Genomic DNA, 57,671 nt, shown 5'->3' on the forward strand with positions numbered 1-57,671 from the left:
AACAAGCTTTCCGAATAATCTTTGGGAAGCGACTAAGGTTTGATTACCAGTTAAGATATATCTTTTAGGAGCGACTTTTGACGAAGTCAACGGAGCGAGAAAAGATATATCGGAAACGCTTTGTTTCGATCCAGTTTTCAGGGAATAATTAGACCCTTGCGATCCAACTTTGGAGATGCAAGGGTTTTTCGGTATTTATACGATTATCTAAAAAAACTCGCCCTACTGTGCATAGCAAGACGAGTCGTTCTCATTTAATTTTAAATAGCCGGATGAACTGTGCTTACGAAGAAGGAAAATGATGACTAGGCGCGGAAGCAAAAGCCAGAGATGAACGAATACCAGGAAGCCGAGGAGCGATGGCGAGAGCCACGGGTAGAGGCATCCCAGCAAGACCAAGACGATCCACAGCACATGGAAATGGAGTCGGCGTACTTTGGTCATAGCGATATACGTGTCCGTGCCCGGAGCATAACCGAACCAGGGCAGCCGATAGGACCAGCTCCAGGTTTGAGGAGCATGCTTGACTTTCGTTCGGAGCAGGAGGCGAATCAGAAGCGTTTGGACGAGCGGTATACCGATCACTCCGATCGGGACACCAATCAACCCTGCAGGTAATGATGCAAAAGAGATCGCAATAGTGGCCCCGATAAAAGCGCAAGCGGTTAAAATCCAATATACCTGAAAGAAGATCGGCTTGTAATGTACCCGTTTGAGCAGCCGGTAAGTATAGATGGTCGATTCTTTGGACAACGTTCGGTCTCTTGGCATAATAAGCCCCAATCCTCACTTGAAGAACAAAATGAAAATTTACTACATATATCGGTAGGGTACAGGAAAATGTTGAGTTTGTCACGGGCTAACATGGATTTTCAACAAAAATATCGCGGAAAGGTTTGAGTTTTAAGAGAATTGGGCATACTGCTAGAAAAGAAGAGTAGAGGTGAATCGAACATGAGCGAAGAGCTGCAGCACGATTTCACGCCATCCTGCATCATTTGCGGGCAAACCAAAGAAAACGGCATCCTAATCATATCCGAATTCATATGCGAGGATTGCGAGAATGAAATGGTCCATACGGAAGTCAACGATGCCAAGTACCCTTTTTTCATACACCAGATGAAGCAAATTTTATATAAAAAGAATGCTTGAACGGCAAGCGAAAGGAAGCAAGCTCCGTTTTATCTCGGACAGGGATGGAAGCGGGCTTTTTTGTTTGGTACAATACTGCTAAAATTGTTTTTGAAATGAGGAAACAAGGTGTCACAGCATAGAGCGCCGCTGTACGAAGCATTGGCGGCCCATCGGGAATCGGGTGCGCTCAGCTTCCATGTGCCCGGTCATAAGTCGGAAGCGCAAGGGTATGCCGAAGCGGAGTCAGACTTCCGGCAAATCTTATTACTCGATAGGACGGAGATCGCCGGGCTGGACGATCTTCACCATCCGGAAGAAGCGATTAAAGAAGCCCAGTCCTTGGCTGCGGCGTGCTTTGGGGCGGATGAAACTTTTTTTCTGGTGAACGGGAGTACGGCGGGAAATTTGGCGATGATCTTGGCAGCCTGCCGCCGCGGCGATTTGCTGCTGGTGCAGAGGGATGCACATAAATCAGTCATTCACGGATTGATGCTTGCGGGTGCGCAGGCAGTCTTTATTTCCCCGCTGTGGGACCCGGAGAGCGGATTGAGCATGGGAGTGGCTGCAGAGGATGTCGAGCAGGCGCTAAATCGCTATCCTGAGGCCAAGGGGCTGCTTGTAACCAATCCGAGCTATTACGGCATTACAAGCGATTTGAAGGCATTATCCGGCCTTCTACATGACCGGGGGAAGGTGCTGCTGGTGGATGAGGCGCACGGGGCTCATTTTGGCTTTCATCCCGATGTGCCTGCCTCGGCCTTAAGCTGTGGGGCGGATGCGGTCGTGCAGTCCACTCACAAAATGTTGACGGCCATGACGATGGGCGCGATGCTGCACGTGCAGGGCCCGCGTATTCACCGCAGTGCTGTCCGAAAGGCGCTTGCTATGGTGCAAAGCTCGAGTCCTTCTTATCCGATTATGGCCAGCCTGGACCTCAGCCGGCGGATGCTGCAGAAAGACGGCGGGGAGTGGATCGAACGAGGCCTATCGGCTGCTCGGAGAGTGACAGCCTATCTAAACGGACATAGCCGGTGGCATGCAAGAGAACTGACGGAACGCATGCTTCAGATCGGTTGTCTTCAGGACCCTTTTAAGGTGGCGCTGTACGACGTGTCAGGCCGTCTCGACGGCTTTGCGTTAAAAGAGCGTCTGGAGCAGCAGGGCTGCTTCCCGGAGCTGGCAGACCCGACGAATGTTCTGCTTGCGTTCAGTTTGGCGAGCACCGAAGAAGCAGCGCAGCAGCTTATTGAAGCGCTGGAGCGGATAGACGAAGAAACACGGGACGAAGGAAACGAGACGAAGTCGGGATTATGGGAGACCGAAGACGCGGCGCAGCGGATATCCGAGCCGGTTACGTTCGATTGGGAAGCCATCCACGAGGGGACGGAGACGAAGGTAACGGTCCCCGTAGCCGAATGCGCAGGCCGCATCGCTGCCGAGATGATCGTGCCATACCCTCCGGGCATTCCGGTCCTTTATCCGGGAGAGCGGATTACCGAACGGACGGCAGCGCATTTAACGCGGCTGGCCGCCTTAGGGTCGCGTTTTCACGGACATGATGTGAGCGCCGGCGGCACCGTCCCGGTGCTGGAAACGCGGCAGGTAATTCCTTAGCGGCACAGACGCATACACGAATAGTTTTGAATAGGCGGAGGTTTGTTCGCACGGCATCAAGAGAAGAAGCTCGCTATAGAGCGGAGAAACGGATTGCAACCGCTATCCGAGTCACTACAGGACAGGAGACATGCATGTGAAACGTGGCTTTTTTATTACGGTAGAGGGCGGAGAGGGCGCAGGCAAAACGTCTGCGATCGATGCCATCCTAGAGCAAGTCAAGACGCGGGGGTACGACGTGTTATCCACGCGGGAGCCCGGGGGCATTCCGATTGCCGAGCAGATTCGCTCGGTCGTTCTCGACCGGAACAATACGGTGATGGACCCGCGTACGGAAGCGTTATTGTATGCGGCCGCGAGACGGCAGCATTTGGCGGAGAAAGTCATTCCTGCGCTGGAAGCCGGCAAGGTCGTCGTATGCGATCGTTTTATCGACAGCAGCTTGGCGTACCAAGGGTATGCGCGCGAGCTTGGCATGGACGAGGTGTTTGCCATTAACCGGTTTGCGATCGGCGATTGGATGCCGGATTTGACGGTGTTCATGGACATTCGTCCGGAGATCGGGCTGGCCCGGATTCGCGCCGATCAGGGACGGGAAGTGAACCGCCTGGATCTGGAGTCGATGACGTTTCACAACAAAGTGCGAGAAGGTTACTTGCAAGTACTCCGCCGATTTCCGGAACGTGTCGTACGGGTGGATGCGGAGCAGGAGCTGGACAAGGTGCTCGAGGATATTGGGCAAATGCTGAACCAAAAGCTCCCCAAGCGAGTATGATATAATAGATATATTCCTTCTACAGATGTTTATATATAAATGAAGGAATTTTTCAAACGCTTGTCTAATTATTTAAGGTAGGAAGACGGATAACATTCCTTTGGCAAAGGAGGCTGGATGCATGAAGTTGGTTATCGCCGTTGTGCAGGATAAGGACAGCAACCGTTTGTCGAACGCACTGATCAAAGAGGGCTTTCGCGCAACCAAGCTGGCGAGCACGGGAGGATTCCTACGCGCCGGAAACACGACATTTATGATCGGTACGGAAGATGAGCGTGTCAATGAAGCGCTGCAAGTCATTAAAGCGAACTGCAAAATCAGAGAGCAAATGGTCACCCCGGTATCCCCGATGGGGGGAACGACAGATTCGTATATTCCTTTCCCTGTCGAAGTTCAGGTTGGCGGGGCGGCGGTATTCGTGCTTCCGGTCGAGCGGTTCGAACATTTCTAGAAACGAGGTCGAGCCGAGTGAAAATCAACCCGGGTTGGCGCCCTTTCGGCAATGAAGTCGTCCGCAGCGAGAATACGTCATCCCAGCAGCTTCAAAAAATGTCGTTCTCCGATACGATGCAGCAGCATGAAGAAAGAGCAACCCGGGAGCAGCTTCAGCGCATCCTTCAGCAAATTGACCTGCAAGGTCAACGGCTAGCCAAGTCGATGACGGTACGCGAGCTCCGGCAGTATAAGCTGCTTGTGAAGCAGTTTCTGGAGGAGACGGCACGGCGGGGAGTTCAGCTTCGCGATACGCGGGGCTGGGATCGCAGGGGTCGGACGAAGCGGTACAAGCTGCTGGAGGAAATCGATGCCGAGCTGCTCGGCCTGGCGGACGAGCTGGTGGAAAGCGAACAGGGACGCATCGAGCTGCTGCAAAAAATCGGTGAAATTCGCGGAATGCTGATTAATTTATTTTTTTAGCGAAGCAGCCGATCTGGAAAGGAAATGCAGACCGTCATGTCTTTTCAAGCGATTACAGGGCAGGAGCGAGTCAAACGAATGCTGCAAAACAGCCTTCGGACCGACAAAGTTTCGCACGCGTATATATTTACGGGGGCGCCCGGGACCGGGCGGAGAGCGATGGCCCGGGCGTTCGCCCAAGCTATCTATTGCAAGGTGCTGGCGGACGATGCCTGCGGGGAATGCCTGGATTGCCGCAAGGTAGAGCATGGAAACCATCCTGATCTGCATTGGATCGTACCGGACGGCGCCTCCATCAAAATCGACCAGATTCGGGAGCTGCAAAAGCAGTTTGCTTATCGCGCCTCGGCCTCTAACATTAAAATGTATATACTGGAGGATGCGGATAAGCTGACCGTTCAAGCGGCGAACAGTCTGCTGAAATTTTTGGAGGAGCCGACCTCGCAGGTCGTGGCCGTTCTAATTACGGATAACGGACAAGCCCTGCTGCCGACCATTCGGTCGCGCTCCCAGTGGATTCCTTTTTTGCCAATGGGGCGAAGCGGCATGAAGGAGCTCCTTCTGCAGGAGGGACATCCGCCCGTGCTCGTGCAAGCGGCGGTGAATTTGGCCGCAGGACCGGAGGCGGCGCGCGAGTTGATTCAAGGAAATGGGTTTGCAGAACTCCGAAATTTGGTGATACAATTAGCTAGGGAGAGTTTGTCCCGTTTGCCATCTGCAATGCTGATCGCGCAGCAGAAGCTGGCAAAGGGCGAGTTTTCCGAACAATTGCCGCGCTTCATGGATATGCTGATTTTGTGGCTCAAAGATATGGTGCAGCTCAAGCTCGGCAGCCGCGAAGAATTGGTCTACACGGATCAACTGGACTGGATGTCGCAGCAAGCGTTGTCTTATTCGATGGAGCACTGGATCGCCTGCCTCGAGCAGGCGGTGGAGACGCAGAAACGATTGCGGTCCCATGCCAATCCCCAGCTCGCGCTGGAACATATATTAATGCGGCTCAAGGGGGTGTAAGATTGTTCTCTGTGGTAGGTGTCCGCTTCAAGAAGGCGGGCAAAGTGTATTACTTCGATCCGAGCGATCTGCCGATTGATCAAGACAGTGCGGTCATTGTCGAAACGGCGCGCGGAGTCGAGTACGGCCGGGTAGTGATTGGCCGAAGGACGGTAGGCGAATCGGATGTTGTGCTTCCGCTGAAGAAGGTCATCCGCATTGCGGACCAGCAGGATGCACAGCTTGTTGAGGATAACAAGCAAGCGGCCAAAAATGCGTTTGCTATTTGTCAGGATAAGATTAAGGATCACCAGCTGCGCATGAAGCTGGTCGACGTTGAGTATACATTTGACCGGAACAAAATCATCTTTTACTTTACGGCCGAAGGCCGGGTCGATTTCCGGGAATTGGTCAAGGATCTGGCCAGCATTTTCCGGACGCGGATCGAGCTTCGCCAAATCGGCGTACGGGACGAAGCCAAGATGCTTGGGGGCATCGGGCCTTGTGGGCGCATCCTGTGCTGCTCTTCCTTTCTGGGGGATTTCGAGCCGGTTTCGATCAAGATGGCGAAGGACCAGAATCTGTCGCTCAATCCGACGAAAATTTCCGGATTGTGCGGACGATTAATGTGCTGCCTCAAATATGAGCATGATAATTACGAAAGCGCCAAGGACGATCTTCCCCGCGTAGGCAGCGAGGTCATTACGTCGTTCGGCAACGGACGCGTGGTGTCGCTGAATGTCGGGGAGCGTACGGCGAAAGTGCAAATTTTCGATTTGAAAAAAGTGATGGATCTTCCTTTGGATGATGTAGTGGAGCAGCATTAAAAGCCAGTCGCTGCTTCTGCAGCTTGAGGTGAGAGAAAAGCGTGGATAAAAGGGATATATTCGTACAAATCGATCAAATGGAAGAACAGATGGGCACGCTGTATGCCGAGCTAGGTGACATCAAGCGGCAGATTATCGAGCTGCTGGAGGAGAACAAGCGGCTGGGTATCGAGAATCAGCAGCTGCGCAAGCTGCTGAAGAAAGATGCCGAACCGATGCTGCCTGTGCTTCAAGCAGCCGGCGCGAGCGTCCCTGTTTCGATGAAGGAAACGACCGGTGAAGGCTACGACAATTTGGCACGCATCTATCACGAAGGCTTTCACATTTGCAATGTCTATTATGGACATTTGCGTACGGAAGGCGACTGCTTGTTCTGCATGTCATTTTTGAATAAATAACGATGCGCCGTAGAGGAGAATGACTCTTCTACGGTTTTTTTTGAAGAGTTTAGATATGGTACATAATAATCGGCAGAAAGAGGAATACGCTTGGAACGAGTCCCGATCTATGAGCGGGAGCGAATCGACGATTTGCTTACGCACGATTTAAAAATTATTCAGAGCGACGAAGTATTCAGCTTTTCGATGGATGCGGTGCTGATTGCGCGCTTTTGTTCGGTGCCGCCGAAAGGGCGTATCGTCGATCTGTGCTCCGGCAACGGCGTCATTCCGCTGCTGCTGACCACCCGGACGAAAGCGCACATTACGGGCGTAGAAATTCAAGCCAGATTGGCGGATATGGCTCAACGAAATGTGCAGCTGAACGGGCTGGAGGAACGAATCGCCATCCAGCACGGCGATTTGCGTCAATCTCCTGCAGAGCTGGGGAACGGTGCCTTCGATTTGGTGACGGTCAATCCTCCGTATTTGCCTGTCCCGAATGGGGATCAGAATGTGAATGAGCACGTAGCTGCCGCCCGGCACGAGCTGTTCTGCACGTTGGACGATGTAGTCCGGGTGAGCAGTAGGTTGGTGCGCAGTGGCGGCAAAGTTGCCATGGTGCATCGGCCGAGCCGCTTGGTCGATATTTGCTGCACGATGCGGCAGTACCGGCTGGAGCCGAAACGGATCCGGTTCGTTCATCCCCGGGCCGATGCCGAAGCGAATATGGTGCTCATCGAAGCGCTTCGCGACGGAAAACCGGAGGTTCGCATGCTTCCGCCGCTGATTGTTTATAAGAATGAGACGGAATATACGGATGAGCTGATGGAGGTCTATTACGGCCGCCGCGCTGCGCTTGCCGATCCGTCCAATACTTCATTATAGAAGGAATCGATGTCCGTGAACGTTCAAAAAAGCTATGCCAACGACAGCCGCCGTCAAGGCAGCCTTTATCTGGTAGGCACTCCGATCGGCAATCTGGAGGACATGACCTACCGTGCCGTTCGGGTGCTTGGCGAAGTGCAGTGGATTGCGGCCGAGGATACCCGGCAAACGCGCAAGCTGCTCACGCATTTCGACATTTCGACCCGGCTCGTCAGCTACCACGAGCACAACAAGCAAGCCAGCGGCCCCGAGCTGATTCGGCTCATGCAGGAAGGCGATTCCATCGCGCTTGTCAGCGACGCCGGGCTGCCTGCGATCTGCGATCCAGGCGCGGATCTGGTCCGCCTCGCCATCGAAGCGGATATCCCCGTTATCCCTATTCCCGGGGCTAACGCCGCACTTTCTGGGCTGATCATGTCCGGGTTGCCGACCGAGCGGTTCACCTTCGTCGGCTTCCTGCCGCGCGACAAAAAGCCCCTCGAAAGGGAGCTTGCTGCCTTGAAGCGCGAGCCCGGCACGGTAATCTGCTACGAATCCCCGCACCGCTTGGTTAAGACGCTAACGGTTATGACCGAAACGATCGGCGAGACCCGAGAAATCTGCCTGGTTCGCGAGCTGACCAAGAAATACGAGGAAGCCGTCCGCGGCACGATCCGCGAATGCTTGGACCATCTGAACGAGCACCCGCCTCAAGGCGAGTATGTACTCATCCTTCACGGCGCCAGCCCGGAAGAAGCCGAGGCATCTGGCGAAGCCCTGTGGTGGGCCGCTTTAACCCCTGCGGAGCATGTCGCCCGCTACGAGGCCGACGGCCTCGACCACAAAGAGGCTTTGCGGCGCGCCGCCCAAGACCGCGGCGTCCCGAAGCGGGAGCTGTATAACCTGCTTCACCAGGGAAGCTAACAGGAAATAGTTTACAACGGCCGCGCCTCCTATATAATAGAAGAGACAAGATGTTAGGCCTAGAGCCAAATCGGGTAATAAGACTTATCTGTGTTGCGCGAATCGAAGAGAAGGAAATGTAGGCGTCCTGAGAACAGTTTAGTATGTCGTGCGCGTTATAACGAACGATGAAAGTATGTTTAAAAGTTTACATTCGTATTAACCGATGGTCACTCGTTAAAATCTTGGCGATTGCACAGCGTCGGTCATCTTTCAAGTAACTAGCGCCTTTGTGCGATGCTGCTTCAGCAGCGAGCTCTCCGACGCACGAGCTGTCGAGTGCGTCTCGGCTTTGCTCGAACAAAAGCTGTCGAGGCTTGCCTCGATGCGGGTCGTAGCAGGTATGAAGAATCAAACGCCGCCGTGTGCGCATGCACCGCTTCGTAAGAGCGCCGACGTGAAGCGTGTCTTCATGCCGAGCCCGCAGGGTTCGCATGGAGACGGACGCGCTCCCTGGACCCAGCTGCGTCGAAGCGCCTGCGGGGTCCAGGGGCTGCGGCCCCTGGGGTCCCCCTTAGGAAGGGGGATTTAGGGGGATGGAAACTCCCTGCATAAAAAAAATCCCCGATTCGGACAACCACGAATCAGGGATATAGAGGAGATATGAAAAAGGTTAGAATTACCAAAGTGAATTGTGCTATCTCTATTATAACCTATTTTTTTTATTTTGTCACAGGTATTGGCATTTCAGATAAGCATTCGTGGCAAACAATTTTTCCTTTGAAGTAGGAAACGTTCTCAGCATTGCCGCAGAAGATACAGGCTGGCTCATATTTCTTCAACATGATGCGCTCGCCGTCAACGTAAATTTCCAAAGCGTCTTTTTCACCAATGCCTAAAGTACGGCGCAATTCGATCGGAATAACGACACGACCCAATTCATCTACTTTTCTAACAATACCGGTGGATTTCATCATAAAAAATTCCCCTCTCTAAGAAGTACATAATGAAGTATAGTGTTTCAAAAGATTAATCGTCATGTTTCGACATTTCTTTACACATATGATACCAACCATTCCCAAAATAGTCAACCAAAAAATATGAGTTTTCCTTGTTATTTTATGGTATACGAGGTGGGTTATGCAAAATTCAGTAAAAACAAACGTTCAAAAGCGAGAAAATCGTTGTTTTTTATAATACACATCGTACTAAGAAAGGGTCTGTCACCAGATCATTGAAGTATAGATAAAAAAAGAAAACACAATAATGGAAGCTCGAATTCGACATATTTCGACAAATTTTATCTTCTTCTTACGAGAGTATTGTCGAAAAAATAGCCGGAGCCGATAGGAGGATGTTCATGACCACTCCCCTTCAAGAAGAGAAAGTATTCAAGGATCCCGTGCACAAATACATCTACGTCCAAGACCAAACGATCTGGGACCTGATCAACACCAAGGAGTTTCAACGCCTCAGACGAATTCGCCAGCTCGGCACCTGCTTCCTGACGTTCCACGGCGCGGAGCACAGCCGGTTTTCCCACTCGCTCGGCGTTTACGAGGTGACCCGCAAAATTATTTCGCAGTTCGAGCGCAACAAGTATGAGGACTGGCCGCGAGAGGAGCGCCTTCTGTGCCTCTGCGCCTCGCTGCTGCATGATGTCGGGCATGGCCCGTTCTCTCATTCGATTGAGAAAACGTTCGGGACGCACCACGAGGAATGGTCATGCCGCATCGTTCTCGGGGACACGGAAGTGAACCAGGTACTGCGGCGCGTATCGCCTACGTTTCCACAGCAAGTGGCGGGCGTGATCGCTAAAACGTACAACCAGGAAATCGTCGTCAGCCTCGTATCGAGCCAGCTCGATGCCGATCGGATGGATTACCTGCTGAGGGATGCCTATTTCACCGGCGTGAATTACGGCACATTCGATCTGGAACGCATCCTGCGCGTCATGCGCCCGTATCAGGGTCATATCGTTGTGAAGGAAAGCGGTATGCATGCGGTGGAGGATTACTTGATGTCCCGGTACCAAATGTATTGGCAGGTCTACTTTCATCCCGTGACACGCAGTGCCGAAGTATTGCTTCACAACATTTTTCAAAGAGCGAATCACCTTCATGAGGAAGGCTTTGCCTTCCGCTTCCTATTACATCCGCTACCGAACCTGTTCCGGCAAAAAATGACGGTACACGACCATTTTTTAATGGACGAGGCGTTCATGCAGACGGTGCTGATGCAATGGTCCTTCGAAGAGGATCCGGTGCTTTCCGACCTATGTACCCGGTTCCTGCAGCGGCGGCTGTTTAAATATGTGATGCTTGAGAAAATCGATGCCCGGCAGATCGAGCGGCTCCGGGATCAAATGCGCAGCTTCGGCATCGATCCGGACTATTACCTGGACATCGATTTTCCTTCCGATCTATCGTATGATGTGTACAGGCCCGGCGAACAGGATGAGAAGCTGCCTATTCTGCTGCTTGACTCGCGGGATACCCTGACGGAAATATCGCGGAAATCGGAAATTGTCCGCTCCATCAGCGGCATTCATATGGGAAAATACCATTTGTATTACCCAAGGGAGCTGCTTTTGAACCATGCGGACAAATTGGATAAAAATCTTCGAAAACTGCTCGATCTTTAACCGTCATCACCTGCTCTTACAACCAGACCATAATATAAGGAGAAAAAGATGATAACCGATACACACGCACACTTGAATGCGCCGCAGTTCGATGAGGATCGACAGGAGGTCATCGAGCGCGCACGCGCAAGCGGAATCAGTCGAATCGTTAATGTCGGTTTTAACCGGGAGACGATCCCGAGCTCCATTGCTTTGGCGGAACAGTACGATTTTATTTATTCGACCGTGGGCTGGCATCCGACCGATGCGAAGGACATGACGCCGGAGGATCTCGAATGGATCGAATCGCTGTGCGGACACGAGAAAGTTGTCGCCATTGGGGAAATCGGCCTGGATTATTACTGGGATACGTCTCCCAAAGACGTGCAGGACCGCGTATTTCGCCAGCAAATTCGGCTTGCGAGGAAGGTCGGCCTGCCGATCGTGATCCATAACCGCGATGCGCATCATGACGTCGTGCAGACGCTTCGCGAAGAGAAAGCGGCGGAGGTCGGAGGGGTCATGCATTGCTACTCTGGCAGCTGGGAGACGGCTAAGATGTGCCTCGACATGAACTTCTATATTTCGTTCGGCGGTCCCGTTACGTTCAAGAATGCAAAGCAGCCGAAGGAAGTGCTCGAGAAGGTGCCGCTCGACCGTTTATTGATCGAAACCGATGCGCCTTATTTGGCTCCTCACCCGTATCGGGGCAAACGAAACGAGTCCTCGTATGTGCGCCTGGTCGCCGAGACGGCTGCCGAAATAAAAGGGATAACTTTGGAAGAATTGTGTGAAATCACCACGTCCAATGCCAGCCGGCTTTTTGGCTTAACGTGAATAAATACACAGATTCGAACAAGCGGATTTTCTTTCGAATCGAGATAATCGAAGAAAAATATATAAAAACATACGACTTGTGAAGAGAAAGATGGTTTTTGAGATTGATTTAGCTCCAATCGGCTGGAATTGATCCAAAACCATCCTTTTTTTCGAAGTTTGTATACTTTACAACTTTGGTGCTCCCATCGTAAACTCAATAATAACTTCATAACGATTACCAAAATCCAACATCGCTGAGTTTCCGAAAGGGAAACGGGGGAACCACATCGCGGCAGTTAAGGCGCAGCTTTGACCGTTGTGGTGTTTTTTTAGGGGTGAATCCTCATCGTGCATGGGTAACATGCACTGGGGTAGGGCGACTCTCAAGTCCGAATCCGTCAGCTAACCTCGTAAGCGTTCAGAGAGAGGTAACGATTGTCGTGAGCTTTTATTTCATTTTGGCCAAAATGAAAAAGTCACGGAAAGGTTCCTCTTCTCCGCTGACTTTTTTTGTGTTCTCCCGTTCATTTGGGATATTAACCGGAACCGGTTTAACCAACACAAGTTGAAGGAGGTGGCCGCCGCAGGCAAGTAAGTTCTGATGGCAGCAGATAATTGTTGGAATGGCAATCAAACCATTTTACCATAGTCGCGTCAGATTAAATCATGCATAACACTCGGATGGCGGGGCTTTAAGGAGGACCGAACAAGTGGGCGCTGTGAACCATGAGCAACCCCATGTAAGACGATCATCCAGCATGTCCTTCGCATTGCGATGGAAGCATGAAAACTTGCGTATGATATCGATTATTGCCCTCATTTCATTCGCTATGACTTTCATGTTCTTACTGATGTATCACGGTACGGCCACCAAGCGCGTATCAGTCGTTGTAGACGGACAGGAACGTACGTTCCAGACCCGGCAAGGGGTTCTACAACGCATACTGGATGAGCAAGGCATTGCTGTAGGAGAATACGACCGGGTGTCGCATTCCCTTCAAGCTTCGGTAAAGTCCGGAGATCGCATTACGATCGATAAGGCAAAGCCGGTGCAGTTGACAGCAGATGGAGAGACGAAGACCGTTTATACGACAGGGAAAACGGTGGAGACCGCGCTGGCGGATTTGAAAATCGCGCTCGGCGAGCTCGATAAGGTAACCCCTGAATTGACCACGGAAGTCGCGGACAACGCGCTGATCAAAGTGGTTCGCGTAAAGAAAGAAACGGAAGAAGTGAAAGAACCGATCCCGTTCGAGACGGTGAAGAAGAACGAGCCGCAGCTGCTCAAAGGCAAGGAACAGGTTGTTCAAGAAGGGCAAGAGGGCATTCTGCTCAAGAAAAAGGAAAAGCTATTCGAGGACGGGGCGCTCGTCGCCGAGAATGTCGTCGATCAACAGGTGCAAACCCAGAGCATTAAGAAAATTGTAGCCGTCGGCACGAAAAATCCGGTTGTCATTTTATCCTCTTCTTCTCCGACCGTTGACGAATTGACCAAAAACGGGGTTAAATTCGGATACAAGCAAGTGATTAACAATGTGAAGCTTACGGCGTACTCGGCCGATGCGGACTCCACAGGAAAAAGCAGCGAGCATCCGCAGTACGGGGTAACTTCTTCAGGCACGAAAGTAACGGAAGGTCGCACAATTGCCGTAGACCCCAAAGTAATCCCGATGGGCTGGTGGGTATATATCGAAGGAATCGGCTTCCGCCGTGCGGAAGACACCGGCAGCGCGGTGAAAGGGAATGTGATCGACGTATATTTCGACAGCAGTGACTACGCCAATCGTTTCGGTTCAAAGAAGGGCTACACGGTGTATGTCATCGGGCCGAAAAAGCCATCGGTCGATTAAGGATGCGCAATTAGGGCAGACTCATCATATATAGAACGGAAAGAAGAGGTACGGTTGATGTCCCTCTTCTTTTCTCTTGTTTACGAAAGAAGGTACGGCTTAAAGAAATGATTAAGGAAATCATCGTTGTGGAAGGAAAAGACGATACCGTCGCCATTAAGCGGGCGGTGGAAGCGGAAACGATTGAAACAGGCGGCTCCGCGATAAACAAAGACGTATTGAAGCGGATTCGGCTTGCTCAGGAGCGGCGCGGCGTCATCGTATTCACGGACCCGGACCATGCAGGCGAGCGTATCCGTAAAATCATCGCCAAGGAAGTACCGGGCTGCAAGCATGCCTTCCTGACGCAAGAAGCTGCAACGAGCCGCGGAGATATCGGCGTCGAGAACGCATCCGTCGAAGCGATTCGCGAGGCGCTGGAGAACGTGCGGACGGATGGGATGAGAGGCGAATCCGCCATCGCTTGGGAAGACCTGATCGAAGCGGGACTCATCGTCCATCCGGAAGCGGCTTCCCGACGGCTCGAAATGGGGAAGCGGCTTGGGATCGGGTACTGCAACGGCAAACAGTTCTATAACCGCTGCCGGATGTTTCAAATTTCGCGTGAAGAGTTCGAGGCGGCCCGGCGGCATTTGGATAAAGAAGAGGGTGCAGGCTCATGACGACAGAACATCGCGGACAACGGTCCGGACAAGCTGCCGAGGATATCGCTTCGCCGAAGCGGACCAAGGAGCTCATTCAGAAGTACGGCTTTACACTCAAAAAAAGCCTGGGGCAAAACTTTTTGATCGATCAAAACATTTTAACCAAAATCGTCTCTGCCGCCGAGCTTGACTCGGGCAAAGGGGCCTTGGAAATCGGACCGGGGATCGGCGCGCTCACCCAACAGCTGGCCAAGACGGCCGGACGGGTCGTAGCGGTCGAAATCGACCAACGGCTACTGCCGATGCTGGAAGAAACACTTGAGCCTTATCCTCACGTTTCCGTCGTCCACGGAGATGTACTGAAAACCGATCTTCGCGAGCTGTTCGAGGCTCATTTTCGCGACGTCTCGAAAGTCAGCGTCGTGGCAAACCTGCCGTATTACGTAACGACCCCCATCGTGATGAAGCTGCTGGAAGAAAAGCTTCCGCTGGAGCATATCGTCGTAATGATCCAGAAGGAAGTCGCCGACCGGATGGCAGCGAAGCCCGGGGGCAAAGATTACGGGAGCTTGAGCATCGCCGTACAGTACTATTGCGAGCCGGAAGTCGTCACCATTGTGCCCCACACCGTATTTATCCCGCAGCCGAACGTCGACTCCGCCGTGATTAAATTGAAGGTGCGCGAGCGGCCGCCGGTGGAAGTGGAGGACGAAAGCTTTTTCTTCGATGTCGTTCAAGCCAGCTTCGTACAGCGCCGCAAGACGATTTATAACAATCTGGCCGCCAGATATTTTACGAAGGAGACCAAAGGACAACTGGAAGGCATTCTCCGAAATGCCGGCATCGAGCCGTCACGCCGCGGGGAGACGCTGTCGATCGAGGAATACAGCGTACTGAGCCGGCATCTGGCCGCCGCGTTGAAGGGCTAGCCGGCCCGGACGATCGTAGGCGGTTGTCCCTGCACCATTTGCCCATATCCGCCATACGATAGTCGAGGAGGCGATGCAGCCATGAAGCAGGGAGACCTGGTCACTCGGAAGTCGTATGGCGGTGACGTTATATTCAAAATTCAGGAATTTCGGCAGCAGCAGGCCATATTACGCGGGGTGGAACTTCGCTTGCTGGCCGATGCCCCGTTCCGGGATTTGGAGATGGCCCCGCAGATCGATCCCCTTGAATCACTAGGGGCGATGCGTCCCAAATGGCTGGAAGACATGAGACGGTCGGGAGCCGGAGCAGCGCCGCAGACGCAATCGGATGGATTGCAAGGCACGGAGCCTGCGGAGTCCCCAAAACCGCGCCCGGCTTACTTTGAATTGCCTGGCAGAGTACTGCATTTGGATGGCGACCCGAACTATTTGCGCAAATGCATGCTTCTCTACAATGAGCTCCGCGTTCCGGCGGACGGCTACTATGTAGCGGAGGCGAATATGGCCGATGCGCTTTACCGTCTGCTGCCCCAACTGCAGCCGGATATCGTCGTGATTACGGGTCACGACGGCCTTCTGAAGCAGCGCGGGCGAACCCATGGAGATATTACCCAGCTTACCAGCTACAAAAACTCGCATAACTTCGTCAATGCCGTTCGCGTGGCCCGTCAGTTCGAAAAAAACCGCGATGTCCTGACGATCGTCGCAGGAGCGTGCCAGTCGCATTTTGAGGCGCTGATGCAGGCCGGGGCCAATTATGCCAGTTCGCCGGCCCGTGTGTTGATTCACGCGCTTGATCCCTTGTGCATCGCGGCCAAGGTAGCTTTTACCCCCATTAAGGATACGGTGAATATCGTCGATGTCATCGGGTTGACACATAGCGGATTGGAAGGGCTGGGCGGTATCGAATCCCGCGGGAGCTATCGCCGGGGCGTTCCCCGAATTGAATATGCGATTCGTAAATAAGCGCCGAAAGGTGCTTTTTTATTTTGCTCTGCGCACCAACTTTTACAATTTCGTGAACGGGTTACCCTCGTTTTTTTGGAATACCGCATCATATTAAGGAAAAATTCCGTTGACAACGGGTTTGTATGGCTGATATAATATTCGGCTTAAATTGACATACTACTGTCGTTGCGTTATAATCGTTAAGGAAAGAGGTGGTAGTGGTCAATGGCAAAAAATGCGCTGTTGGAGATCAAACGTAGTTTGGAACCTCATGTCGGACAGAAGATTATGTTAAAAGCGAATGGTGGTCGCCGTAAGACAATCGAACGATCCGGTGTATTGGAGGAAACCTACCCTTCCGTTTTTATTGTCAAGCTGGATCAGGAACAGCATACATTCAAGCGCGTTTCCTACAGCTACGCAGACATCCTGACAGAATCCGTCGAAGTTACTGTGCATGGCGATGACGGTGAAGTACGGATTACGATACATCAATAAGTACATAACGGTTGGCCGGTTCTTACGGTCAGCCGTTTTTTTAATGGAAGTCCAAGATTCCCCCTTCCCCTTGGAAAAGATTGCGGACCGTATGATTCTGCTGCGTCAGGCGCATAATAGATCGTACGGATACCATCATAGTTATGAGGGGGGACGCGATATGGGACGCAGAAGTCGGGGCGTCATGTCGGAATCATTCAAATACGAGCTGGCCAAAGATTTAGGCTTCTATGAGACGGTTCAGCAAGAAGGCTGGGGCGGCATTCGCACGAAGGATGCGGGCAATATGGTCAAGCGCGCGATCCAAATCGCCGAGCAGGCTTTGACGAATCAGAACCAGCAATCGGCGGCTGCGCCGGTACGCGAACCGGTCGGCTTCCAGTCGGCGCCGGTTGTTTCTCAAGCCTATGCGCCTTACGGTCAACCGCCTTATGCCGGGCTGCCGCCTGCTTATGCGATTGCCCCAAATCCGGTTCAAACGGGCTACACCTCCTTTGCGCCGTAAGGGCGGACGTTCATTTCCGGAGAATCCTCAAGCTAGAGCGCCCGTTATGGAGCTTTAGCTTTTTTTTGTAGCGCTTTTGGTATAGTATTAGGATGAACGGCATCATGCCTTCGATTAACGGGATGACAGACAGGTGCAAAGAAGGTGTCGACATGAAAGTGTTTGAGAAAGCGCCGGCAAAAATCAATTTGTCGCTGGATGTTTTACATAAGCGTGAAGACGGTTACCATGAGGTCGAAATGGTGATGACCATGGTTGATTTGGCGGACCGTATCGAGATGCAGGAGCTGCCTCGCGATACGATCATTATTTCCAGCCAAGCCGGGTATATCCCGCTCGACGAAAAGAACCTTGCCTTTCAGGCTGCCCGGCTCATTAAAGACCGGTATGACGTGAAGCAGGGCGTATATATTCATTTGGACAAAAAGATTCCCGTGGCCGCGGGCCTGGCCGGAGGAAGCAGCGATGCCGCAGCGACACTGCGCGGCTTGAACCGGCTGTGGAGGCTCGGAATCGAAACGGACGAGCTGCAGAAGCTTGGGGCCGAACTCGGCTCGGACGTGCCCTTTTGCGTGACGGGAGGGACGGCCATTGCGCGCGGCCGGGGAGAGAAGCTGGAGCCGATTGAATCGCCGCCTCAGTGCTGGGTCATTTTGGCCAAGCCTCCGATCAATGTGTCCACCTCGGAAATATACGGCAAGCTGAACGCCGCGGGAATCCGGAAGCATCCGTCGACGGAAGGTGTCCTTCGGGCGATTCGCGAGAAGCGGTTCGATCTTCTGTGCGGTGAGCTGGGCAACGTGCTGGAGGAAGTGACGTTGGACCTGTATCCCGAAGTGCGCCAGCTGAAGGAAGTTATGATCAAGCTGGGCGCCGAAGGCGTGCTGATGTCGGGCAGCGGTCCGACGGTGTTCGGCCTCGTGTCCAAGGAAACGAAAATTCCGCGCATTTATAACGGGTTGCGGGGATTTTGCAAGGATGTGTTCGCTGTCCGCCTGCTTACGTAAAGAAGCCAATGTATGTCACGTTTGTGTCATCATCTTTTGCATGGACAGCTTGAATGAATACGTATAAAAATGGTATATTCACAATATATTATTCGGATTTATAGCTATTTATCCGACGTGTAGGGGGAACGCTCATGAAGAAATTAAAAAGAAGCGCAAGATTGGTCGAAATGACCCAATACTTGCTGATCCGCCCCCATACGCTGATTCCTTTGACGACATTTGCAGACCGATACAATTCCGCCAAATCGTCCATCAGCGAAGATTTGGCCATCATTAAAGAAGTGTTTGAAGAGGAAGGCCTTGGGGAGCTTCAGACGCTCGCTGGTGCAGCCGGTGGCGTCAAGTTCATACCGAAAGTATCGAAATCGCATTCATTGCAATTCATCACACAGTTGTGCCGCCAGTTGGAGCAGCCCGAGCGCATCCTGCCAGGCGGGTATTTGTACATGTCCGATATTATGGGGCAGCCGATGATTTTGAATGAAGTCGGCAAAATGTTCGCTTCCGCCTTTTCGGGGAACGATATCGATGTGGTCATGACCGTGGAAACGAAAGGCATCCCGCTGGCCTACGCCACGGCTACTTATTTGAACCTGCCGGTCGTCATCGTGCGCCGCGACAATAAAGTGACGGAAGGTTCCGCCGTCAGTATCAACTACGTATCCGGCTCGAACAAACGCATTCAGACGATGTCTTTGTCCAGACGGGCGCTTAAGGAAGAAGCCAAGGTGCTGATCATCGACGATTTCATGCGGGTGGGCGGAACGATTCACGGCATGATGGACTTGTTGCAGGAGTTTAAAGCCACGGTCAAAGGCGTTGGCGTATTCGTCGAGTCGGGCGAAGTCGAAGAGCATTTGGTCGAGGATTACGTCTCGCTCGCCAAGCTGTCCGCCGTTGACCCGAAGACACGGCAGATTACGGCTGAGCCGGGCAATTATTTTCAAGAAGAGGTTTCTAATCTAATTGAGGAGTGACAAATGCATATGACATTAGAACGTATCTCTACGGACCGGGCGCCTGCCGCTATCGGTCCTTATTCACAAGCAATCAAATTCGGCAATCTGTTATTTACCTCCGGTCAAATTCCGCTCAATCCCGAAGGCCAAATCGTCGAAGGCGGCATTGCCGAGCAGACGCACCAAGTCTTCCGTAATTTGAAAGCGGTATTGGAAGAAGCGGGGGCAACATTCGAGAGCGTGATCAAGGCAACGGTGTTCATCAAAGACATGAATCAGTTCGCCCAGGTGAATGAAATCTATGCAACCTACTTCGGAGACCACAAACCGGCGCGTTCAACTGTCGAAGTTGCACGACTGCCGAAGGACGTTTTTGTCGAAATCGAGCTTATTGCGGCGTTAAGTGTCGAATAATTTCAAATTTATAAAGTATTTATAAAATTGCTCAAAAACTTTAGAGATTTAGCAGGAATTTGCCCTAAAATGTGGAATTTATAGTTCATGTCTCCAAGATGGAAAAAGGTGGTGAATCAGAAGTGCAAATTACAGACGTCAGACTTCGCAGGGTGAACTCCGAGGGCAGAATGAAAGCCATTGCTTCCATTACCATCGATAACGAATTTGTAGTCCATGACATTCGTGTGATTGACGGTAACAACGGCATGTTCGTGGCCATGCCTAGCAAGCGGACCCCGGACGGAGAATTCAGAGATATCGCTCACCCGATTTCCTCTTCAACCCGCGAGAAAATTCAAGCGGCCGTGTTAGCGGAATATGAGCGTGCCGCAACAGAAGAGGAAGTCATTGAAGAAGGAGCTTAATACGATCTATGAAGAGGGCCAAAAGGCTCTCTTTTCTTTTATAACCGGGCAGGATATATTGGGACTGGCGTTTCACGGACAGAAACCTTATCATAAAAAGAAAACAATACATTGGATCAAAGGGGATGGACGAAACTTGAACATCATGGGGATCGTACTGGCTGCAGGTCAGGGGAAACGAATGAAATCGAAACTATATAAAGTGCTGCACCGGGTATGCGGTAAACCGATGGTCGATCATGTGGTTACCGCATTGGAAAATATACAAGCTTCTCGTACAGTCGTCGTCGTCGGTCACGGAGCGGAAGCCGTTCAAGCGTATTTGGGCGACCGGGTCGAGTATGCGCTGCAGGAGCAGCAGCTCGGGACAGGCCACGCCGTGCTTCAGGCCAAAGATCTGCTGGCCGCGGAGGACGGCTTGACGATTGTCATCTACGGAGATACGCCGCTGATTTCGGATAGCACCCTCGAAGGAATGATCAAGCTGCACCGGGAGAAGGGCGCGGCGGCTACGCTGCTGACGGCGGTTGTTGACGATCCTACCGGCTACGGGCGAATCATCCGAGACGAGCGCGGGTACGTGACGCAGATCGTGGAGCAGAAGGACTGCAACGAGGCGCAGCGCTTGGTCAAGGAAACGAACGTCGGCACCTACTGCTTCGACAATCGGAAGCTGTTTGAAGCGCTGGCGCTTGTGAAAAACGACAATGCGCAGAACGAATACTACATTACGGACGTGATCGGCATCCTGGTTGGTCAGGGGCAGATCGTCGAAGGCTACGTGCTGGAAGACGAGGCGGAGTCGTTCGGCGTCAACGACCGCATGCAATTGTCTGTGGCGGAGCAAACGATGCGCGAGCGGATTAACCGCCGCCATATGCTCGCCGGGGTGACGATGATCGATCCGGCAAGCACGTATATTGAAGCGGACGTGCAGATCGGAGCGGATACGATAGTGCTGCCGGGAACGGTGATCCGGGGAAAAACGGTGATCGGCGAAGACTGTATCATTGGACCGCAAGCGGATATTACGGATAGTACGATTGGCAGCGGCGTCACCGTCAAGCACTCCGTGCTGCAGGAGGCGATCGTCGGTGACGGATCGTCCGTAGGACCATACGCTTATTTACGGCCGGGAGCGGATCTTGGGCAAAACGTAAAAATCGGCGATTTCGTCGAAATCAAAAACGCCAAGCTCGCGGACGACGTGAAGGTGTCGCATTTGAGCTACGTCGGCGATGCGGTCATCGGTCGGAACGTCAACTTCGGCTGCGGGGCGATTACCGTCAACTATGACGGCTTCAACAAGCAGCTGACCGAAGTGGAAGAAGATGCGTTTATCGGCAGCAACGTCAACCTCATTGCTCCGGTTAAGATCGGCAAAGGGGCCTATGTCGTAGCAGGCTCCACCATCACGCACCAAGTAGGGGACGGCGACGTGGCGATTGCTCGGGAGCGTCAGGTGAACAAGCACGGCTACGCCGACAAGCTTCGCACCAAGTTTGCGGCGAAGAAGGCGAAGAAGTAAGGTTTAACGGGGCAATCCGTAGCAAATCCTATACAGCGATGTTTCGAACCTCCTTCAATTGGGTAAAGTAGTAAGAAGCTAGGGCTTCACCCAAATTGAAGGAGGTTTTCTTATGGCTACATCGCTCAAAGCGGAAGCTCGGACAGGCCGGACGAAAAGCGACCGCAACCGGCTGCGGGCCGAGGGAAAAGTCCCCGGTGTCGTCTACGGAAAAAAAGTGACGCAGACGCCGATCGCCATCGACCAGAAAGAGCTGCTTGCGCTGCTGAAGACGAATCCGCATGCGGTTATCGACTTGGACGTTCCGCAATTTGGCAAGCAGCTGGTCATGATCAACGAAGTGCAGCGGGATGCGCTGAGCCGCCAGCTGCTGCATGTCGATTTTCATCAGATCAATATGGACGAGCCGGTTCAGACGACGGTTCGGCTGGAATATATCGGAGACCCCGAGGGGGTTAAGGTCGGCGGGATTTTGCAAATTCAGCATCACGAAATCGAGATCCGCTGCCTGCCGCAGAATATCCCGAGCTCTATCGAAGTCGATGTCAGCGGGCTTGAGATCGGACAAAGCATGCTTGTATCGGAGCTCAGGCTGCCGGAGGGCGTCGAGGTAAAAACGGACGAGCACGACGTGCTCGCTACAATTCTGACGCCGCAGAAAGAAGCCGAGCCGGAGGAGGAAGCTCCGGCCGCCCAAGCCGGAAATGCCGCCGAGACGGCGGAGAAGGCTGAGGCATAAATTAGAGAGAGCGTATCGGCTTGGATCGATGCGCTTTTTCTTTGTGTCCGGCGGGCGCCCTACCTGCTGCTTATCGCGAAATTGGCGTGGGACGTTTTTTTCGGTTATGATAAGTTTAGGGTATCGTTTCACCCCATGGCGTTGAAAGGGGCAGGTCAGGTTGAAATGGTTTGTGGGTCTCGGCAATCCGGGACGGCAGTACGAAGTGACGCGGCATAATATCGGTTTTATGGCGCTGGACCGTTTTGCCGACAAGCACGGCATCAAAATTACGCAAAGCAAATGCAAGGGGCTGCTGGGAGAAGGCCATGTCGCGGGACAGAAGGTGTATCTGCTGAAGCCGCAGACGTACATGAACTTGTCGGGGGAGTCGATCCGCGCCTTTATGGATTTTTACAAAGCGGCCATTGAGGACCTTATTGTCATTTATGACGATCTGGATACGCCCTACGGGCAAATCCGGCTGCGCTACCAAGGAAGCGCAGGCGGGCATAACGGGATCAAGTCGGCCATCGCCCACTTGGGCACGCAATCGTTCCAACGCATTCGAATGGGCATTTCGCGGCCCGCGCCTGGCAGAGACATCGCCGATTACGTGCTGAGCCCGTTCAGCAAAGAAGAGTTTCAGCAGATGCCCGGGCTGCTCGACAAGACGGTCGATGCCATGGAGCATATCTTGGAGCATCCGTTCGAGAAGACGATGGCCAAATTCAACGGCTGAGCCGTATTATGCATTTCGTCAAGAAAAGCGTTAGCCTAGAGGCTAATCTCCTCCTATCCCGGCCATAATAAGTAAAAACGGCGCTTGGCAAGGCAAGCGGAGGAGGAAGTCCAATGGCCCTGAAATATGTTTGTCGTCATTGTCAGACCGTGATCGGAGAAATCCGGCAGGGGGAAGTGAGCGAGTTTCAACTCGGTTTCCATTTCTTGACCCCCGAGGAGCGGAGAGATATAATATCGTATAACCCGAATGGGGATGTCACCGTCAAGGTGGTTTGCGATTACTGCAAGGAAGCGCTGGATGCCAATCCGGAGCTCTCGCTCCTCGCGAATCCTCTGCAATAGGGGTTCTTTCGCATTTCGGCTATCCGGCTTTTTGGTTGAGGATCGGCCTAAAGTCCGGTGAATAAGAGGCCGCTGCGCGGGCGGATCGTCCTTCCGATTCGCTGCTTCAGAAGCGATGACGCCCGCACTGCTGCTTATTCACGGGACTTTTAGGCTTTTTTAGTGTTACGCGGTTGAGAGGGGTGTCCTGTTTTGCAGGCTTTAATTCAGGCGTTCTCCGCGGACAACGATTTTCAAAGCGTCGTGTCCGGCCTACGTTCGGGGATGAGAGAACAATTAATAGCCGGGTTGACCGGTTCTTCGCGGCAGGTGATGCTGGCTTCGCTTTACGAGGAGCTGCAGCAGCCTCTATTTGTCGTGACCCACAATATGTTTTCTGCGCAAAAGATGTTCGAAGATTTGGTAGAGCTGCTGCCGGAAGGCCAAGTTCTGCTGTTTCCGGCCCAGGAGCTTCTGGCGGCCGAAGCAGCGATCGCAAGCCCGGAAATGCTGGCGCAGCGGATCGATGCGCTGTCCAAGCTGGCGGACAGCTTTCGCGGGATCGTCATCGTGCCTTATGCCGGGATGCGGCGGCTGCTGCCGGACCAGGCGTCGATTGCAGAAGCCCGGCTTCGCGTCGCCGTCGGCGATACGCTTGACCTAGAGTCGTTTATCGGCCGCATGGTCGAGCTTGGCTACGAACGGGTGGAGCGTGTCGAAAACAAAGGGGAGCTAAGCGTTCGCGGGGGCATTATCGATTTTTATCCGCTCACTTCGCCGAATCCGTACCGGATTGAGCTGTTCGATATTGAGGTGGACTCGATTCGGACGTTCGACCCGGCCGATCAGCGATCGATCCATAAATGCTCCGAGCTTGTCATTACGGCCTGTCGTGAAATCGTAGTCGACCGTAAACGGTTACAATCGGCGGCGCAGCATGCGTATGAACTGCTCCAGGAACAGATCGGCAAAATGTCGGACCGCGGGGCGAAGGACCGGCTGCTTGAAGGCATCGGCCACGAGATCGAGCTGCTTCGCGAGGGGCAGCATTTTCAAGGGATGTTCAAGTACGTTTCCCTGCTGTTCCCGCAGCGTCAGACGCTGCTCGATTACATGCCCAAGGAATCCATTCTTATCGTGGACGAACCGGCCCGGCTGCTGGAAACGGCAAAGCAGCTGGAGAAGGACGAGGCTGAATGGATGACGATGTCGCTGCAGGACGGCAAGTGCCTGCCGCAGCTCGTGCTGTCGAAGCCGTACGAGACGCTGCTGCACCGCAGACCGTATCCGACCTTGTACATGTCGCTGTTCCTGCGTCAGGTACCGCAGACGTCGCCGCAGAACATCGTCAACTTCATGTGCCGCCTGATGCAAAACTTCCACGGGCAGATGAACCTGTTGAAAAGCGAAATGGAGCGCTGGAAAAAGTCCGGCGCGAAGGTGATGATGGTAGCGAGCGGTGCGGAGCGGGTCGACCGCATCAAGCGCGTGCTGGCCGATTACCACATTGACGAGCCGCAAATCGTGGACGGCAATCTGCAGACCGGCTTCGAGCTGCCGGGCATTCATCTGGTTGTCATCACCGAAGGCGAGATGTTCACGCAAAAGCAGCGCAAAGCGCGCAAGGTGGACAAAAAGATCGAAAACGCCGAGCGGATCAAAAATTACCAGGAGCTCAAAATCGGCGATTACGTCGTTCACGTCAACCACGGGATCGGTAAATTTGTCGGCATCGGCACGCTTGAGGTCGGCGGCATTCATAAAGATTATCTACACATCCTGTACGCCGGCGGCGACAAGCTGTCGGTGCCGATCGATCAGATCGATCATGTGCAGAAATACGTCGGCTCGGAAGAAGGCAAGGAACCGAAGGTCTATAAGCTCGGAGGCGCCGACTGGAACCGGGTGAAAAGCAAGGCCCGCGCATCCGTACAGGATATTGCCGACGATCTGATCAAGCTGTATGCGGAGCGTCAAGCGACGCTGGGCTATGCCTTCAATCATGATTCGAATTACCAGCAGGAATTCGAAGGCATGTTCCCGTACGAGGAAACGTCGGACCAGCTGCGAGCTATCGAAGAAATCAAGAAAGACATGGAGAAGCCAAGACCGATGGACCGCTTGCTGTGCGGCGACGTCGGATACGGGAAAACCGAGGTGGCGATCCGCGCGGCGTTCAAGGCGGCGATTGACGGCAAGCAGGTAGCGGTGCTCGTGCCGACGACGATTTTGGCGCAGCAGCATTACGAGACGTTCCGGGAGCGGTTCTCGGGCTATCCGTTCAACATTCAAGTGCTCAGCCGGTTCCGCTCCAAGAAGGAGCAGACCGAAACGATGAAAGGCATTAAGAACGGCACGGTCGACGTGGTGATCGGGACGCACCGGCTGCTGTCGAAGGACGTGCAGTTCAAGGATCTGGGGCTGCTGATCGTCGACGAAGAGCAGCGCTTCGGCGTGTCGCACAAGGAAAAGCTGAAGCGGCTGAAGACGAACGTGGACGTGCTAACGCTGACCGCGACGCCGATTCCTCGTACCCTGCATATGTCCATGCTCGGCGTGCGGGACCTGTCGGTCATCGAGACGCCGCCGGAAAACCGTTTTCCGGTGCAGACGTATGTCGTCGAATACAGCGCCTCACTGGTCCGGGAGGCCATCGAACGGGAACTGGCGCGCGAAGGCCAGGTCTATTACCTGTTCAACCGTGTGCAGGGGATTACCCAGATGGCCGATCAAATCTCGATGCTCGTCCCCGATGCCCGGGTGACGGTTGCGCACGGCCAAATGTCCGAGCAGGAGCTGGAGAAAACCATTCTCGACTTCCTGGACGGCGAATACGACGTGCTGGTCAGCACCAGCATCATCGAGACCGGGGTCGATATCCCGAACGTCAATACGCTGATCGTCCACGACGCCGACAAGATGGGCTTGTCCCAGCTGTATCAGCTTCGAGGCCGGGTCGGGCGCTCCAACCGGATCGCTTACGCCTACTTTACGTACCAGCGCGATAAGGTGCTGACGGAGGTGGCGGAGAAGCGGCTGCAGGCGATAAAAGAGTTTACAGAACTTGGATCCGGGTTTAAAATTGCGATGAGAGACTTGTCCATCCGCGGTGCAGGCAACTTGCTCGGCGCGGAGCAGCACGGATTTATCGCGTCGGTAGGCTTCGATCTGTATTCGCAAATGCTGGCCGAGGAAATCCAGAAGCGCAAGAAGGAATTGGGCGGCGAAGCCGTGCAGGAGACGAAAGTATGGTCGACGCAGCTCGATATCCAGTTGGACGCTTACATTCCCGGCGACTACATCTACGACAGTGTGCAAAAAATCGAGATTTACAAAAAAGTCGCGGCCATTCAAACTTTGGATGAAGCGATGGAGCTTGAGGACGAATTGGTTGACCGCTTCGGCGATCTGCCGGATGCGGTGCAAAATCTGTTAACCGCCGCACGGTTGAAAGTGTATGGTGCCTTGTACGGTATCGAGATCATCTCGCAGAAGGGGCTCGATTACGAGCTGAAAATTCACCCCGATCAGAACGGCAATCTGGACGGACAGAAGCTGTTCCAACTGTCGGGCGAATTCGAGAATCGGATCAAGCTGATCAGCGGACCGCAAATCCACATCGAGCTCAAGGGAAAAGGGTTGAAGCCAGAAGAAACCATCGCTTTGCTGGAAAGGTTTCTGGTACAATACAAGCGTGTGTTGAAATCGAAGGGAGAGCTGCAGAATGTGGCAAAATAAACGGAAACCGTTACGAAAAGGGCTTATGGCTCTTTGTGCGCTCGTATTGGTCGCGGGTGTCGCTGCAGGTTGCGGCAAGAAAAAGGACGAAGCGGCAACGGCTGCCGCCGATAAAGGAAAACCGAGCGAGGTGCTTGTGACGTACAAGGACGGACAGGTCACGCGCGGCGAATTCGATACCTTTTTGAACGTGAACGCGTTCTTTTATAAGCAATATGCGCAATTCAAAGACGACCCTGCCTTTCAACAGGATATGATGAAGCAGCTCGTCACCTTCAAAATTTTGTCCTCCCGCGCGGATGACAAAGCGAAGGCGGAAGCTGAGAAGCAGTTTACTGCTCAATTTGAGCAAATCAAGGGCTTCCTGGGCGCTCAGGAAGGCGGCATGGAGAAACAACTCAAGGATGCGAAGCTGGAGCAAAAAGACGTGGAGGAGTTCGTGAAGCGCAGCATCACGGCGATTGTCTCCGAAGAAAGCAAAGTGACCGATCAAGAGATTCAAACGGCGTACAACACCAAATTGGAGCAGGACAAAACCGCCTATGTGACGGCGACGGTCAGACATATTCTGGTCGGGATCAACGATCCGGCGACAGGCAAGGAAACCCGTTCCAAGGAAGATGCGCTCAAGCGTGCGAAGGAAGTACAGGACAAACTGAACAAGGGCGGCGACTTTGACGCGCTGGCGAAAGAATATTCGGACGATCCGGGCTCGAAAGAGAATGGCGGCAAGTACGAGAACGCGGACATCTCCCAGTGGGTGCCCGAGTTTAAGAAAGCGGCGGCGGAGCTTCCGATCGGGAAGATCAGCGATCCGGTGGAAACGTCGTTTGGCTACCATGTGATGAAAGTGGAATCCCGCAAATCCAAAACGCTCGATGAAGTTAAGCCGGAGCTGCGCTCCGCGGCTGCTGAGACGAAGGTGTACGATTTTGTGGAGAAAGAACTGCCGGGTCTGATTCAGACGAACAACCTGCCGAAGCCGGAGGAGAAAAAGCCGGCGGAAGCTCCTAAAACCGATGCGCCTAAAACCGATGCTCCGAAAACGGACGCTCCAAAAACGGATGCGCCGAAGACGGAAGGCGGCAAGTAACAATTACCAGGGTACCCTATGGGGTGCCCTGTTTTGTTTTCATTTTTTTGGACATAATGTAAACAGCGACGGCTTAAGCGTGCGACCAAGCGTCTGCAACCTTGACGGAGATGGACATGCATAGGCCGCCGGGAATTGAAGAATACTAGGGTCAGTCGAATTCCCTCCATTTTGCATACAGGGTCATATCCAGTCTGTATCCCATTCTTCTTGGAAAGCGAGGCATCTAGAAACATGAAAGCAACTGGAATCGTTCGTCGTATCGACGATCTTGGCAGGGTCGTAATCCCGAAGGAGATACGCCGCACCCTGCGTATTCGGGAAGGGGATCCGCTTGAAATTTTTGTAGACCGGGACGGGGAAGTCATTTTAAAGAAATATTCTCCGATCGGCGAGCTTGGGGATTTTGCCAAGGAGTACGCCGAATCGCTCTATGAGAGCACAAACCATATCACGATGATATCCGACCGCGATACGATCATTGCCGTAGCCGGCGGCTCGAAGAAAGATTTTTTGGAGAAGCAGATCGGTTCGCTTGTCGAACAAAGCATGGAAAACCGCAAAGCGACGCTGGAAACCGGCGGCGGCTCTTATGAAATCTGCAAGGACGTTACCGAGACGTACAGCTCGTATGTGATTGCGCCGATCGTGGCGGGGGGCGATCCGATCGGTTCGGTAATTTTGCTGAATAAGGACGAGAATGTGAAGATGGGTCAAATGGAATTGAAGATGGCGGAAACGGCCGCCGGCTTTCTGGCAAAGCAGATGGAGCAGTAGCTCCGCCGATGGACAGCGATGCGCAGCTTCCTGATAGGAATCCCTTGGAGGGGAATCGGGAAGCTTTTTGCGTTTTTGGAAAAGGATTGCGAATTGCGGTATAATGGGGCTGCAAAATCTGTCCGAATGGGTCTCTCGCCGGACGGATGAGGGACCGGTCGCGGGAACGAAGGGGAAGCGTCATGAAAGAGCGATCGGAGCGGATGGAAGCAGGCGGGCCTGAGATTGCGGACAGCAAAAACCGGGACGGCGGAAAAGGCTCAGCGCTGCTGCAAGGGGCGGCCCTGCTTGGTCTGGCGGCCGTCATTTCGAAGCTGATCGGCACGCTGCAAAAAATTCCGCTGCAAAACCTGGCGGGCGATGCGGTCTTTGGCATATACAATGCCGTGTATCCGTTGTACATATTGATTTTGGTTTTGGCCACGGCCGGATTTCCTCTGGTCGTATCGAAGTTTGTGTCGGAGTATGCTGCCGAACGGCAGTATGACGAGGCCCGGCGTGTACTCCGGGTGGCTTCCTTATCGCTGATGGTCACCGGAATCGTCTTTTTTTCGCTGCTGTATTTCGGGGCAGAGACGATTGCGTGGTGGATGGCTGCGCCGCAAACGGCTCCGGCGATACGAAGCGTATCTTATGCCCTGCTTGTCGTGCCTCTTATGTCTGCGCTGCGCGGCTACTATCAAGGCTATCAGGATATGCGGCCGACCGCTTGGTCTCAGGTGGTGGAGCAGACGGTGCGGGTGGCGACGATGGTCGTTCTCCTGCTGGCGCTGATGCGGCTTGGCTTCGGGCCGGAACGAATCGCCGCAGGCGCGACGTTCGGCTCGGTAACGGGGGCGCTGGCGGGACTCGCTGTCATGCTGTGGTACTGGCACAAGGAGCGAGGGCGTGAGCCGTTCCGGACGCAAACCCCGGTAGGAGGGAACGGCGGCGGCTGGCGGCGCGATTGGGCGCTGGCGAAACGATTGTCCGCCTATGCGCTGCCGCTCTGTCTCGGCTCCGTGGCGATGCCGATCTTAACGCTCGTCGATTCGTTTACGATGCCCCGGCTGCTTCGTTCGGCCGGCTTCGACGAGAGCGAAGCGTTGTATCAGTTCGGGCTGTACAATCACGGCCTGCCGCTCGTGCAGCTCGTCGCGATGATCGCGTCCTCGATGTCCGCGGCGCTCGTTCCGGCGATCGCCGAAGCGCTCCGGCGCGGCGATGCGGACGCGGTGCGCACACGAGCGGGCTTGTCCCTTCGGCTAACCTGGCTGATCGGGCTTGCCGCTTCGTTCGGGCTTGCTCTGCTGGCGGAGCCGCTGAACGTGATGTTCTTCAAGAGCGCCGAAGGCACGGCGGCCATGGCGATCTTGGCGTTCACCGCCCTGTTCTCGGCGGTGAACATCGTCGCGGGAAGCGTGCTGCAGGGCCTCGGCGCCGTGCGTGCGCCGGTGCTGTACCTGCTGCTCGCCGCCGCGGTGAAAGTCGCCGCCAGCGTGGCGCTCGTGCCGCGCTACGGCATCGACGGCGCCGCCTGGGCGTCGCTCGCCGCCTACGCGCTCGCCGGCGGCCTCGCGCTCGCGCACGCGCTGCGCGCCGCCGGGGTCCCGGCCGCGGGCGGCCTAGCCGCCATGAAACCGATGCTCGGCATCGGCTTCATGGCGCTCGGCCTGCTGGCCGTGACGCACGGCGTCCCGCCGCTGCTCGCGCAGCTGCCCGCAGCCCTGCCCCCACGGGGCACGGCCGCGGTCATCGCGCTCGGCGGCGTCGCCGTAGGGGCGCTCGCTTACGCGGTGGCCCTGCTGCGCCTGGGCGTCGTCACCGCCGCCGATCTGGCGCTTGTGCCGCAGCTGGCGGGGAAGCCCCTCGCCTGGCTGCGCCGATTCCGGCTGCTCCGCTGACGGAGCGCCGCACCCCAAACTGAAGGAGGCGGCTCTGGGCTATGTCCACTCAACCGCAAATTACGGTCGTCGGTCTCGGAACCGGCGACGAAAACCAACTGACCCTTGGCGTCTGGCGCAAGCTCGAAGCCGCCGGCGCGCGAGGCGGGGCGATATTTCTCCGCACCCGGGAGCACCCGATGGTCGCGATGCTGGACCATCATAGCCTTCGCTATGAGACGTTCGATGCGGTCTATGAAGCGCACGAGGGCTTTGACGCCGTCTACGAGCAGATCGCTTCGCAATTGATCGAGCGAGCCAAAAGCGCGAACAGCGGGGAGGTGCTCTACGCCGTACCCGGCCATCCGATGGTGGCCGAGCGGACCGTACAGCTGCTGCGTGAGCGTTGTCCGGCCGAGGGCGTGCTGCTTACCCTGATGGGCGGCGAAAGCTTCCTGGATCAAGCGTTCCTGCGGCTCGGCTTCGATCCGATCGAAGGCTTTCAACTGCTCGACGGCACTTCGCTGACGGCGAGCGGGCTCAATCCGCAGCTGCATACGCTGATCGGGCAGGTGTACGACGCCTACACGGCGTCCGACGTGAAGCTGACGCTGATGGAGCTGTATCCGGACGATTATCCCGTCGTCGTCGGCCATGCGCTTGGCGTAGCCGGAGAAGAGCGCGTGCGCGAGGTGCCGCTCTATGAGCTGGACCGGGTGGAGGGCTACGGCAATTTGTCCTTGGTCTGGGTGTCGCGCACCGACCGCGAGGATGTGCGGAGCCGGACTTTTACGCGGCTGCATGAGATTGTGGCTATCCTTCGCAGCCCCGAGGGCTGTCCGTGGGACCGCGAGCAGACGCATCAATCGCTGCGCAAAAACCTGATCGAAGAAGCGTACGAAGTGCTGGAAACGATCGACGAGGACGATCCCGACCATATGCGCGAGGAGCTCGGCGATTTGCTGCTGCAGATCATGCTGCATTCGCAGATCGAAGCGGAAGACGGGATGTTTACCGTCTTCGACGTCATCCGCGAGCTCAACGAGAAGCTCGTCCGTCGTCATCCGCACGTCTTCGGAACGGCGAAGGCGGAAGATGCCGACGAGGCGCTGGGCAACTGGCAGCAGATCAAGGAGGAGGAGAAGCGGAAGAAGGGGATCAACCCCGACGAACTGCCGCTTCTCTCCGGCGTTCCCCGCGAGCTGCCGGGACTGATGAAGGCGTACAAGCTGCAGAAGAAAGCCGCTTCAGTCGGCTTCGATTGGGGCACCAAGGAAGAGGTGCTGCCGGTCGTCGAGTCCGAGCTGGCCGAAGTGAAAGAGGCGATCGAGCGCTTCGGCAAAGCGGAGCAGCAGGAAGAGCTGGGCGATCTGCTCTTTGCCGTCGTCAATCTGGCGCGGTTTCTCAAGGTGGACCCCGAAGAAGCGATGGCGGACGCCAACCGCAAATTTTTTGAACGGTTTGGGTATATCGAGGCGCAATTGCGTTTAAAGGGCAAATCATTTGACCAAACTGATTTGCAAGAGATGGAATCTTTGTGGCAGGAAGCAAAAAAAGTTCTGAAAAAATAAGAAGCTTTGCAGGATTTTCCTAACGAACAAAGAATACTTTAGTTCAGCGTCACTTTTAAGAGGAGGATATTAAACTCATGAACAAAACCGATCTTATCAACAACATCGCAGAAAAAAGCGGCTTGACTAAAAAAGACGTGGAATCCGTATTGAACAGCTTCCTTGGCGAAGTTACGGAAGCATTGTCCAACGGTGACAAAGTACAATTGATCGGCTTCGGTACGTTCGAAACCCGCAAACGCTCGGGCCGTACGGGTCGCAACCCGCAAACGGGCAAAGAAATCACCATTCCTGAGTCCAAGGTTCCTGCATTCAAAGCAGGCAACAAGCTTAAAGAAGCGGTGAAGTAATGCGGCTTGATAAGTTTCTCAAGCTTTCCCGCCTGATCAAGCGGCGCACTGTCGCGAAGGACGTGTCCGAACAGGGCCGCGTCTGGATCAACGGACGGGAGGCAAAACCGAGCAGCGCGGTGAAAGTGGGCGACGAACTGACCATTCAGTTCGGGCAAAAGCTGGTGACCGTGCGCGTGGAACTGCTGTCCGAGTCGACCCGCAAGGAAGACGCGGCGAAGATGTACACGCTGCTCAAAGAAGAAATGAATAAACCCGAGCCTTTATTTTAAAGGCCCGCCAAAGAGACCGGAGCTTTCCGGTCTTTTTTTAGTCGAACTCCGTGGCCGGGACCGTGAAACCCGTACCTTTCAAGGATATCCTTCACCGGAGCCGGAAAGGTAGCAGTGCCCCGCTTTGCAAATAAAGGAACCACAATGCGCTAAGCCGAGCCTGCCAGTTATTCATTGGACTTAGCGGAACCAGGATTCTTTAACCGTGTCGAAAAAGGTTCATATCCCCTGATATAAGCCTGTTAACGCATGTCAGGTTCTCTATTTTTTCCGGTCGGGCTAATTTGGATACAATAGCACACTTAAGTTCCTCTATTTATAAAACCACCGATCCTTCGCGACTTGAGTAAAGCTTCGATTTTTTTCTGGACCTCCGGTTTTACCTTCCATTCAAGGCAAATTTCTTCTCTCTACCATTGGTAGTTCTAAACCTCGGACGACCTCCATATTTTTAAGTAAACAAGCTTTGTGCGTAAAAAATTTTTGATGATGCGTTAGCGAAGAACGGTGTGATGACCGGAGAGTTTACGTGCCGCCTTTGAAAACGGGTTATTTCCTCTGAAATTCAATATGAAGATAACCCGTTTTCAAGAGCGGCTGCAGGCCATCAGCACCGTTCGTAGTGACAACGAGAACAAATGGTTTTTACCGCCAAAGCGTCCAAGGAGGATGAACCAAGCCATGGTAGAACAGCCGGGGAAGGTGAAACGGCAGGAGATCAAGATGCTCAACCGCAAGCTGCTCGAGGTATCCGGCGTGTTGAATGTGGAGAGCTTCGACAGCGAAGAATTTTTGCTTGAAACCGAGTGCGGCTATTTGATGATCAAGGGGCAAAATTTACATATCAAAAACTTGAGCCTGGAGCAGGGTCTCGTTGCCATCGAAGGGTACGTGAACGAGCTGGCCTATGTTGACGCAAACTCCCAAGGGAAAACCAAGGGATTCCTGAGTAAGCTGTTCAAGTGACGCTGCATATCCAGTTCGTCACCTTGGGGATGATGTATGCGGGAGGTCTGGCGCTCGGGGGATTGTATGACGTGTACCGGGTGCTTTCCGGCCAGCTGAAAGTCCGGGCATGGCTCCGGGCGGTTCTGGACCTTCTCTATTGGCTTATTGGCACGCTCCTGGTGTTCGCACTGCTGTATGAGAGCAATTGGGGCGAAGTGCGCCCGTTTATATTTTTGGGTCTCGGCATCGGGATTACGTTTTACTTTTTGGTGTTTAGCCGGACCATGATCCGGGTAATTCATTTTATGATCCGTGTCGTGCTGGCTGCGATCCGGTTCGGCAAACGGACGATTGAGCTGTTGATTATAAAGCCGGTCCTGGTGATGTACCGCATCGTTGTGATCATTTTGGGATTTTTGGCCGCAATGGCTATATTCCTGTACAAAATTGTGTTACAATTGCTTTATCCTGTGTGGAAATTGCTGTTATGGCTTCTTAAGCCTTTCGGTCGGTGGATCCGTTTTCGCGTTTCCGTCCCCGCATGGGTTCTGAAAACCGGTCAAAGCATCGCGGCATGGCTCCGCCGACTCTTTTGATCGTACGTAGGAGGATTTCAGGTACATGCAGGCAGTCTCGAAAACCAATCCCATGCAACCGCATAACAAAGGCTCCTTTCGCCGACGCCGTTTGGTCATGCTGATGCTGGCTTGTTTTTTGAGTTGGGCTGGCGTCACACTTTGGAATCAGGTCGATAAAATCAGCGAGCGCAGCCAAAAGCTAAGCGCGGTGCAGCAGAAAGCGACGGAAGCGCAGCAGCAGAATGAAACCTTGCAGCGTGAGATCGCGCGTCTGAACGACCCCGAGTACGTAGAGCAAAAAATTCGCAAAGAGCTGCACTATGTCAAGCAAGGGGAGACATTATTTTATACCCCGAAACCGGCCCAGAAGTAACTCGGCAAAAGATGGGCACAGCCTTGTGTTGACCGTATTTTCTCCGTAAGTTATAATCGGCATAGCTTCAATTTCTCTTTGTTTCTTAACTATTTAAGGGAGGATTAGTTTACTTTATGGCAATTGAAGTGGGCAGCAAGCTGCAAGGAAAAGTGACAGGCATTACTCACTTTGGGGCGTTCGTTGAGCTATCTGAGGGGGTTACTGGCCTTGTGCACATCTCGGAGATTGCGGACAACTATGTCAAGGATGTCAATGATCATCTGAAGCTTAACGATATCGTAACCGTAAAAGTGATTAATGTCGACAAAGACGGCAAAATCGGATTATCGATCAAGCAAGCGGTCGATCGCCCGGTGGATGCCGCTCCGACAAGGCCCGCTCGTTTTGAAAGACAAGGCGACCGCGGCGGCTTCGGCCGAGGGGACCGTGGAGGCCGTGGTGGTGGTAGACCTCCCGCCAACAAGCACGTTACCTTCGAAGATAAAATGGCGCGTTTTCTGAAAGACAGCGAGGATCGCATCTCTTCCTTGAAGAAAAATACCGAGGGCAAAAGAGGCGGACGCGGCGCGCGTCGTGACTAATAAATAGACGGAACCGGATGGGCCTGGGCTCATTCGGTTTTTTTGCCGCTTGACAAGCCCTTCTCAGCTGTTATATACTCATGCTTGTTGCGGCGGCATAGCTCAGCTGGCTAGAGCGTACGGTTCATACCCGTAAGGTCGGGGGTTCGATCCCCTCTGCCGCTATAATTAAGAGGCAAAGCGAATAAACCTGAGGTCGGGCGGTGAGAAACGTCAGACGGTCAGGTTTTTTTGTTTGCCGTTTTTCCGCTTGTTTGGCGGGAAAGCCATATCTTTGTCACAAGTCAGGGCGGGCCGGATTTTTTTTGTCGTATCTTTCGGGTGGCCCCGGCGAATCGACAGGTTGTAACGTAAAGGACAAAGGTCCGCTGCGAACAAGGCCCGAACATAAAGTGAAGAGCATGAAGCGGATTTTTGTGATAGCGCTTCCAATTTCCGTTAACCTGCTGGTTCAGGGCGATTCGAGGCAGCAATTCATTTTGTCGGAAAAAACTTTGGACCAGCCCCCGCATTCTGACAAACTTTCCGATGGACAGCTTATATACTAAGACCACTAATAGTCTATGGGTGGTGTGATGAAAATATGCAAAAACGTCAAAGTATGAATGCAATGGGAACGGCAGCGTCGGGATGGGTGCTTCGGATCAAGCAAGGCATAGTTGCGTTGGTCGTGAAAAACCGGTTGGTGCAGTGGTTCGTCGCCAAGAAATGGTCGATATTGCTGCTGCTGATGGCGTTTTTGCTGGGCCGGGCGATGATTCTCGATCAGCTCGCGCCGTTCGCGGTCGCCTTTTTCGCGGTCATGTATTTTTTGCGGCGGGAGTTGCTGTATTGGTCCGGCGTATTTCTGGCCGCGGGCGGGCTGTTCTCCATCGATCCGAAGCATACGGGATACCTGGTCGCGCAGATGTTGGTCTTCTTATTAATCCAAAAAGGCGTAGAGCGGTTCGAGCGGTCTGACATCTCGTATGCCCCGGGAATCGTGTTCGCCGCCACGTTCTTTGTTCAACTGTTCTCCCATTTGGCCTCTGCGGAACTGAGCTGGTATACGCTGATGATGACGGGCATCGAATCGACGCTTAGTCTCATTCTAACGCATATATTCCTGCAAGCGATTCCCGTGTTTACCTTAACCCGCAAAAATTACAATTTAAAAAACGAAGAAGTCATCTGTCTGATCATTCTGCTTGCTTCGGTGATGACGGGGACCGTGGGCTGGCTCATCGGGCCGGTTACGCTGGAGCATGTGATGTCGCGGTACTTGATCCTGTTGTTTGCGCTCGTTGGCGGGGCGCCGCTCGGGGCTTCCGTGGGGGTCATCTCCGGGCTCATTCTAAGCCTCGCGAATGCAAGCGCCATTTATCAGATGAGCTTGCTGGCGTTTGCGGGGATGCTTGCCGGGCTGCTGCGTGAAGGCAACAAAATGGCGGTAGCGCTCGGCATGCTGATCGGTTCTTCCATTCTTTCCTTTTATTTGGGGAATTCGTCGGAGGTGATATATTCCACGTGGGAATCGGTGGCGGCGGTCTCGCTGTTCCTGATGACGCCGAAGGGAGTCATTCAGATGCTGGCGAAATACGTGCCGGGAACGCAGGAAAATCTGAAGTCGCAGCAAGATTACGCCAAGCGGGTACGTGATGTGACCGCGAGCCGCGTCGAGCAATTTTCCGAGGTGTTCAAGCAGCTCTCTCGCAGCTTCAAGCAGGTGACCGTCGATGCGCAGCCGGCGCGCAAGGAGGAGGAAGTCGGCCATTTCATGAATTCGGTGGCGGAGAAGTCGTGCACGAACTGCTGGAAGAAGAAGCAGTGCTGGGACGGCAAGTTTTATCAGACTTATAAGTTTATGACCGATATGATGACGGAGGTGGAGCTTCGGGAAAATATGTCGCGCAAGGATATCCGGCCGCAGTGGAAGAAGCAGTGCATTAAGCCGGATCAAGTATTGGAGGTGATGAAGCAGCAGTATCAATTGTACAAGCACGATCAGCATTGGAAGAAACAGATCGTCGACAGCCGCCAGATCGTAGCGGATCAATTGTCCGGAGTATCCCAGGTGATGGAGGACCTGGCAAAAGAGATCAAACGGGAAGGACAAGAGCTTTTCATGCAGGAAGAGCAGATCCGCAGCGCGCTGGAGGAGCTGGGGCTCTCCATACATAGCATCGACGTCATCAGCTTGGACGAAGGCAATGTCGAGATCGAAATCGTGCATCAATATACGAGAGGCTTTGACGAATGCCGGAAAATCATCGCGCCGCTGCTCTCCGAGATTGTCGGGGAGAACATTGCCGTCAAGAACGAGCAGGCGATGGAGCGGAAGGAAGGCTACAGCACGGTGCTGTTCGGTTCGGCGAAGGAATACGAGGTGGAAACCGGGGTGGCCGGGGCGGCCAAAGGAGGGGATTTGCTGTCGGGCGACAGCTTCAGCACCGTGGAGCTTGGCAACGGCAAGTTTGCGGTCGCGCTGAGCGACGGCATGGGCAATGGCGAGCGGGCCCGGGCGGAGAGCAGCACGGCGCTGTCGATTTTGCAGCAGCTGCTGCAATCCGGCATGGACGAGAAGCTGGCGATCAAATCCGTCAATTCGGTGCTGATGCTGCGCTCGTCGGACGAGATGTTTGCGACGGTCGATGTGGCGCTTGTCGACTTGTATAACGCGCAGACCACTTTTTTGAAGATCGGCTCGACGCCGAGTTTTATCAAGAGAGGGGATGAGGTAGTCCCGGTTACGGCCAACAATTTGCCCGTAGGGATCGTGCATGATATCGACGTCGATCTGGTCAGTGTGCCTTTGCGGCATGACGATATTTTGATCATGATGACGGACGGCATTTACGACGCGCCGGGCCATGCGGTGAATAAGGAGCTGTGGATGAAACGGATGATCAGCGAGATCGAGGCGGACAGCCCGCAGGATTTTGCCGACATTTTATTGGAGAGGGTGGTGCGTTATCACCATGGGGACATTTATGACGACATGACGGTGGTCGTCGCGCGGATCTCGAAGTTCCAGCCGGAGTGGGCAACGTTCCGTTGGCCCGGCATGCAGCGCGTCGACCGTCCGAAGACGGTGAGCTGAAATAAAGGCTACCAAACTAAAAAACGTCCTGTGTTTCAGGACGTTTTTTAGTTAGTTAAACCTAATATTGTTCTACACAAATCAGGATTTAAAAACTTTTTGATATAATGAGTTTTTTATGTCAAAGCGTTTTAACAGCGTTAAAAAGGCATAGCCAAGTGTAACGCCTATAGTATTTAAAATAATATCATCTACATCCAAGCTTCGATAAAAGAACCCAATTCCAACGCCAATAATCAATTGGGATAATTCAATACATAATCCGAAAAGAATACCGTAGATTACTATTCTGATTGGAGATTTAATGTGTTGAAATAGTAGTGGCGCATAAAATCCAAAAGGAGCACACATGAGAATGTTTCCAGCGATTTGTTTAACAGCTACGAAAGGAGATACAGAGTTTTGCATAATATCAATAATACTTTTAAAAGGTATAAAATTCATATTAGGTTCTATATTGCCCCGTTTGAGGCTTAACAATAGGTTGGATTGCACAGGAATTGGAAAGAGTGTTATTGAAATAACAACTAAAATGTGTAGATAAAAGATCAACAATGTAAGATTTTTTATTACATTTTTTTTGGTTGAAATGTTATGTAAGGCTGTGAGAATTACTGCAATTACAAGCGATACTCCAAGCGGTATTCCAGTTAAAATAATTATTACCTCCTTAAAATTGTGGATCAGTAACAAATCCTAGGAGTATTGTCCGAAAGCGGTCGTATCCGGAATATTATATCCCATATTGGTAACAAATGGAATGTACTTATGCAGGGTTTTTATAAACCGACAGGAGTTTGCTGGAAGGGTGTGGAATCCAGTACAATAAGGTAAGTTGGATTCCGAAAGGAGCCTGAAGATGGAAAGAATAAACTTCTATTCGGTTAAGCAAGTCAAAGAAAAAAGTGGGTTATATCATTTGAATAGTAAAAAAGTAAGCTCTCCAGAGGATGCAAACCAGATTATTCAAACCGTTCTCGATTTGAATAACGAATCGGTTGAGAAATTTGGCATTCTGACGCTGGATTCGCGAAATGTTGTGGCGGGTATTCATGTCCTCGCCATCGGCACATTGAATGCTGTGCTGATTCATCCAAGGGAAGTTTTCAAAGCGGCCATTTTAAACAATGCAGCCAGTATCGTGCTGTTCCATAACCATCCATCCGGCGACCCGACGCCAAGCGAAGAGGATATCGAAATCACGCAAACGATTGTCGAAGCCGGCCGTCTGATGATGATCGAAGTGCTCGACCATATCATAACAGGCGATGGGAAGTATTGCAGCATGGCTGAGCAAGGATTGCTGAACAAGGGCCAGTCTGAACCCGAAAAATGAATCCGATCCGCTTACTCCTTAAGCGGGGTCGGATTTTTTGTTTCTTCATTGTTCAAAATGTCACACTGGAGGGCAAGTTTAGAATTCTCCCAACTGGAAAAACTGGGTAATAGATAGATGGGAGGATGAACAGATGAAGCAGATCATACTTATGACCGACGGCTGCTCCAATGTCGGAATCAGCCCGGTTGTCGCGGCGGCGGAAGCGAAAGCGAAAGGAATTATCGTTCACGTCATCGGGGTGCTGGATGCCGGCGAGATCGGCGAACTGGGCGCTTCCGAGATCGACGAGATTTCGGCAGCGGGCGGTGGCATGAGCCGGACCGTGCAGCCGTCGCAGCTCTCGCAAACGATGCAGATGATGACGCGCAAAACAGTTGTTCAGACGATCCAGCAGGTGGTCGGACAAGAGCTGCGGAGCATTTTGGGGCAGACGACGAAACTGGAGGCTTTGCCGCCGGAGCAGCGGTCCGAAGTGGTGCGGGTCATTGACGATTTGACGGAGACTGCGGATTTGAAGGTCGCTTTGCTGATCGACGCCAGCGCCAGTATGAAGCCGAAACTGCCGGCCGTCAAGGAAGCGATCTGCGATCTTCAGCTCAGTCTGCAGTCGCGGATGGGCGAGAGCCTGCTGTCCGTCTTTCATTTTCCGGGCAACGTATCGGGCGATCAGGAGGTCGAGATGGACATCGGCTGGACCCGCGACCTTGCAAATTTGAACCGGTTGTTTTATAAATTAAACATGAAGGGTACGACGCCGACAGGACCGGCGCTGCTCAAAGTCGTTGAATTCATGAACGGCTCGGCCGATGATACATATAGAAGCAAGCATAATGCAGCGGGGGATCGGCGGACGGCCGACAGCCGTATGAGATCAAGCGAGGATGGGATATTCGGTGACTACGTCGTTTAGGCCCGCTTTTCCGGCGGGAACCCTCGTAAACGGCAAATGGAATCATAACGCATACCGTGTGGAGCGGCTGCTTGGCGAAGGAGCCAACGGCAAAGTATATCTGGTTTCCCGGGGGAAGCGGTATTACGCGCTTAAGGTCGGTTTCGACGCCGTGGATCATCAGTCCGAGGTCAATGCGCTGAAGGCGTTGTCCCAATCGGCCACATCGTTTCAGCAGACGTTGATTGATGTCGACGATTTTTCATGGGAAGGCACGGATTATCCTTTTTGCGTCACAAAGTATATCAAAGGAAAGTCCTTGACGGAATACATGAAGCAGTACGGCAGCGATTGGATTCATCTCATCGGCCTGAACCTGCTGCGGAAGCTGTCCGAGCTGCATGCGAGCGGCTTCGTCTTCGGCGACTTGAAAGCCGAGAATATGATCATATCGGGTTACGGCGACGTGGCCTTGATCGATTTCGGCGGCGTAACGGCCAAAGGGCGCGCGGTGAAGCAGTTTACCGAGGTGTACGACCGCGGCTTCTGGAATGCCGGCACGCGGATGTCGGACGATGCGTACGATCTGTTCTCTTTCGCCGTGCTGGTGCTCAACGTGACGGACCGGGAACGCCGGTTTCATTCCGTGAACTCACTGCTGCCGCAGAACCGCAACGTCGAGTGGCTGCTCGATATGCTGAAGGGCAATGCGCTGCTCGCGCCGTCGGCCCCCGTGCTGCGCAAAGCGCTGACGGGTCGCTACACGAGCTCCAAGCAAGCGCTGGCCGACTGGCGCGCCCGCGGCTCGGCTTACCGTCCGGTGCGCAAGAAGCCAGTCAAAGGGGGCTGGATTAAGCTGTGCTTCGCCGCTTCCTTGGTGATGTTCGGCGCGGCCATTTATTTCGTCTTGCAATAAAATGTATACTAAGGCAATTCAAGACGGCCCGGATCGGGTAATAGTCAAACGGGAAGGTTCGTCAGACGAGAGGTTGTTCATTCATGGAGACGGCGGAAACATTATCCGTGCAAGTGGAGCGGTTCATACAAGATGAAGCGTTAATCGAACCGGGGGATGGCGTGGTCGTGGCGGTATCGGGCGGACCCGATTCCGTCGGGCTGCTGCACCTCCTTTTTGCGTTATCTGACCGTTATCGTCTCCGGCTCACCGTCGCTCACGTGAATCACGGCTTCCGGGGCGCCGAATCGGACCGGGAGGCGGAGCTTGTGAAGTCGCTCGCCGAGCGATGGGGCCTTCCTGTGGAAACGACCTTCATCGACATGCCCCGTATTATAGAAGAAACGGGTCGGAACTCCCAAGCTGCCGCCCGGGACAAGCGGTACGAGTTTTTGTTCGACGTCGCGAGGCGAACGGGTTCGCGGCGAATCGCGCTCGCCCACCATGCGGACGATCAGGCGGAGACGGTGCTGATGCGGCTGCTGCGCGGAACGGGGCCTTCGGGATTGTCGGGAATTCCGGTGCGCCGAATGGCAGAAAATGGTTTGGAACTCATACGCCCCTTGCTGCGTATATACAAAGCGGATATTATCCGGTACTGCGAAGCGGAAGGACTGCCGTATTGTACGGACAGCAGCAATTTGGAGAGAAAGTACGTTCGCAATCAGGTGCGAATGGACGTGCTTCCTTTTCTGTCCCGCTACAACGAACAGCTGCCCGCGGCGTTGAACCGGCTGGCGGAGACGGTGGCCGGAGAAGACGATTTTATGGACCGGGAAGTCCGGCGGATCTGCGAGCGGCACGTAACCCGAAAAAACGCTTGTTACAGCTTTTCCGCAAAATGGTTTACAGGGGTACATGTTGCTTTACAAAGGCGGTTGATTAAACTAATATTAAATTATCTTGCTTCCGACCCGGATTCCATGGATTTCCTGAAAGTCGAACAATTTCGGACGGCTGTTCTGCGTGAACGACCGTCCAATTTTCGATTGGAAATCGGGCAGAACATCGCGCTCAGCAGGGAATATGATCGTATTGCGGTTCATACTATGGTGTTACGACCTCTCCCTTACGCGCACATACTGCGCGAAGGCCAGACGGAGCTTGCGATTCCCGAGACGGGAGTCAGACTTACGCTCCGCTCCTTGGACAGCGAAAAGGGGCACCCCGAATGTACCGATGCCTGGACCGCCTGTTTCGATGCAGAGGAACTTGCCATGCCTCTCACGGTCCGAAGCCGCCTTCCGGGAGACCGGATGAAGCCGCTCGGACTAAACGGGACGAAAAAGGTAAAAGATATGTTCATCGATGCGAAAGTACCTCCTACCTTGCGTGAGACGATTCCGATTCTTGCGGACGCCGGCGGCAGCGTGCTTTGGGTACCGGGCGTTCGGCGGTCTTCAGCCGCTGCGATAACCGGTCGGACGAAGCGAATGCTACATATTCAAGTGGATATTCATGGCAAAGATTTTTATTAAAGTGGGAGGACCTCTCTTGCAAAACGACATTCAAGAAGTACTGTACAGCGAGCAGCAAATTCAAGACAAAATCAAAGAAATGGGCGAGCAGATCAGCCGCGATTTCGAAGGACGCAACCCGTTGGTCATCTGCGTACTGAAGGGCGCGTTCATCTTTATGGCCGATTTGGTCAAGCAGATCACGATTCCGCTTGAGCTCGATTTCATGGCCGTGTCCAGCTATGGCGCATCGACGAAATCGTCGGGTGTGGTCAAAATTATTAAGGACCTCGATATTTCCGTGGAGGGCCGCCACATTCTGATCGTCGAGGACATTATCGACAGCGGCTTGACGCTAAGCTATTTGATCGACGTGCTCGAACGCCGCAACGCCCTTTCCATTACAGTCGCCGCGTTGTTCGACAAACCAGCGCGTAGATCGGCAGAGTTGGATGCAGACTATAAAGGCTTCGTGATCCCGGACGCGTTCGTGGTGGGATACGGTTTGGACTATGCGGAGAAATACCGGAACCTGCCGTACGTCGGCGTGCTGAAGCCCGAAGTTTACTCCCAATAGCATTTCTTGAGATGCCAAGACTTGCTGTGGTACAATATACAAAGTTGCCGTTGTTGAGAGGAGGTAGGGGATGAATCGCATTATTCGCAATACAGGCTTTTATCTGCTCATCTTTTTGGTCACCGTCGGAATCGTTCATTTTATCAGCACGCAGAATGAACAGAAAGACACCATTAGCTACGATAAGCTCCGCGTGGCCTTAATCGAAAAGAATGTCGAATCCATCATCGTAAAATACGATGCTCAAACGTATCTGGTTCGGGGGAAATATAAGAACGCTTCTGCGGATAAGAAAAATTTCGAATCTCGTGCGCCTTATGACCCGCAAATCTTCCGTTTGATTGAAAACAGCGACATTCCCCAAGGGAACGTTTACATCGAGAAAATGGAAGGGGACAATGTTTGGATCAGCTTCCTTACCTCCATTATCCCGTTTGTGATCATCTTCATCCTGTTTTTCTTCCTGTTGAATCAGGCGCAGGGTGGCGGCGGAAAAGTCATGAACTTCGGCAAAAGCCGGGCGAGGCTCTATAACGAAGAGAAGAAGCGCGTCACGTTCGAGGACGTTGCCGGAGCCGATGAGGAAAAGCAAGAGCTGGTTGAAGTTGTCGAGTTTTTGAAAGACCCGCGCAAATTTGCAGCCGTAGGCGCCCGCATCCCGAAAGGGGTTCTGTTGGTCGGTCCTCCGGGTACCGGTAAAACGCTGCTTGCCAGAGCCGTAGCCGGTGAAGCCGGTGTACCGTTCTTTAGTATCAGCGGTTCCGACTTCGTGGAAATGTTCGTCGGTGTCGGTGCTTCCCGCGTACGCGATTTGTTCGAAAATGCTAAGAAAAACGCCCCTTGTATCATATTTATAGATGAAATCGATGCTGTCGGCCGTCAGCGCGGCGCCGGATTAGGCGGCGGGCACGACGAGCGCGAGCAGACGCTTAACCAGCTTCTGGTTGAGATGGACGGCTTTGGCGCCAACGAAGGAATTATCATCGTGGCCGCGACGAACCGTCCGGACATTTTGGACCCTGCCTTGCTGCGTCCGGGACGCTTCGACCGTCAAATTACCGTTGACCGTCCGGATGTAAAAGGCCGCGAAGCGGTGCTGAAGGTGCATGCGCGCAACAAGCCGCTCGCCAAAGATGTGAAGCTGGATCAGCTGTCCCGTTACACAACCGGATTTACGGGTGCGGACCTTGAAAATCTGTTGAACGAAGCGGCGCTTATTGCAGCCCGACGCAATCGGAAAGACATCTCGATGGATGAGATCGACGAGGCGTTTGACCGCGTGATTGTCGGAACGCAGAAGAAGAGCCGCGTCATCAGCGAACGCGAGAAGCGGATGGTCGCCTTCCACGAAGCAGGCCATACGATCGTCGGTATTCATGTCGAGGACGCTGACGTTGTGCACAAGGTAACGATCATTCCGCGCGGCCGCGCGGGCGGCTACGTCATGATGCTGCCGAAGGAAGGCGAAGACCGGATGATGCAGACAAAGAACGAGCTGCTTGACAAAGTCACCGGACTTCTTGCAGGACGCGTCTCCGAGGAACTGTTCATCGGTCAAATCGGAACGGGTGCTTATAGCGACTTCCAACGAGCCACAGGCATCGTACGCCGCATGATCATGGAGTACGGGATGAGCGATAAGCTCGGACCGATGCAGTTCGGTACGACTCAAGGCCAAGTTTTCTTGGGCCGGGATATCGGACATGAACAGAACTACAGTGATGCCATCGCTTACGAGATCGACCAAGAGATGCAATCGATTATACGCGCCTGCTATGACCGGGCCAAAGACATTTTGACCAAGTATAGCGACCAAGTGCGCTTGGTTGCCGAAACGTTGATCGAGAAAGAAACGTTGGAGAAAGAACAGATTCGCGAGCTGATCGAGACCGGCAAGCTCGGACCCGTGAAAGAAGACGGGGAAGCGAAGCCGGAAGATGTGAAAGTGAACATCCAAGGACAGCATCAAGAATCCGAAGCCAACAAGCTCGATTTCGAGAAAAACGAGTCGGATGGCGACAAAGAGGAAAATAAATAATTTTGCAAATAAAACCGGTGCCGCAAAGCACCGGTTTTTCCTTTTCTGTACAGGCTAAAACGGGACGTTTATTGAGAAACTAGCCTTAGGAAAGGGAGCGAATCGGCCCATAATACGAAACCGTTATATTCGGGCCTTTTTGTACCTATTTCAGCATTGACACCGCCCGGTCTGTTGTGTAAATTAAGTGTAAATCTTTAAACACTTTGTGAACATTTTCACCAGTAGTTGCAGCACGTTCCAGAGAGATATGAGTTGGAAGCATCAGGGTGGTCATACGAAAAAAAGGATGGTGCGTCATGGAAGCATTAGCGTTGGAGCGTAAAGCGGAACAGCAAAAAGAGCTGAAAGAGCGGATCGCCCAGCTGAAGAAAGAACGGAATGCCATTATACTTGCTCATTATTATCAACGCGACGAGATTCAAGAGGTAGCCGATTTTCGCGGGGATTCGTTCCTGCTGGCTCAAAAAGCCGCTTCCACCGACGCCGATGTGATCGTGTTCTGCGGCGTGCATTTTATGGGCGAAAGTGCAAAAATATTGGCCCCGAACAAAACCGTACTCATCCCCGACGAGCGGGCAGGTTGTCCGATGGCCGACATGGTCAATGTCGACGGTCTGCGGGCCCTGAAGCAGAAGCATCCGAACGCCAAAGTCGTGGCCTACATTAATACGTCGGCGGACGTCAAATCCGAAACCGACATTTGCTGTACATCGGCCAACGCGATCAAAGTCATTAATTCGGTCGACTCCGATGAAATCATCTGGGTACCGGATAAAAACCTTGGTGATTACGTTTCCAAATTTACCGATAAGAAAATGATTATTTGGGAAGGATATTGCAACACTCACGACATGCTGACCGTCAAAGATGTTGAGGAGATGAAAGCTCAATATCCGAATGCCCAATTCGTGGTTCATCCCGAATGCCGTCCGGAGGTCGTCAAGCTTGGCGATTTTGTCGGCAGTACAACGGCCATCATCAAATATTGCAGGGAATCCGATTGCCAGGAGTTTATCGTCGGTACGGAAGACGGTACGGGGTATCAGCTTCGGCTCGACAGCCCGAACAAGAAGTTCCATTTTGCCACCAAATATTTGGTTTGCCCGAATATGAAGGTAAACAACTTGAAAAAAGTGGTTAAATGTCTGGAAACGAACCAACCCCAAATTTATGTTCCGCCGCAAGTGGCCGACAAAGCCAGAGCATCTTTGGAGCGCATGCTGCAGGTCAAGTAGCATGCGCTACTTCCTTGTTGAACGGGTGAGAGCTGATGATACCTCGTTATTTGGTTAATTTCGACGTGCGGCAGCTGCCGCAGGTACATACCGACGTCATTGTGATCGGCGCAGGAATCGCCGGTCTTTTCACGGCACTGCGTTCCGCTGAGAACCACAAAGTGCTGATGGTCACCAAAAAATCGCTGCTCGACAGCAATACCCGGTACGCTCAGGGTGGTATCGCGGCAGTCATCTCGGACGAAGACTCGCCGGCCTATCACCGGCAGGATACGCTGATCGCGGGAGCCGGACTTTGCTCTTCTGCGGCCGTGGATGTTCTCGTGCATGAAGGGCCCGCCGGGGTTGCGGATTTGATCCGGATGGGAACCGAATTCGATATGGAAGACGGACGCTATGCGCTGACGAAAGAAGGGGCGCACAGCCAGAGGCGCATCCTTCATGCGCAAGGGGACGCTACCGGCGCGGAAATCGTGCGTGCGTTGTCCGAGCGAACGAAGCAGGACCCGAATATTGAGATTTGGGATGACCATTTTGTAATCGATTTAATTACGGATAACGGCGAATGCTATGGCGCACTGGTTCAAAAGCCGGACGGCAGCCGGGTGATCGTTCATGCGAAGGCGACCATCCTCTGTACCGGCGGAGCGGGGCAATTGTTCCGCTATACGACCAATCCCGATATCGCCACCGGAGACGGCATTGCGATTGCTTACCGGGCAGGAGCGAATATCCGGGACGTGGAATTTATTCAGTTCCATCCGACGGCTTTGTGCTATCCGGGAGCCCCGAGGTTTCTCATCTCTGAAGCGGTACGCGGGGAAGGGGCCGTACTGCGCAACATTAATGGCGAGCGGTTCATGGAGCGCTACCATCCGCAGCTGGAGCTTGCTCCGCGGGATATTGTCGCCCGGGCGATCGTCAGTGAAATGGAAAACACCAAGTCGACCTTCGTCTATATTGATTTCACGCACGAATCGGAAGAAACGGTGAAGCACCGGTTTCCGACCATTTATGAATACTGCCTGTCCTACGGGCTCGATTTGTCGTCCGATTGGATTCCGATAGCTCCCGCAGCTCATTACATGATGGGCGGCGTAGAAACCGACCTGCACGGAGAAACGGCTGTAAAACGGCTGTTTGCGTGCGGTGAAGTGTCCTCTACGGGGGTACATGGGGCCAACCGGCTGGCCAGCAACTCGCTTTCCGAAGCGATTGTGTTCGGGCGGCGAATTGTGGAGCGAATTGACGGCTTGCCGCCGATTGCAGAGCTTCCCCATATCCGGGAGGAGCAGCGATCGAAGGATAACGCCATTCAGCCCGTTGTCGAAAAAAAGCTCAAGCTGCAAAAGGTAATGCTCCGGTACGCGGGACTCAAGCGGCACGCTCAAGGACTGGAAAAAGGTCACGACGAGCTGAAGCGTCACGTATCGATCTTCGACAGCTGTTTGGCCAAGCGGGAAGAATATGAATTTGCCAATCTGCTCATCTGCGCGCTTCTGACGACGCAAGCCGCTTTGATTAGGCAGGAAAGCCGCGGGGGACACTACCGGGAGGACTTCCCGGAAAAAGATGACGTGGTTTGGCGCAAGCATACCGTGTTTAATCGTGCCAACGGCATTACGGAAGGACGGATTGATGATGTTTGAGTTGAACCGGTCGAATCTGGACCGCAGCTTGCGGGCTTGGCTTGAGGAAGATATCGGGATGGGCGACGTCACGACGATGACGACGATTCCGGCGGAATCGCAAGCCAAAGGCATTATTCACGTCAAAGACGAGGGCATAATCGCCGGGGTTCCGGTGGCCGAAGCGGTCTTCGCATTGGTTGACCCGCAGCTTCGGTTCGAAGTGAAGGTGAATGACGGCGCGGCGGCCCGGTACGGCACTGTCATCGCTGAAGTATACGGTAGCACCCGCAGCATTTTGCTCGGGGAGCGGCTCGCACTTAATCTGCTGCAGCGTATGTCCGGCATTGCCACGCGTACGCGCCAGTTTGTGGACCGGCTGGAAGGACTGCCGGTTCGTCTTGTGGATACGCGCAAAACAACGCCGGGCCACCGGATGCTGGAGAAATATGCGGTTCGTATCGGGGGAGGACATAACCACCGGTTCGGATTATATGATGCCGTTATGATCAAGGACAACCATATCAAGGGAGCGGGAGGAATCCGTGAAGCCATTTCGGCGGCCCGCGCTCAAATTCCGCATACGATGAAGATTGAAGTCGAAGTGGAGAACTTCGAGCAGCTTGAAGAAGCGTTAGCGGCCGGTCCCGACATCGTCATGCTCGACAACATGTCGCCGGAGCAAATGTCGCAAGCCGTACAGCGCATGAAAAGTCAGGCTCCGCATATCATGGTAGAAGCATCGGGTAACGTTACGTTGGATAGTGTCCGCAGCATTGCCCAAAGCGGGGTGGACGTCATTTCCGTCGGCAGGCTGACATATTCCGTTCAGGCGCTTGATATCAGTTTGGATCTGAACGAACAGAAAGGTTCCGCGGGAGAAAAGGTGAACCGGTCATGATCTTGGTGGTGGACGTAGGGAATACTAACATCGTGCTCGGGATCTACGAAGGGAAGCAACTGCTTCACCACTGGCGGCTTAGCACAAACCGGTCGGCCACTTCGGACGAGTACGGAATGACCATGTACAACCTGTTCCAGCATGCGGGAATCGGCCTGAATCAAGTCGATGGTGTCATTCTTTCTTCCGTCGTGCCGCCGCTGATGTTTGTACTGGAACAATTGTGTTTAAATTATTTGAAGAAAGCCCCGTTGATCGTAGGACCTGGTATCAAGACCGGACTGAACATCCGTTACGAGAACCCGAAGGAAGTTGGCGCAGACCGGATCGTGAATGCAGTCGCTGCCATTGAGCTGTACGGCTCGCCTTGTATCGTGGTCGATTTTGGAACGGCTACGACGTTCGACTATATTGACGAGAAGGGTCAGTTCATCGGCGGTGCCGTGGCGCCCGGGATCAGTATTTCCACTGAAGCTCTGTATCAACGGGCGGCGAAGCTGCCCCGCATTGAGCTGGTGAAGCCAAAAAGCGTCGTCGGCCGCAATACAATCGCATCGATGCAAGCGGGGATTATTTACGGCTTCGCCGGTCAAGTGGACGGAATCGTGGAACGGATCAAACAGGAGTTCCGGGTGGAGCCGAAAATCATCGCGACGGGTGGGCTGGCAGAGCTCATTGCAGGGGAATCGCGTACGATCGATTTGATCGATCCACTTCTCACGCTGCAGGGATTGCAAATTATATACGAACGCAACATCGGCTAGAGGTCTGCATATTCGCAACAAGCAGGACCCCTTAATCCGGCTTCTCGGACTCTAGTTTGTAGCGTCATTAGAACAGAAGGAGCTTTGTCATGCAAGATTACTTAATCAGGGCCACGGCCTACGAAGGAAAAGTACGCGCCTTTGCCGTCCGCACCACCGGAATTGTCGAGGAACTGCGCCGCCGTCATCAGACCACGCCTACCGCGACCGCTGCTTTAGGACGTACGGCAACGGCTGCGCTGATGATGGGCATTATGCTTAAAGGCGAAGAGAAGCTGACCGTTCAAGTCAAAGGCGGCGGGCCGATCGGCCAGATCGTCGCGGATTCCAATGCTCACGGAGAAGTGCGCGGGTATGTGGACAATCCGGCCGTCGATTTGCCTTTGAACTCGATCGGCAAGCTGGACGTGGCCGGTGCTGTCGGTACCGACGGTTTTTTGTATGTCATTAAAGACCTTGGACTCAAAGAACCTTACCGCGGCAGCATACCGATCGTTTCGGGCGAGCTCGGCGAAGATTTTACGTATTATTTTGCCAAATCCGAGCAAACGCCTTCCGCTGTCGCTTTGGGTGTGCTGGTCGACGTGGATTATACCGTGAAGACCGCCGGCGGATTCATCATTCAGTTGCTGCCGGGGTTAACGGATGACGAAATTTCACAGATTGAGCAGGAGCTTGCGGCTCTTCCGCCGATTACGTCCTTGCTTGACCGCGGAGACCGTCTGGAGGACATCCTCGCTACGCTGCTTCCCGGAGCCGAAGTACTGGAGAGACGCGACGACATACGTTTTCAGTGCAAATGCTCGCGCGAGCGCGTCGAGCAGACTTTAATAAGTCTGGGGCGCGATGAATTGCAGCAAATCCTGGAAGAAGACGGCAAAGCGGAAATCGTGTGCCATTTTTGCAACGAAGCCTATCGTTTCAGTAGGGAAGACCTTGAAGCGATTCTCAAAACCATATAAAGCGACAGGATGGCGAGCAGCCGCCCGGTCTATATAGAGAGTGATTATACGAGGAGATAGGGTATGCGAAACATTAAAGTATTATGGGGCATGATCGCTGTGTTGCTGGTCGCGGTAGTCATCCTATCCTCCGTATTAATGGCCCACTCCTTATACCCATCCCCTACCGATAAACATCCGGACCCCCAGAAGCAGGACGGAGAGGCGCAAATTTTGGCCACGATCGGAGAGAAAAAGATTACGTTAGCCGAATTGGAAACGCAGCTGCTGGCGTCGCACGGACGCGAGCTCTTGGACCGAATGATCGACCGGGAAGTGGTGCGCTTGGAGGCGAAGGCCTTGGGCATCGAAATCGGCGACAGCGAAGTGCAGCAGGAACTGAAGCGGATGAAGCAGGGGTACGAAAGCGAGCAAGCATTTTTAGAAACGATGAAAAATCAGCTGGGTTTAACTCCAGATACGCTCAAAGAGGATGTTTACCACAAGCTGTTGGCCGATAAAGTTGCCATACACAACATCCAGATTGCCGATGAAGAAGTGAAGGCTTATATTGCGGCGCATCCGGACGAATTCCAGACACGTGTAGAGCTCCGCCTCCAGCAGATTGTGACGGCCAGCAAGGAGCAGGCCCAGCGGGCCTTGAACGATTTGTCAAAAGGCGCCGATTTTGCGCAAGTAGCCAAGGAGCGTTCCCTTGATGATGCGACGCGCGATAGCGGAGGAGACTTAGGTTGGCTGGAAGAGGGCGATCCGTTCGTTCCCGCCCCGATCATGAAGACTGCCAAGCAGCTAAAGCAAGGGGAAATCGGAAAACCCGTCGAAGTCGATGGCAAATATGTCATCGTCAAGCTGAGAGAGCGTAAAGAAACGTCGAAGGAAGAGCCTGCGGCAGTTCAAGAGCGGGTCCGCAAAGATCTCGCCCTTCGGGAAGCTCCTCCGATGAAGGAGACGCTGCGAACGCTCCGAGATAAATGGAAAGTATCCGTCCGGGCAAATTTCTAGGAAACAACAGGGAATTGTATTGACAACCACCGTAGGGGTTGATAAGATTACAATATAATACCCACTAAATTACTCGGATATTTTGATGTGAACTTGAGGAGGAGAACGGAATGGCCAGATTAGTGCAAAGCGTTACGCAATTGATTGGGGACACGCCATTGGTCAAATTAAATCGTGTCGTGCCGGAGGGCAGTGCGGAAATCTACGTGAAGCTGGAATTCCAAAACCCGGGCGCCAGCGTAAAAGACCGGATTGCCATCAGCATGATTGAAGTGGCCGAGCAAGAAGGCCGTATCAAACCAGGCGATACGATTGTTGAGCCGACGAGCGGAAATACGGGGATCGGTCTGGCAATGGTTGCCGCGGCTAAAGGCTATAAGGCGATTTTGGTCATGCCGGAGACGATGTCCATGGAACGCCGCAATCTGCTTCGCGCTTACGGTGCGCAGCTGGAGCTGACGCCGGGAGCGGAAGGGATGAAGGGCGCCATCAAGCGTGCGGAAGAAATCTTGGTCGAAAATCCGGGTTACTTTATGCCTCAGCAGTTCAAGAACCAAGCGAACGTCAAAATTCACCGCGAAACGACCGGTCCGGAAATTGTGGAAGCGATCAACGCGCATGACGGCAAGCTGGACGCTTTCATTGCCGGGATCGGAACGGGCGGTACGATTACAGGCGCCGGTTCGGTGCTCAAGGAACACTTCCCGAACATTAAAATTTACGCTGTCGAGCCTACGGCTTCTCCGGTATTGTCCGGAGGCAAACCGGGTCCGCACCGCATTCAAGGGATCGGCGCAGGCTTCGTGCCGGACATCCTCGATACCAACATTTATGACGGGATCATTACGGTAGAGAACGAGGAAGCATTCGAAACGTCCCGCCGCGTAGCGAAAGAAGAAGGCATCTTGGGCGGCATTTCGTCCGGAGCGGCCATCTTTGCCGCACTGAAGATCGCCAAGGAACTTGGCCCCGGCAAGCGCGTCATCGCGGTCGTTCCAAGCAACGGCGAGCGCTACCTGTCCACGCCGCTGTATCAATTCGAGGACTAATAAGCCAACAAGCCTGTTCATCCTGCGAAGGTTGAGCGGGCTTTTATCTTTCTACCTCTCCCATGAAATTGGGAGGGAAGGGGGGTGTTCTTTTGCTTCGTGGAATAGTCGAAGGAGAAATCGCGTTTCGCGGCGAGTTTTTTGCTCCATCCCCTTCTACTTCCATAAAATTCTAGGGGGATGGAGCAAAACGTGTCTGAGCTGAAGCGAAACGCGATTTCTCCGCAGACTGCGCAAGGGGCCCGGGCTCTCCCGATTCATCTCCGACTCATCTCCTGATGAATCCCCTCCAATTTTCACCACCCTTTTATTCGTTCGCAATTTCAAGTATACTAATCCCAACATTACACGACGAACGCAAAAGGAGGACGGAACATGCTCCTGACATCCTATCATCAATGGCAGCAGTGGGCTCAGGGCTATACCGTGCTTCCATATGTTATCCGTTTTTCATTAGAGCAAAGCCGCCCGCTTTCCTGGGCGCCTATTTGGGAGGAAGCGGCTCCCGGTTCCTTCGTGCTGGAGAGCGGTAAGGGCGGCCGCTACAGCTTTTTTGGCATTCGGCCCGTTTCGGCTATTCAAGGAACAGGCTGCGAGGCGACAATCACGCAACAGGATGGCAGCGAAGAGAAGCGGCATGGAGCCCCGTTAGAGCTGGTCAAAAGCTGGCTCGCCCCTTTTCGCTCGCCGGTTGTCGAGGGGGCCCCGAAATGGATAGGCGGCTGTATCGGGTTCTGGGGCTACGATGTGATCCGTACCATTGAACGGCTGCCAGTCCGGGCGAAAGCCGATTTGCCCGTGCCCGATTATGCCTTTGTTCGGGTGAACGAGCTTTGGATTATCGATCATGAAACCAATCAGCTGTTTTGTGCGGTTCATACGGGAATTTTGCCGCAACAAGCAGAGGAACCGGGTTGGCTTGAAACCCGCTATAAGGAAGCGGAGCAGTCCGCGGTCCGGATGAAAGGCTTGTGGGACCGCTTGACGGAAGCTGCTGCCAATCCTCTTTTGCAGGAAGAAGCGGTCTGGAAGCGGAAGCTGATGGAAGAAGACCGCCTGCAGGTGGACGTGGACGCCATTGAAGGGATAGCTGCCGATTTTCCGAGAGAAGCCTACATGGATGCGGTACGCAAAATCCGCGATTATATCAGTGCCGGAGACGTGTTTCAGGTTAATCTATCGGTGCGCCAGAACAAGCAGCTTGAGGCATCGCCTGAAGAGATCTATGAATGGCTGCGGCTGGTGAACCCTTCCCCCTATATGGGGCTGCTACGTTTCGGCGATTTCCAGCTTGTATCGGGTTCCCCGGAGCTGCTGGTCCAGCTTGAACGAGGAACTGTCCGCACCCGTCCGATTGCAGGCACCCGTCCGCGCGGTATGAGCCCGGAAGAAGACAGGCGGCTTGCGGATGAGCTGATCCATCACGAGAAAGAACGGGCCGAGCATATCATGCTTGTCGATTTGGAGCGTAACGATCTCGGACGAATTTCGACATACGGGACTGTAAAGGTCAAAGACTTTATGGTCATTGAGTACTATTCCCACGTGATGCACATCGTGTCGGAAATTGAAGGGAAGCTGGCCGAGGGCCGCGATGCCTTCGATGTCATTGCCGCGACGTTCCCGGGCGGCACGATAACCGGCGCTCCGAAAATTCGCACCATGGAGATCATCGAGGAACTGGAGCCGGTGAGAAGAGGACCATATACCGGGTCTATCGGTTGGATTGACTATAACGGCGATATGGAATTTAATATAATCATACGTACGCTGATCGCAGCGGGCGGCACAGGATATGTGCAGGCCGGGGCGGGGGTTGTCATTGACTCGATCCCGGAGAAGGAATACACGGAATCGATAAACAAAGCAAAAGCCATGTGGAAAGCAATCCAATATAGCGAACGAAATCCATGTCCCGCGGGAGGTAGAAAACCATGATTTTGGTCATCGACAACTACGATTCGTTTACGTACAATTTGGTGCAGTATTTGGGAGAATTGGGCGAAAAGATCGAGGTGCGCCGCAACGACGAGATCGATCTGGAGGGGATCGAAGCGTTAAAGCCGAACCATATTCTGATCTCTCCGGGGCCCTGCACGCCCAACGAAGCGGGAATCAGCCTGTCGCTTATCGAGCGCTTTAAAGGCCGGATTCCCATTCTCGGCGTCTGCCTCGGCCATCAATCGATCGGACAGGCGTTTGGCGGCGAAGTGATCCGCGCAGAACGGCTGATGCACGGGAAGACCTCGGAAATATTCCACGACGGTCAAGGGGTCTTTAAGGATATGCCGTCTCCGTTTACGGCAACGAGGTATCATTCCTTGATCGTAAAAAGAGAAACGCTGCCTGATTGCTTCGTGATCACCGCCGAAACGGCCGAGGGTGAAATTATGGGGCTGCGCCATAAAGAATACCCGATCGAAGGCGTTCAATTCCATCCCGAGTCGATCATTACCGATCACGGGCATCAAATGCTGCGTAATTTCTTGAACGAAACGGCAGTGGGCCAAGCGTGAAAATCGATTTAAACGGAAACGTCATAGAGGAACAAAAGGCCGTGGTCTCCGTATACGACCACGGTTTTCTTTACGGTATGGGCTTATTCGAGACGTTCCGCACCTACGGCGGGCGTCCCTTTTTGCTGGAATGGCATCTCGAGCGGCTGGCCGCAGGCTGCCGGGAGCTGGATATCCGCTACGTTCCCGATCCGGACGGCTTGCAGGTCCGGATTCGCAGACTGCTTGAAGCAAACGCATTGACGGATGCCTACTTCCGCCTCACGGTTACGGCGGGCACGGACATTCTCGGTCTTCCGGCCGAACCGTACAAGCACCCTACGGAAATTCTTTATGTAAAATCATTGCCGCCTGTCAATTCGTCGGTTTATAGCAGCGGCAAGCCGCTGCAGCTCCTCGAATTGCGTCGAAACTCGCCGGAAGGCACGATTCGACACAAATCGCTGCATTATATGAACAATATTTTGGCGAAACAAGAATTACGGCGCTATCCTTGGGCGGCTCAGGCAGAAGGTCTCCTGCTGGATGCCCAAGGCTTTTTGTCGGAAGGGATCGTCAGCAATGTCTTTTTTGTCCGCGGCGGAGAGCTGCATACGCCTTCGGCGGAAACGGGGCTTCTGCCCGGCATCACGAGACGCTACGTGATGACGATAGCGCGAGAGATCGGATTATCCGTATCGGAGGGCTTGTACAGGTGGGAAGGGCTTACCGGAGCGGACGAAGTATTTTTGACGAACTCCATTCAGGAAATCGTCCCTGTCACAGGGCTGTTCGACCGGGAAGGGAACGCGCATACCGTCGGCGACGGCACGGCAGGTCCTGTCACGGCAAGATTGTTGTCTCGATATAGGAACATTTGTTCCTGATGCGGTATAATAGCTAAAGCCAAGGAGGAAGATTATGAACGCTAGCGTGACGGATTCTAACAAGCTCAAGCAGTTGTTGAGCGGGTCGAGGACGGTCGTGATGGGGATTCTCAATGCGACCCCGGACTCCTTCTCGGACGGGGGTCGGTACATTGATCCGATCGCTGCCGTAGCCCGGGCGCTGGAGATGATTGCGCAGGGAGCCGAAATCATTGACGTAGGCGGCGAATCGACGCGTCCCAGCGCTCCTGTTGTTTCGCTGGAGGAAGAGCTGGAGCGGGTCATTCCTGTCATTCGCGCTCTGCGGCAGGCAGGCATCGAAACGCCGATTTCCATCGATACGTACAAGGCCGAAACAGCGAGACAAGCGATGGCCGCGGGCGCGAGCCTGCTCAACGATATATGGGGATTGCAGAAGGAGCCGGACATGGCCCGCGTAGCTGTAGAATACGGCTGCCCGATCGTTCTGATGCATAATCGCACCGAAGCGGTGTATGCTAACTTTATCCAAGACGTGATCGAGGATTTGCGGGAAACGGTTCGTCGGGCGCACCAAGCGGGGATTCGCGACGAACAGATTATTTTGGACCCGGGCATCGGATTTGCCAAAACGTACGAGCACAATTTGCAGCTGATGAATCATTTGGACCGGATCGTCTCCTTAGGTTATCCTGTGCTGCTCGGCACGTCGCGCAAAAGCATGATCCGCCGTGCGCTGGATTTGCCGACGGACGATGTGGTGGAAGGAACCGCGGCTACCGTTGCGCTCGGCATTGTCCAAGGCTGCCGGATCGTCAGAGTGCATGATGTGAAAGCCATGCGGCGTGTTGCCGATATGACCGACGCTATAACGCGGCACCGATGAAGCGGTTGCTTGCATGACGCGACCGCGACTTGAAGGAGGAATACGAAGTTGGATAAAATGATGCTAAAAGGGATGGCC

General features: G+C 53.5%; 58 protein-coding genes, 1 tRNA gene, 1 pseudogene and 1 riboswitch (1 of these 61 running past the window's edge). Of the genes and pseudogenes, 57 read left to right on the forward strand and 3 right to left on the reverse strand.

All coding sequences use genetic code 11. The annotated features are described in order from the left end of the window. Positions 1-222 precede the first annotated feature (222 nt). On the reverse strand, positions 223-771 hold the full coding sequence (locus tag NI000_RS34125; protein WP_253415798.1) for a hypothetical protein: 549 nt from the start codon (positions 769-771) through the stop codon (positions 223-225). A 183-nt stretch (positions 772-954) separates the two neighbouring features. Between NI000_RS34125 and NI000_RS34130 the strand changes: the two genes are divergently transcribed. The 10 genes from NI000_RS34130 (at position 955) to rsmI (ending at position 8,426) form a co-directional block, all read left to right on the forward strand. Next, on the forward strand, positions 955-1,152 hold the full coding sequence (locus NI000_RS34130) for a sigma factor G inhibitor Gin (protein ID WP_010501655.1): 198 nt from the start codon (positions 955-957) through the stop codon (positions 1,150-1,152). Between the two features lie 108 nt (positions 1,153-1,260). After that, positions 1,261-2,748: an aminotransferase class I/II-fold pyridoxal phosphate-dependent enzyme gene (locus tag NI000_RS34135; protein WP_253415799.1), complete on the forward strand. Its 1,488-nt coding sequence runs from the start codon at positions 1,261-1,263 to the stop codon at positions 2,746-2,748. Between the two features lie 130 nt (positions 2,749-2,878). Further along, positions 2,879-3,523: a dTMP kinase gene (tmk, locus tag NI000_RS34140; RefSeq protein ID WP_253415800.1), complete on the forward strand. Its 645-nt coding sequence runs from the start codon at positions 2,879-2,881 to the stop codon at positions 3,521-3,523. 121 nt (positions 3,524-3,644) lie between these two features. Further along, complete coding sequence (locus NI000_RS34145; RefSeq protein WP_010501661.1) at positions 3,645-3,974, forward strand: cyclic-di-AMP receptor; 330 nt, start codon at positions 3,645-3,647, stop codon at positions 3,972-3,974. 17 nt (positions 3,975-3,991) lie between these two features. Beyond that, on the forward strand, positions 3,992-4,438 hold the full coding sequence (locus NI000_RS34150) for a YaaR family protein (protein WP_025846801.1): 447 nt from the start codon (positions 3,992-3,994) through the stop codon (positions 4,436-4,438). Between the two features lie 36 nt (positions 4,439-4,474). Then, positions 4,475-5,452 carry a DNA polymerase III subunit delta' gene (holB, locus tag NI000_RS34155; RefSeq protein ID WP_253415839.1) on the forward strand — a complete coding sequence of 326 codons (978 nt, stop codon included), beginning with the start codon at positions 4,475-4,477 and terminating at the stop codon, positions 5,450-5,452. Between the two features lie 2 nt (positions 5,453-5,454). Beyond that, a complete protein-coding gene (locus NI000_RS34160; protein ID WP_253415801.1) occupies positions 5,455-6,258 on the forward strand; it encodes a PSP1 domain-containing protein in 804 nt (267 codons plus the stop codon). Between the two features lie 41 nt (positions 6,259-6,299). Further along, positions 6,300-6,656, forward strand: a complete 357-nt coding sequence (gene yabA, locus NI000_RS34165) for a DNA replication initiation control protein YabA (RefSeq protein WP_054973617.1) — start codon at positions 6,300-6,302, stop codon at positions 6,654-6,656. Positions 6,657-6,746: 90 nt separating this feature from the next. Next, complete coding sequence (locus tag NI000_RS34170; protein ID WP_253415802.1) at positions 6,747-7,523, forward strand: tRNA1(Val) (adenine(37)-N6)-methyltransferase; 777 nt, start codon at positions 6,747-6,749, stop codon at positions 7,521-7,523. 9 nt (positions 7,524-7,532) lie between these two features. Beyond that, a complete protein-coding gene (rsmI, locus tag NI000_RS34175) occupies positions 7,533-8,426 on the forward strand; it encodes a 16S rRNA (cytidine(1402)-2'-O)-methyltransferase (RefSeq protein ID WP_253415803.1) in 894 nt (297 codons plus the stop codon). 701 nt (positions 8,427-9,127) lie between these two features. On the opposite strand, the gene NI000_RS34180 is transcribed toward rsmI, so the two are convergent. Next, complete coding sequence (locus tag NI000_RS34180; protein WP_010501678.1) at positions 9,128-9,382, reverse strand: AbrB/MazE/SpoVT family DNA-binding domain-containing protein; 255 nt, start codon at positions 9,380-9,382, stop codon at positions 9,128-9,130. Between the two features lie 383 nt (positions 9,383-9,765). Between NI000_RS34180 and NI000_RS34185 the strand changes: the two genes are divergently transcribed. From NI000_RS34185 to spoIIE, 29 genes and pseudogenes are all read left to right on the forward strand, one after another. Beyond that, the gene (locus tag NI000_RS34185; protein ID WP_253415804.1) at positions 9,766-11,049 is read left to right on the forward strand and encodes an HD domain-containing protein; all 1,284 of its coding nucleotides are present in this window, start codon (positions 9,766-9,768) and stop codon (positions 11,047-11,049) included. A 48-nt stretch (positions 11,050-11,097) separates the two neighbouring features. Continuing rightward, a complete protein-coding gene (locus NI000_RS34190) occupies positions 11,098-11,865 on the forward strand; it encodes a TatD family hydrolase (protein ID WP_253415805.1) in 768 nt (255 codons plus the stop codon). Between the two features lie 224 nt (positions 11,866-12,089). Then, positions 12,090-12,280, forward strand: a riboswitch (cyclic di-AMP (ydaO/yuaA leader). A 325-nt stretch (positions 12,281-12,605) separates the two neighbouring features. Further along, positions 12,606-13,697: a 3D domain-containing protein gene (locus NI000_RS34195; RefSeq protein ID WP_253415806.1), complete on the forward strand. Its 1,092-nt coding sequence runs from the start codon at positions 12,606-12,608 to the stop codon at positions 13,695-13,697. 107 nt (positions 13,698-13,804) lie between these two features. Beyond that, complete coding sequence (gene rnmV / locus NI000_RS34200) at positions 13,805-14,359, forward strand: ribonuclease M5 (RefSeq protein WP_253415807.1); 555 nt, start codon at positions 13,805-13,807, stop codon at positions 14,357-14,359. Further along, entirely contained in the window at positions 14,356-15,270 is a 915-nt protein-coding gene (gene rsmA, locus NI000_RS34205) for a 16S rRNA (adenine(1518)-N(6)/adenine(1519)-N(6))-dimethyltransferase RsmA (protein WP_253415808.1), read from the forward strand. Before rnmV ends, rsmA begins: the two co-directional genes overlap by 4 nt. A gap of 81 nt (positions 15,271-15,351) precedes the next feature. Beyond that, the gene (gene yabG, locus NI000_RS34210) at positions 15,352-16,236 is read left to right on the forward strand and encodes a sporulation peptidase YabG (RefSeq protein ID WP_253415809.1); all 885 of its coding nucleotides are present in this window, start codon (positions 15,352-15,354) and stop codon (positions 16,234-16,236) included. Between the two features lie 207 nt (positions 16,237-16,443). Beyond that, positions 16,444-16,716: a biofilm formation stimulator Veg gene (veg, locus tag NI000_RS34215; protein ID WP_253415810.1), complete on the forward strand. Its 273-nt coding sequence runs from the start codon at positions 16,444-16,446 to the stop codon at positions 16,714-16,716. A 160-nt stretch (positions 16,717-16,876) separates the two neighbouring features. After that, positions 16,877-17,050, forward strand: a pseudogene (locus NI000_RS34220) (small, acid-soluble spore protein, alpha/beta type); the annotation flags it as partial. Between the two features lie 323 nt (positions 17,051-17,373). After that, the gene (gene ispE / locus NI000_RS34225) at positions 17,374-18,228 is read left to right on the forward strand and encodes a 4-(cytidine 5'-diphospho)-2-C-methyl-D-erythritol kinase (protein ID WP_253415840.1); all 855 of its coding nucleotides are present in this window, start codon (positions 17,374-17,376) and stop codon (positions 18,226-18,228) included. 134 nt (positions 18,229-18,362) lie between these two features. Next, positions 18,363-19,208 carry a pur operon repressor gene (gene purR, locus NI000_RS34230; protein WP_025846823.1) on the forward strand — a complete coding sequence of 282 codons (846 nt, stop codon included), beginning with the start codon at positions 18,363-18,365 and terminating at the stop codon, positions 19,206-19,208. A gap of 9 nt (positions 19,209-19,217) precedes the next feature. After that, positions 19,218-19,604: a RidA family protein gene (locus NI000_RS34235; protein WP_036690522.1), complete on the forward strand. Its 387-nt coding sequence runs from the start codon at positions 19,218-19,220 to the stop codon at positions 19,602-19,604. Between the two features lie 122 nt (positions 19,605-19,726). Continuing rightward, positions 19,727-20,011 carry a septation regulator SpoVG gene (gene spoVG / locus NI000_RS34240; protein ID WP_010501706.1) on the forward strand — a complete coding sequence of 95 codons (285 nt, stop codon included), beginning with the start codon at positions 19,727-19,729 and terminating at the stop codon, positions 20,009-20,011. 145 nt (positions 20,012-20,156) lie between these two features. Further along, complete coding sequence (gene glmU / locus NI000_RS34245) at positions 20,157-21,539, forward strand: bifunctional UDP-N-acetylglucosamine diphosphorylase/glucosamine-1-phosphate N-acetyltransferase GlmU (protein WP_253415841.1); 1,383 nt, start codon at positions 20,157-20,159, stop codon at positions 21,537-21,539. Between the two features lie 112 nt (positions 21,540-21,651). After that, positions 21,652-22,278, forward strand: coding sequence for a 50S ribosomal protein L25 (locus NI000_RS34250; RefSeq protein ID WP_253415811.1), 627 nt, complete (start codon positions 21,652-21,654; stop codon positions 22,276-22,278). Between the two features lie 160 nt (positions 22,279-22,438). Beyond that, on the forward strand, positions 22,439-22,999 hold the full coding sequence (gene pth, locus NI000_RS34255) for an aminoacyl-tRNA hydrolase (RefSeq protein ID WP_253415812.1): 561 nt from the start codon (positions 22,439-22,441) through the stop codon (positions 22,997-22,999). A gap of 113 nt (positions 23,000-23,112) precedes the next feature. Next, complete coding sequence (locus NI000_RS34260; protein WP_010501715.1) at positions 23,113-23,343, forward strand: anti-sigma-F factor Fin family protein; 231 nt, start codon at positions 23,113-23,115, stop codon at positions 23,341-23,343. Positions 23,344-23,535: 192 nt separating this feature from the next. Then, positions 23,536-27,060: a transcription-repair coupling factor gene (gene mfd, locus NI000_RS34265; RefSeq protein WP_253415813.1), complete on the forward strand. Its 3,525-nt coding sequence runs from the start codon at positions 23,536-23,538 to the stop codon at positions 27,058-27,060. Beyond that, entirely contained in the window at positions 27,047-28,153 is a 1,107-nt protein-coding gene (locus NI000_RS34270) for a peptidylprolyl isomerase (protein WP_253415814.1), read from the forward strand. Before mfd ends, NI000_RS34270 begins: the two co-directional genes overlap by 14 nt. 234 nt (positions 28,154-28,387) lie before the next feature. Then, complete coding sequence (spoVT, locus tag NI000_RS34275; protein WP_036690452.1) at positions 28,388-28,930, forward strand: stage V sporulation protein T; 543 nt, start codon at positions 28,388-28,390, stop codon at positions 28,928-28,930. 182 nt (positions 28,931-29,112) lie between these two features. Next, positions 29,113-30,813, forward strand: a complete 1,701-nt coding sequence (locus tag NI000_RS34280; RefSeq protein ID WP_253415815.1) for a putative polysaccharide biosynthesis protein — start codon at positions 29,113-29,115, stop codon at positions 30,811-30,813. Positions 30,814-30,854: 41 nt separating this feature from the next. After that, entirely contained in the window at positions 30,855-32,363 is a 1,509-nt protein-coding gene (mazG, locus tag NI000_RS34285; RefSeq protein WP_253415816.1) for a nucleoside triphosphate pyrophosphohydrolase, read from the forward strand. A gap of 77 nt (positions 32,364-32,440) precedes the next feature. Next, complete coding sequence (locus tag NI000_RS34290) at positions 32,441-32,713, forward strand: HU family DNA-binding protein (RefSeq protein WP_010501443.1); 273 nt, start codon at positions 32,441-32,443, stop codon at positions 32,711-32,713. Next, positions 32,713-32,985, forward strand: coding sequence for an RNA-binding S4 domain-containing protein (locus NI000_RS34295; protein WP_010501445.1), 273 nt, complete (start codon positions 32,713-32,715; stop codon positions 32,983-32,985). Before NI000_RS34290 ends, NI000_RS34295 begins: the two co-directional genes overlap by 1 nt. Positions 32,986-33,666: 681 nt before the next feature. Then, positions 33,667-33,951, forward strand: coding sequence for a sporulation protein YabP (gene yabP / locus NI000_RS34300; protein ID WP_025846843.1), 285 nt, complete (start codon positions 33,667-33,669; stop codon positions 33,949-33,951). Continuing rightward, a complete protein-coding gene (gene yabQ / locus NI000_RS34305; protein WP_253415817.1) occupies positions 33,948-34,529 on the forward strand; it encodes a spore cortex biosynthesis protein YabQ in 582 nt (193 codons plus the stop codon). Before yabP ends, yabQ begins: the two co-directional genes overlap by 4 nt. Before the next feature lie 25 nt (positions 34,530-34,554). Continuing rightward, complete coding sequence (locus NI000_RS34310) at positions 34,555-34,884, forward strand: FtsB family cell division protein (RefSeq protein ID WP_253415818.1); 330 nt, start codon at positions 34,555-34,557, stop codon at positions 34,882-34,884. A 116-nt stretch (positions 34,885-35,000) separates the two neighbouring features. Continuing rightward, positions 35,001-35,468, forward strand: coding sequence for a S1 domain-containing RNA-binding protein (locus NI000_RS34315; protein WP_036690441.1), 468 nt, complete (start codon positions 35,001-35,003; stop codon positions 35,466-35,468). A 91-nt stretch (positions 35,469-35,559) separates the two neighbouring features. Further along, positions 35,560-35,633, forward strand: a tRNA-Met gene (locus tag NI000_RS34320). 418 nt (positions 35,634-36,051) lie between these two features. After that, entirely contained in the window at positions 36,052-38,547 is a 2,496-nt protein-coding gene (gene spoIIE / locus NI000_RS34325; protein ID WP_253415819.1) for a stage II sporulation protein E, read from the forward strand. An 81-nt stretch (positions 38,548-38,628) separates the two neighbouring features. On the opposite strand, the gene NI000_RS34330 is transcribed toward spoIIE, so the two are convergent. Further along, positions 38,629-39,240, reverse strand: a complete 612-nt coding sequence (locus NI000_RS34330) for a VanZ family protein (RefSeq protein WP_253415820.1) — start codon at positions 39,238-39,240, stop codon at positions 38,629-38,631. Between the two features lie 166 nt (positions 39,241-39,406). Here NI000_RS34330 and NI000_RS34335 point away from each other — a divergent pair, with 166 nt between their 5' ends. The 18 genes from NI000_RS34335 to folB form a co-directional block, all read left to right on the forward strand. Beyond that, on the forward strand, positions 39,407-39,883 hold the full coding sequence (locus NI000_RS34335; protein WP_253415821.1) for a JAB domain-containing protein: 477 nt from the start codon (positions 39,407-39,409) through the stop codon (positions 39,881-39,883). Between the two features lie 133 nt (positions 39,884-40,016). Continuing rightward, a complete protein-coding gene (locus tag NI000_RS34340; RefSeq protein WP_253415822.1) occupies positions 40,017-40,796 on the forward strand; it encodes a vWA domain-containing protein in 780 nt (259 codons plus the stop codon). Further along, positions 40,780-41,691: a protein kinase domain-containing protein gene (locus NI000_RS34345; protein ID WP_253415823.1), complete on the forward strand. Its 912-nt coding sequence runs from the start codon at positions 40,780-40,782 to the stop codon at positions 41,689-41,691. Before NI000_RS34340 ends, NI000_RS34345 begins: the two co-directional genes overlap by 17 nt. Before the next feature lie 83 nt (positions 41,692-41,774). Next, complete coding sequence (gene tilS / locus NI000_RS34350; protein ID WP_253415824.1) at positions 41,775-43,208, forward strand: tRNA lysidine(34) synthetase TilS; 1,434 nt, start codon at positions 41,775-41,777, stop codon at positions 43,206-43,208. 16 nt (positions 43,209-43,224) lie between these two features. After that, entirely contained in the window at positions 43,225-43,764 is a 540-nt protein-coding gene (gene hpt / locus NI000_RS34355; RefSeq protein WP_010501468.1) for a hypoxanthine phosphoribosyltransferase, read from the forward strand. A gap of 70 nt (positions 43,765-43,834) precedes the next feature. After that, positions 43,835-45,802 (forward strand): ATP-dependent zinc metalloprotease FtsH, encoded by a 1,968-nt coding sequence (gene ftsH, locus NI000_RS34360; protein ID WP_253415825.1) that lies wholly within the window; start codon positions 43,835-43,837, stop codon positions 45,800-45,802. Between the two features lie 299 nt (positions 45,803-46,101). Beyond that, positions 46,102-47,040, forward strand: a complete 939-nt coding sequence (gene nadA, locus NI000_RS34365) for a quinolinate synthase NadA (RefSeq protein ID WP_253415826.1) — start codon at positions 46,102-46,104, stop codon at positions 47,038-47,040. 35 nt (positions 47,041-47,075) lie between these two features. After that, positions 47,076-48,689, forward strand: a complete 1,614-nt coding sequence (gene nadB, locus NI000_RS34370) for an L-aspartate oxidase (RefSeq protein ID WP_253415827.1) — start codon at positions 47,076-47,078, stop codon at positions 48,687-48,689. Further along, entirely contained in the window at positions 48,682-49,569 is an 888-nt protein-coding gene (gene nadC / locus NI000_RS34375; protein ID WP_253415842.1) for a carboxylating nicotinate-nucleotide diphosphorylase, read from the forward strand. Before nadB ends, nadC begins: the two co-directional genes overlap by 8 nt. Next, positions 49,566-50,333, forward strand: a complete 768-nt coding sequence (locus NI000_RS34380; RefSeq protein WP_253415828.1) for a type III pantothenate kinase — start codon at positions 49,566-49,568, stop codon at positions 50,331-50,333. Before nadC ends, NI000_RS34380 begins: the two co-directional genes overlap by 4 nt. An 89-nt stretch (positions 50,334-50,422) precedes the next feature. Further along, complete coding sequence (gene hslO / locus NI000_RS34385) at positions 50,423-51,295, forward strand: Hsp33 family molecular chaperone HslO (RefSeq protein WP_253415829.1); 873 nt, start codon at positions 50,423-50,425, stop codon at positions 51,293-51,295. A gap of 63 nt (positions 51,296-51,358) precedes the next feature. Then, positions 51,359-52,297, forward strand: a complete 939-nt coding sequence (locus NI000_RS34390; protein ID WP_253415830.1) for a peptidyl-prolyl cis-trans isomerase — start codon at positions 51,359-51,361, stop codon at positions 52,295-52,297. A 110-nt stretch (positions 52,298-52,407) separates the two neighbouring features. After that, entirely contained in the window at positions 52,408-53,346 is a 939-nt protein-coding gene (gene cysK, locus NI000_RS34395; protein ID WP_253415831.1) for a cysteine synthase A, read from the forward strand. Positions 53,347-53,721: 375 nt separating this feature from the next. After that, positions 53,722-55,284: an anthranilate synthase component I family protein gene (locus NI000_RS34400; protein WP_253415832.1), complete on the forward strand. Its 1,563-nt coding sequence runs from the start codon at positions 53,722-53,724 to the stop codon at positions 55,282-55,284. Next, entirely contained in the window at positions 55,281-55,862 is a 582-nt protein-coding gene (gene pabA, locus NI000_RS34405) for an aminodeoxychorismate/anthranilate synthase component II (protein ID WP_253415833.1), read from the forward strand. Before NI000_RS34400 ends, pabA begins: the two co-directional genes overlap by 4 nt. Beyond that, positions 55,859-56,728, forward strand: coding sequence for an aminotransferase class IV (locus tag NI000_RS34410; protein ID WP_253415834.1), 870 nt, complete (start codon positions 55,859-55,861; stop codon positions 56,726-56,728). The genes pabA and NI000_RS34410 overlap by 4 nt, the downstream gene beginning before the upstream one ends. Before the next feature lie 34 nt (positions 56,729-56,762). Continuing rightward, positions 56,763-57,593, forward strand: coding sequence for a dihydropteroate synthase (gene folP / locus NI000_RS34415; RefSeq protein WP_253415835.1), 831 nt, complete (start codon positions 56,763-56,765; stop codon positions 57,591-57,593). Positions 57,594-57,641: 48 nt separating this feature from the next. Further along, on the forward strand, positions 57,642-57,671 hold the 5' portion of the coding sequence (gene folB / locus NI000_RS34420; protein WP_253415836.1) for a dihydroneopterin aldolase. It continues 339 nt past the right edge of the window; the window shows 30 of its 369 coding nt (coding positions 1-30); the start codon lies at positions 57,642-57,644; its stop codon lies off the right edge, out of view.

This window comes from Paenibacillus tyrphae, from assembly GCF_024158745.1.
GTDB classification, from domain to species: domain Bacteria; phylum Bacillota; class Bacilli; order Paenibacillales; family NBRC-103111; genus Paenibacillus_G; species Paenibacillus_G tyrfis_A.

What these genes read in the sequence shown, in the direction of transcription:
- rsmI (WP_253415803.1), top strand. Translation starts at nt 7,533, where the DNA reads ATGTCCGTGAACGTTCAAAAAAGCTATGCCAACGACAGCCGCCGTCAA.
- NI000_RS34235 (WP_036690522.1), top strand. Translation starts at nt 19,218, where the DNA reads ATGACATTAGAACGTATCTCTACGGACCGGGCGCCTGCCGCTATCGGT.
- NI000_RS34145 (WP_010501661.1), top strand. Translation starts at nt 3,645, where the DNA reads ATGAAGTTGGTTATCGCCGTTGTGCAGGATAAGGACAGCAACCGTTTG.
- NI000_RS34340 (WP_253415822.1), top strand. Translation starts at nt 40,017, where the DNA reads ATGAAGCAGATCATACTTATGACCGACGGCTGCTCCAATGTCGGAATC.
- NI000_RS34130 (WP_010501655.1), top strand. Translation starts at nt 955, where the DNA reads ATGAGCGAAGAGCTGCAGCACGATTTCACGCCATCCTGCATCATTTGC.
- holB (WP_253415839.1), top strand. Translation starts at nt 4,475, where the DNA reads ATGTCTTTTCAAGCGATTACAGGGCAGGAGCGAGTCAAACGAATGCTG.
- NI000_RS34180 (WP_010501678.1), bottom strand. Translation starts at nt 9,382, where the DNA reads ATGATGAAATCCACCGGTATTGTTAGAAAAGTAGATGAATTGGGTCGT.
- ftsH (WP_253415825.1), top strand. Translation starts at nt 43,835, where the DNA reads ATGAATCGCATTATTCGCAATACAGGCTTTTATCTGCTCATCTTTTTG.
- NI000_RS34315 (WP_036690441.1), top strand. Translation starts at nt 35,001, where the DNA reads ATGGCAATTGAAGTGGGCAGCAAGCTGCAAGGAAAAGTGACAGGCATT.
- NI000_RS34250 (WP_253415811.1), top strand. Translation starts at nt 21,652, where the DNA reads ATGGCTACATCGCTCAAAGCGGAAGCTCGGACAGGCCGGACGAAAAGC.
- NI000_RS34260 (WP_010501715.1), top strand. Translation starts at nt 23,113, where the DNA reads ATGGCCCTGAAATATGTTTGTCGTCATTGTCAGACCGTGATCGGAGAA.
- tmk (WP_253415800.1), top strand. Translation starts at nt 2,879, where the DNA reads ATGCATGTGAAACGTGGCTTTTTTATTACGGTAGAGGGCGGAGAGGGC.
- NI000_RS34295 (WP_010501445.1), top strand. Translation starts at nt 32,713, where the DNA reads ATGCGGCTTGATAAGTTTCTCAAGCTTTCCCGCCTGATCAAGCGGCGC.
- tilS (WP_253415824.1), top strand. Translation starts at nt 41,775, where the DNA reads ATGGAGACGGCGGAAACATTATCCGTGCAAGTGGAGCGGTTCATACAA.
- veg (WP_253415810.1), top strand. Translation starts at nt 16,444, where the DNA reads ATGGCAAAAAATGCGCTGTTGGAGATCAAACGTAGTTTGGAACCTCAT.
- NI000_RS34310 (WP_253415818.1), top strand. Translation starts at nt 34,555, where the DNA reads ATGCAGGCAGTCTCGAAAACCAATCCCATGCAACCGCATAACAAAGGC.
- cysK (WP_253415831.1), top strand. Translation starts at nt 52,408, where the DNA reads ATGGCCAGATTAGTGCAAAGCGTTACGCAATTGATTGGGGACACGCCA.
- purR (WP_025846823.1), top strand. Translation starts at nt 18,363, where the DNA reads ATGAAGAAATTAAAAAGAAGCGCAAGATTGGTCGAAATGACCCAATAC.
- NI000_RS34125 (WP_253415798.1), bottom strand. Translation starts at nt 771, where the DNA reads ATGCCAAGAGACCGAACGTTGTCCAAAGAATCGACCATCTATACTTAC.
- NI000_RS34280 (WP_253415815.1), top strand. Translation starts at nt 29,113, where the DNA reads ATGAAAGAGCGATCGGAGCGGATGGAAGCAGGCGGGCCTGAGATTGCG.
- NI000_RS34380 (WP_253415828.1), top strand. Translation starts at nt 49,566, where the DNA reads ATGATCTTGGTGGTGGACGTAGGGAATACTAACATCGTGCTCGGGATC.
- rsmA (WP_253415808.1), top strand. Translation starts at nt 14,356, where the DNA reads ATGACGACAGAACATCGCGGACAACGGTCCGGACAAGCTGCCGAGGAT.
- NI000_RS34400 (WP_253415832.1), top strand. Translation starts at nt 53,722, where the DNA reads ATGCTCCTGACATCCTATCATCAATGGCAGCAGTGGGCTCAGGGCTAT.
- NI000_RS34290 (WP_010501443.1), top strand. Translation starts at nt 32,441, where the DNA reads ATGAACAAAACCGATCTTATCAACAACATCGCAGAAAAAAGCGGCTTG.
- spoIIE (WP_253415819.1), top strand. Translation starts at nt 36,052, where the DNA reads ATGCAAAAACGTCAAAGTATGAATGCAATGGGAACGGCAGCGTCGGGA.
- NI000_RS34270 (WP_253415814.1), top strand. Translation starts at nt 27,047, where the DNA reads ATGTGGCAAAATAAACGGAAACCGTTACGAAAAGGGCTTATGGCTCTT.
- pabA (WP_253415833.1), top strand. Translation starts at nt 55,281, where the DNA reads ATGATTTTGGTCATCGACAACTACGATTCGTTTACGTACAATTTGGTG.
- NI000_RS34335 (WP_253415821.1), top strand. Translation starts at nt 39,407, where the DNA reads ATGGAAAGAATAAACTTCTATTCGGTTAAGCAAGTCAAAGAAAAAAGT.
- glmU (WP_253415841.1), top strand. Translation starts at nt 20,157, where the DNA reads ATGGGGATCGTACTGGCTGCAGGTCAGGGGAAACGAATGAAATCGAAA.
- nadA (WP_253415826.1), top strand. Translation starts at nt 46,102, where the DNA reads ATGGAAGCATTAGCGTTGGAGCGTAAAGCGGAACAGCAAAAAGAGCTG.
- ispE (WP_253415840.1), top strand. Translation starts at nt 17,374, where the DNA reads ATGAAAGTGTTTGAGAAAGCGCCGGCAAAAATCAATTTGTCGCTGGAT.
- NI000_RS34390 (WP_253415830.1), top strand. Translation starts at nt 51,359, where the DNA reads ATGCGAAACATTAAAGTATTATGGGGCATGATCGCTGTGTTGCTGGTC.
- folP (WP_253415835.1), top strand. Translation starts at nt 56,763, where the DNA reads ATGAACGCTAGCGTGACGGATTCTAACAAGCTCAAGCAGTTGTTGAGC.
- hslO (WP_253415829.1), top strand. Translation starts at nt 50,423, where the DNA reads ATGCAAGATTACTTAATCAGGGCCACGGCCTACGAAGGAAAAGTACGC.
- NI000_RS34195 (WP_253415806.1), top strand. Translation starts at nt 12,606, where the DNA reads ATGTCCTTCGCATTGCGATGGAAGCATGAAAACTTGCGTATGATATCG.
- nadB (WP_253415827.1), top strand. Translation starts at nt 47,076, where the DNA reads ATGATACCTCGTTATTTGGTTAATTTCGACGTGCGGCAGCTGCCGCAG.
- yabP (WP_025846843.1), top strand. Translation starts at nt 33,667, where the DNA reads ATGGTAGAACAGCCGGGGAAGGTGAAACGGCAGGAGATCAAGATGCTC.
- spoVT (WP_036690452.1), top strand. Translation starts at nt 28,388, where the DNA reads ATGAAAGCAACTGGAATCGTTCGTCGTATCGACGATCTTGGCAGGGTC.
- mazG (WP_253415816.1), top strand. Translation starts at nt 30,855, where the DNA reads ATGTCCACTCAACCGCAAATTACGGTCGTCGGTCTCGGAACCGGCGAC.
- rnmV (WP_253415807.1), top strand. Translation starts at nt 13,805, where the DNA reads ATGATTAAGGAAATCATCGTTGTGGAAGGAAAAGACGATACCGTCGCC.
- NI000_RS34185 (WP_253415804.1), top strand. Translation starts at nt 9,766, where the DNA reads ATGACCACTCCCCTTCAAGAAGAGAAAGTATTCAAGGATCCCGTGCAC.
- yabG (WP_253415809.1), top strand. Translation starts at nt 15,352, where the DNA reads ATGAAGCAGGGAGACCTGGTCACTCGGAAGTCGTATGGCGGTGACGTT.
- NI000_RS34190 (WP_253415805.1), top strand. Translation starts at nt 11,098, where the DNA reads ATGATAACCGATACACACGCACACTTGAATGCGCCGCAGTTCGATGAG.
- nadC (WP_253415842.1), top strand. Translation starts at nt 48,682, where the DNA reads ATGTTTGAGTTGAACCGGTCGAATCTGGACCGCAGCTTGCGGGCTTGG.